This is a genomic window from Serratia sp. MYb239, assembly GCF_002966855.1.
Classification (GTDB): Bacteria; Pseudomonadota; Gammaproteobacteria; order Enterobacterales; family Enterobacteriaceae; genus Serratia_B; species Serratia_B rhizosphaerae.
Genome location: NZ_CP023268.1, coordinates 4010613 through 4067273 on the forward strand (window position 1 = coordinate 4010613; position 56661 = coordinate 4067273).

At 61.0% G+C, this 56661-nt stretch carries 54 protein-coding genes and 1 other RNA gene (2 of these 55 running past the window's edge); 17 read left to right on the top strand and 38 right to left on the bottom strand.

Annotated elements, in window-relative coordinates; genetic code table 11:
* Both pepP and CLM71_RS19200 read right to left on the bottom strand, forming a co-directional pair.
* Positions 1 to 313 carry the 5' end (the start) of a Xaa-Pro aminopeptidase gene (pepP, locus tag CLM71_RS19195; RefSeq protein ID WP_105232409.1) on the bottom strand. Its footprint begins 1001 nt before the window's first position, so 313 of the gene's 1314 nt are visible here — the first part of the coding sequence; it begins with the start codon at positions 311 to 313; the stop codon falls past the left edge of the window.
* Positions 314 to 363: 50 nt separating this feature from the next.
* Positions 364 to 942 carry a YecA family protein gene (locus CLM71_RS19200; RefSeq protein WP_105232410.1) on the bottom strand — a complete coding sequence of 193 codons (579 nt, stop codon included), beginning with the start codon at positions 940 to 942 and terminating at the stop codon, positions 364 to 366.
* A 321-nt stretch (positions 943 to 1263) separates the two neighbouring features.
* On the opposite strand from CLM71_RS19200, the gene zapA reads away from it, so the two are divergent.
* The 3 genes from zapA (at position 1264) to CLM71_RS19215 (ending at position 2480) form a co-directional block, all read left to right on the top strand.
* A complete protein-coding gene (zapA, locus tag CLM71_RS19205) occupies positions 1264 to 1596 on the top strand; it encodes a cell division protein ZapA (protein WP_015673685.1) in 333 nt (110 codons plus the stop codon).
* A gap of 41 nt (positions 1597 to 1637) precedes the next feature.
* Positions 1638 to 1819, top strand: a non-coding RNA gene (ssrS, locus tag CLM71_RS19210) — 6S RNA.
* Positions 1820 to 1871: 52 nt separating this feature from the next.
* Positions 1872 to 2480: a 5-formyltetrahydrofolate cyclo-ligase gene (locus CLM71_RS19215; protein WP_158684863.1), complete on the top strand. Its 609-nt coding sequence runs from the start codon at positions 1872 to 1874 to the stop codon at positions 2478 to 2480.
* 49 nt (positions 2481 to 2529) lie between these two features.
* Here CLM71_RS19215 and serA read toward each other — a convergent pair whose 3' ends face one another.
* The gene (gene serA / locus CLM71_RS19220; protein WP_105232412.1) at positions 2530 to 3768 is read right to left on the bottom strand and encodes a phosphoglycerate dehydrogenase; all 1239 of its coding nucleotides are present in this window, start codon (positions 3766 to 3768) and stop codon (positions 2530 to 2532) included.
* 372 nt (positions 3769 to 4140) lie between these two features.
* On the bottom strand, positions 4141 to 4797 hold the full coding sequence (gene rpiA, locus CLM71_RS19225) for a ribose-5-phosphate isomerase RpiA (protein WP_015673688.1): 657 nt from the start codon (positions 4795 to 4797) through the stop codon (positions 4141 to 4143).
* Positions 4798 to 4981: 184 nt separating this feature from the next.
* Between rpiA and CLM71_RS19230 the strand changes: the two genes are divergently transcribed.
* Entirely contained in the window at positions 4982 to 5875 is an 894-nt protein-coding gene (locus CLM71_RS19230) for a LysR family transcriptional regulator ArgP (protein ID WP_105232413.1), read from the top strand.
* A gap of 41 nt (positions 5876 to 5916) precedes the next feature.
* Here the strand turns inward: CLM71_RS19230 and CLM71_RS19235 are convergent, their stop codons facing one another.
* The 7 genes from CLM71_RS19235 to epd form a co-directional block, all read right to left on the bottom strand.
* Positions 5917 to 6648, bottom strand: a complete 732-nt coding sequence (locus tag CLM71_RS19235; protein ID WP_105232414.1) for an oxidative stress defense protein — start codon at positions 6646 to 6648, stop codon at positions 5917 to 5919.
* A gap of 200 nt (positions 6649 to 6848) precedes the next feature.
* Entirely contained in the window at positions 6849 to 7463 is a 615-nt protein-coding gene (argO, locus tag CLM71_RS19240; protein WP_105232415.1) for an arginine exporter ArgO, read from the bottom strand.
* A gap of 277 nt (positions 7464 to 7740) precedes the next feature.
* On the bottom strand, positions 7741 to 8607 hold the full coding sequence (mscS, locus tag CLM71_RS19245; RefSeq protein ID WP_105232416.1) for a small-conductance mechanosensitive channel MscS: 867 nt from the start codon (positions 8605 to 8607) through the stop codon (positions 7741 to 7743).
* A gap of 13 nt (positions 8608 to 8620) precedes the next feature.
* A complete protein-coding gene (locus CLM71_RS24045; protein ID WP_158684836.1) occupies positions 8621 to 8797 on the bottom strand; it encodes a hypothetical protein in 177 nt (58 codons plus the stop codon).
* 36 nt (positions 8798 to 8833) lie between these two features.
* A complete protein-coding gene (gene fbaA / locus CLM71_RS19250) occupies positions 8834 to 9913 on the bottom strand; it encodes a class II fructose-bisphosphate aldolase (protein WP_105232417.1) in 1080 nt (359 codons plus the stop codon).
* Positions 9914 to 10078: 165 nt separating this feature from the next.
* Entirely contained in the window at positions 10079 to 11242 is a 1164-nt protein-coding gene (pgk, locus tag CLM71_RS19255; protein ID WP_105232418.1) for a phosphoglycerate kinase, read from the bottom strand.
* A 110-nt stretch (positions 11243 to 11352) separates the two neighbouring features.
* Entirely contained in the window at positions 11353 to 12369 is a 1017-nt protein-coding gene (gene epd, locus CLM71_RS19260) for an erythrose-4-phosphate dehydrogenase (RefSeq protein ID WP_105232419.1), read from the bottom strand.
* A 400-nt stretch (positions 12370 to 12769) separates the two neighbouring features.
* On the opposite strand from epd, the gene CLM71_RS19265 reads away from it, so the two are divergent.
* A complete protein-coding gene (locus tag CLM71_RS19265) occupies positions 12770 to 13102 on the top strand; it encodes a putative quinol monooxygenase (protein ID WP_105232420.1) in 333 nt (110 codons plus the stop codon).
* Between the two features lie 80 nt (positions 13103 to 13182).
* On the opposite strand, the gene tkt is transcribed toward CLM71_RS19265, so the two are convergent.
* Positions 13183 to 15177 (bottom strand): transketolase, encoded by a 1995-nt coding sequence (gene tkt, locus CLM71_RS19270; protein WP_105232421.1) that lies wholly within the window; start codon positions 15175 to 15177, stop codon positions 13183 to 13185.
* A 238-nt stretch (positions 15178 to 15415) separates the two neighbouring features.
* Here tkt and CLM71_RS19275 point away from each other — a divergent pair, with 238 nt between their 5' ends.
* Complete coding sequence (locus tag CLM71_RS19275) at positions 15416 to 16171, top strand: M48 family metallopeptidase (RefSeq protein WP_105232422.1); 756 nt, start codon at positions 15416 to 15418, stop codon at positions 16169 to 16171.
* 77 nt (positions 16172 to 16248) lie between these two features.
* Here the strand turns inward: CLM71_RS19275 and CLM71_RS19280 are convergent, their stop codons facing one another.
* The 14 genes from CLM71_RS19280 to CLM71_RS19345 all read right to left on the bottom strand — a co-directional run bounded on the left by CLM71_RS19280 (position 16249) and on the right by CLM71_RS19345 (position 29273).
* Entirely contained in the window at positions 16249 to 17889 is a 1641-nt protein-coding gene (locus tag CLM71_RS19280) for a thiamine pyrophosphate-binding protein (protein ID WP_105232423.1), read from the bottom strand.
* 50 nt (positions 17890 to 17939) lie between these two features.
* Positions 17940 to 19409 (bottom strand): aldehyde dehydrogenase, encoded by a 1470-nt coding sequence (locus CLM71_RS19285; RefSeq protein WP_105232424.1) that lies wholly within the window; start codon positions 19407 to 19409, stop codon positions 17940 to 17942.
* Positions 19410 to 19423: 14 nt separating this feature from the next.
* Entirely contained in the window at positions 19424 to 20218 is a 795-nt protein-coding gene (locus CLM71_RS19290) for an aspartate dehydrogenase (protein ID WP_105232425.1), read from the bottom strand.
* Positions 20219 to 20228: 10 nt separating this feature from the next.
* A complete protein-coding gene (locus CLM71_RS19295) occupies positions 20229 to 21023 on the bottom strand; it encodes an SDR family oxidoreductase (protein WP_105232426.1) in 795 nt (264 codons plus the stop codon).
* Positions 21020 to 21838: an alpha/beta fold hydrolase gene (locus CLM71_RS19300; RefSeq protein WP_105232427.1), complete on the bottom strand. Its 819-nt coding sequence runs from the start codon at positions 21836 to 21838 to the stop codon at positions 21020 to 21022. Before CLM71_RS19300 ends, CLM71_RS19295 begins: the two co-directional genes overlap by 4 nt.
* Positions 21835 to 22362 carry a cupin domain-containing protein gene (locus CLM71_RS19305; RefSeq protein ID WP_105232428.1) on the bottom strand — a complete coding sequence of 176 codons (528 nt, stop codon included), beginning with the start codon at positions 22360 to 22362 and terminating at the stop codon, positions 21835 to 21837. The genes CLM71_RS19300 and CLM71_RS19305 overlap by 4 nt, the downstream gene beginning before the upstream one ends.
* Positions 22363 to 22392: 30 nt before the next feature.
* A complete protein-coding gene (locus CLM71_RS19310) occupies positions 22393 to 23649 on the bottom strand; it encodes an MFS transporter (RefSeq protein WP_105232429.1) in 1257 nt (418 codons plus the stop codon).
* A 66-nt stretch (positions 23650 to 23715) separates the two neighbouring features.
* Positions 23716 to 24930: an NAD(P)/FAD-dependent oxidoreductase gene (locus tag CLM71_RS19315; protein WP_105232430.1), complete on the bottom strand. Its 1215-nt coding sequence runs from the start codon at positions 24928 to 24930 to the stop codon at positions 23716 to 23718.
* Positions 24927 to 25856: a VOC family protein gene (locus CLM71_RS19320; protein ID WP_105232431.1), complete on the bottom strand. Its 930-nt coding sequence runs from the start codon at positions 25854 to 25856 to the stop codon at positions 24927 to 24929. Before CLM71_RS19320 ends, CLM71_RS19315 begins: the two co-directional genes overlap by 4 nt.
* Before the next feature lie 147 nt (positions 25857 to 26003).
* Complete coding sequence (locus CLM71_RS19325; RefSeq protein ID WP_105232432.1) at positions 26004 to 26798, bottom strand: IclR family transcriptional regulator; 795 nt, start codon at positions 26796 to 26798, stop codon at positions 26004 to 26006.
* A gap of 30 nt (positions 26799 to 26828) precedes the next feature.
* Complete coding sequence (locus CLM71_RS19330) at positions 26829 to 27584, bottom strand: SDR family oxidoreductase (RefSeq protein WP_105232433.1); 756 nt, start codon at positions 27582 to 27584, stop codon at positions 26829 to 26831.
* Positions 27581 to 28624 (bottom strand): aromatic ring-hydroxylating dioxygenase subunit alpha, encoded by a 1044-nt coding sequence (locus tag CLM71_RS19335; protein WP_105232434.1) that lies wholly within the window; start codon positions 28622 to 28624, stop codon positions 27581 to 27583. The genes CLM71_RS19330 and CLM71_RS19335 overlap by 4 nt, the downstream gene beginning before the upstream one ends.
* Positions 28625 to 28643: 19 nt before the next feature.
* Positions 28644 to 28952 (bottom strand): recombinase-like helix-turn-helix domain-containing protein, encoded by a 309-nt coding sequence (locus CLM71_RS19340; protein ID WP_105232435.1) that lies wholly within the window; start codon positions 28950 to 28952, stop codon positions 28644 to 28646.
* 3 nt (positions 28953 to 28955) lie between these two features.
* On the bottom strand, positions 28956 to 29273 hold the full coding sequence (locus CLM71_RS19345) for a non-heme iron oxygenase ferredoxin subunit (protein ID WP_105232436.1): 318 nt from the start codon (positions 29271 to 29273) through the stop codon (positions 28956 to 28958).
* A 381-nt stretch (positions 29274 to 29654) separates the two neighbouring features.
* Between CLM71_RS19345 and CLM71_RS19350 the strand changes: the two genes are divergently transcribed.
* Entirely contained in the window at positions 29655 to 30893 is a 1239-nt protein-coding gene (locus CLM71_RS19350) for an MFS transporter (RefSeq protein ID WP_105232437.1), read from the top strand.
* A gap of 121 nt (positions 30894 to 31014) precedes the next feature.
* Here CLM71_RS19350 and rluF read toward each other — a convergent pair whose 3' ends face one another.
* The 3 genes from rluF to speA form a co-directional block, all read right to left on the bottom strand.
* On the bottom strand, positions 31015 to 31860 hold the full coding sequence (gene rluF, locus CLM71_RS19355) for a 23S rRNA pseudouridine(2604) synthase RluF (RefSeq protein WP_105232438.1): 846 nt from the start codon (positions 31858 to 31860) through the stop codon (positions 31015 to 31017).
* Between the two features lie 59 nt (positions 31861 to 31919).
* Complete coding sequence (gene speB / locus CLM71_RS19360) at positions 31920 to 32840, bottom strand: agmatinase (protein ID WP_105232439.1); 921 nt, start codon at positions 32838 to 32840, stop codon at positions 31920 to 31922.
* A gap of 205 nt (positions 32841 to 33045) precedes the next feature.
* Complete coding sequence (gene speA / locus CLM71_RS19365; RefSeq protein WP_105232440.1) at positions 33046 to 35022, bottom strand: biosynthetic arginine decarboxylase; 1977 nt, start codon at positions 35020 to 35022, stop codon at positions 33046 to 33048.
* Positions 35023 to 36006: 984 nt separating this feature from the next.
* On the opposite strand from speA, the gene metK reads away from it, so the two are divergent.
* Positions 36007 to 37161 (top strand): methionine adenosyltransferase, encoded by a 1155-nt coding sequence (metK, locus tag CLM71_RS19370; protein WP_105232441.1) that lies wholly within the window; start codon positions 36007 to 36009, stop codon positions 37159 to 37161.
* Between the two features lie 63 nt (positions 37162 to 37224).
* On the opposite strand, the gene CLM71_RS19375 is transcribed toward metK, so the two are convergent.
* A complete protein-coding gene (locus CLM71_RS19375; protein WP_105232442.1) occupies positions 37225 to 37677 on the bottom strand; it encodes a DMT family transporter in 453 nt (150 codons plus the stop codon).
* 10 nt (positions 37678 to 37687) lie between these two features.
* Positions 37688 to 38122, bottom strand: a complete 435-nt coding sequence (locus CLM71_RS19380; protein WP_105232443.1) for a DMT family transporter — start codon at positions 38120 to 38122, stop codon at positions 37688 to 37690.
* A gap of 99 nt (positions 38123 to 38221) precedes the next feature.
* Between CLM71_RS19380 and CLM71_RS19385 the strand changes: the two genes are divergently transcribed.
* The 3 genes from CLM71_RS19385 to CLM71_RS24330 all read left to right on the top strand — a co-directional run bounded on the left by CLM71_RS19385 (position 38222) and on the right by CLM71_RS24330 (position 39960).
* The gene (locus tag CLM71_RS19385) at positions 38222 to 39154 is read left to right on the top strand and encodes a LysR family transcriptional regulator (protein ID WP_105232444.1); all 933 of its coding nucleotides are present in this window, start codon (positions 38222 to 38224) and stop codon (positions 39152 to 39154) included.
* Between the two features lie 199 nt (positions 39155 to 39353).
* On the top strand, positions 39354 to 39656 hold the full coding sequence (locus CLM71_RS19390) for a contact-dependent growth inhibition system immunity protein (protein ID WP_105232445.1): 303 nt from the start codon (positions 39354 to 39356) through the stop codon (positions 39654 to 39656).
* 133 nt (positions 39657 to 39789) lie between these two features.
* Positions 39790 to 39960 carry a hypothetical protein gene (locus CLM71_RS24330; RefSeq protein WP_232251610.1) on the top strand — a complete coding sequence of 57 codons (171 nt, stop codon included), beginning with the start codon at positions 39790 to 39792 and terminating at the stop codon, positions 39958 to 39960.
* A gap of 152 nt (positions 39961 to 40112) precedes the next feature.
* Here CLM71_RS24330 and CLM71_RS19400 read toward each other — a convergent pair whose 3' ends face one another.
* The 7 genes from CLM71_RS19400 to hrpB all read right to left on the bottom strand — a co-directional run bounded on the left by CLM71_RS19400 (position 40113) and on the right by hrpB (position 51865).
* On the bottom strand, positions 40113 to 40439 hold the full coding sequence (locus CLM71_RS19400) for a hypothetical protein (protein WP_105232446.1): 327 nt from the start codon (positions 40437 to 40439) through the stop codon (positions 40113 to 40115).
* Between the two features lie 197 nt (positions 40440 to 40636).
* A complete protein-coding gene (fhuB, locus tag CLM71_RS19405; protein ID WP_105232447.1) occupies positions 40637 to 42625 on the bottom strand; it encodes a Fe(3+)-hydroxamate ABC transporter permease FhuB in 1989 nt (662 codons plus the stop codon).
* Entirely contained in the window at positions 42622 to 43518 is an 897-nt protein-coding gene (fhuD, locus tag CLM71_RS19410; protein ID WP_105232448.1) for a Fe(3+)-hydroxamate ABC transporter substrate-binding protein FhuD, read from the bottom strand. The genes fhuB and fhuD overlap by 4 nt, the downstream gene beginning before the upstream one ends.
* Entirely contained in the window at positions 43518 to 44315 is a 798-nt protein-coding gene (fhuC, locus tag CLM71_RS19415; RefSeq protein WP_105232449.1) for a Fe3+-hydroxamate ABC transporter ATP-binding protein FhuC, read from the bottom strand. The genes fhuD and fhuC overlap by 1 nt, the downstream gene beginning before the upstream one ends.
* Positions 44316 to 44363: 48 nt before the next feature.
* Positions 44364 to 46562, bottom strand: a complete 2199-nt coding sequence (gene fhuA / locus CLM71_RS19420; RefSeq protein WP_105232450.1) for a ferrichrome porin FhuA — start codon at positions 46560 to 46562, stop codon at positions 44364 to 44366.
* Between the two features lie 249 nt (positions 46563 to 46811).
* Positions 46812 to 49325, bottom strand: coding sequence for a bifunctional glycosyl transferase/transpeptidase (mrcB, locus tag CLM71_RS19425; RefSeq protein WP_105232451.1), 2514 nt, complete (start codon positions 49323 to 49325; stop codon positions 46812 to 46814).
* A gap of 101 nt (positions 49326 to 49426) precedes the next feature.
* Positions 49427 to 51865 carry an ATP-dependent helicase HrpB gene (gene hrpB / locus CLM71_RS19430; RefSeq protein WP_199776389.1) on the bottom strand — a complete coding sequence of 813 codons (2439 nt, stop codon included), beginning with the start codon at positions 51863 to 51865 and terminating at the stop codon, positions 49427 to 49429.
* Positions 51866 to 51944: 79 nt separating this feature from the next.
* Here hrpB and thpR point away from each other — a divergent pair, with 79 nt between their 5' ends.
* From thpR to folK, 6 genes are all read left to right on the top strand, one after another.
* Entirely contained in the window at positions 51945 to 52472 is a 528-nt protein-coding gene (gene thpR / locus CLM71_RS19435; RefSeq protein ID WP_105232452.1) for an RNA 2',3'-cyclic phosphodiesterase, read from the top strand.
* A 12-nt stretch (positions 52473 to 52484) separates the two neighbouring features.
* Positions 52485 to 53192 (top strand): DNA/RNA nuclease SfsA, encoded by a 708-nt coding sequence (gene sfsA / locus CLM71_RS19440; RefSeq protein WP_105232453.1) that lies wholly within the window; start codon positions 52485 to 52487, stop codon positions 53190 to 53192.
* A 182-nt stretch (positions 53193 to 53374) separates the two neighbouring features.
* Positions 53375 to 53830 carry an RNA polymerase-binding protein DksA gene (dksA, locus tag CLM71_RS19445; protein ID WP_015673734.1) on the top strand — a complete coding sequence of 152 codons (456 nt, stop codon included), beginning with the start codon at positions 53375 to 53377 and terminating at the stop codon, positions 53828 to 53830.
* Positions 53831 to 53883: 53 nt separating this feature from the next.
* Positions 53884 to 54795 (top strand): tRNA glutamyl-Q(34) synthetase GluQRS, encoded by a 912-nt coding sequence (gene gluQRS, locus CLM71_RS19450; RefSeq protein WP_105232454.1) that lies wholly within the window; start codon positions 53884 to 53886, stop codon positions 54793 to 54795.
* A 353-nt stretch (positions 54796 to 55148) separates the two neighbouring features.
* Positions 55149 to 56465, top strand: coding sequence for a polynucleotide adenylyltransferase PcnB (gene pcnB / locus CLM71_RS19455; RefSeq protein WP_232251609.1), 1317 nt, complete (start codon positions 55149 to 55151; stop codon positions 56463 to 56465).
* A protein-coding gene (folK, locus tag CLM71_RS19460) for a 2-amino-4-hydroxy-6-hydroxymethyldihydropteridine diphosphokinase (RefSeq protein ID WP_105232455.1) crosses the window boundary here: on the top strand, positions 56465 to 56661 show its beginning. Its footprint extends 292 nt past the window's final position; 197 of the gene's 489 nt are visible here — the first part of the coding sequence; it begins with the start codon at positions 56465 to 56467; the stop codon falls past the right edge of the window. Before pcnB ends, folK begins: the two co-directional genes overlap by 1 nt.

Below are 56661 nucleotides of genomic sequence, written 5' to 3' on the forward strand. Positions count from 1 at the left end.
CACGATCGACACTCAGCCTTGCGGGCGCCGCTTCCTGCCCCAGACGACGGCCAAACCAGATTTCAGCCGTCAGATCGCGCACCCGGTTGAACAATACGCTATGACTGTGCGTTTCATCGCTCTTGATCAGAATCAACACCGCTTCCGGCTCGTTAAAACCGGTCAGATACCAAAAATCACTGTTCTGGCGGTAAGGATATTCTGAATCTGCACTGCGCGTTGCTTCCGGCGCGGCAAAGATCACCGCCGCGCTGCCCGGCGCCATTTTCGCCAACAGCGCCTGGCGGCGGTTCTGAAATTCCTGCTGAGTCATGTCCTTCTCCTGAAATCAAGTCGGCCGAAGCGCACGGTCGATACAAATCTTTAGTGCAATGTAGGTTTGACGTTTTCCACCGCGGTCGGTTTACGGCGGTTGAATTCGTTATAGCAGAGGATTGCCGCCATACGGACGTATTCCGCTACTTCTTCCAGCGACTGCTCCAGCTCTTCCTGGTCTTCGTCTTCGTCGTAGCCCAGCTGCGCGATGCTGCGCAGATCGTCAATGGCTTCGCCAACCTCGTCTTTCACCTGCGCCAGCTTCGGCTGCATCATGCCGAGGCCCAGCAGGAAGTGATTGACCCAGCCGGACAGAGCATCAGCGCGTTCGAACACCGTGACCGCCTCGCCTTCGGGCAGCATCAGCTGGAACATAAATTCATCATCGCTCAGCGTCTCATGAATCAGGTCATACACTTGCTGCAGCGGCTGGCTCAGCGCCTGAGGGAACGCCACGCCTTCATTGGTCAGGTCGTGCACCAGCGTGCGCCAGCTGGCGTCATTGTTACCGCCGCACAGCAAACCGCTGATTAAACCGTGCATTTCAGCGGCGGTGAGCGCCACCGCCTGCTGGTTCAGGGCGGCGGACAAGGTGAAGTAATTTGGGTATGTATTCTGTATAGACATGCGTATTCGTCATCGTTGGCAGGATAAGTTCGTGTTATGCTACCACCAAGGCTCGTGGTTACACCAGATAAGCACGCCCCTTCAGTGGTTGGTGACAATCCGTCTGTGGTCAGGGTTGGCCGGGATAACGACAGCGTTCGCAGCGGCCTGGCTATTTTTTTGACTGCCGGCGCGACGCACAGTAGATTATCATCAGGTTACTGAATAACCACGGGATAAAACGCCGTGTTTTAAGGGGTTGTATCTTGGTACCGAGGTATATATAGTGGCGCCCCGCTTCGATAGACCGGAGCCGGCGCGAAATTTAGGCAGGAAGGTGGCATGTCTGCACAACCAGTAGATATTCAAATTTTTGGCCGTTCGTTAAGGGTTAATTGCCCGCCAGAACAACAAGATGCGTTGAACATGGCGGCGGACGATCTTAACCAGCGGTTGCAAGATCTCAAAGTTCGCACTAGAGTCACAAATACTGAACAGCTGGTTTTCATTGCCGCGTTGAATGTTTGTCACGAACTCGCACAAGAACGCTTGAAAACTCGTGATTATGCGGCCAATATGGAACAGCGCATCCGTATGCTGCAACAGACCATTGAACAGGCGCTGCTTGAGCAAGGTCGCATCTCTGACCGTCAGGATGATGCACAATTCGAATAACATAAGTTGCTGAACGCTAACGGTTCGGCAATGAGTACAAAATTTCTCTGAGATGTTTGCCAGCGGGCCAGTCCCCTGAGCCGATATTTAGTACAAACAGAATGTATTGCTCCGCGATCGGTGAGCATGCTCGCTTGTCGAGAAGCCTTAAGATTGCGACGGTACGTTCACCTTGAACCTCGGGTTCAAGGGTTACAGCCTGCGACGGCATCTCGGAGATTCCCCCTTTCATCAGGTTTACGCGGCCTTTAACGCGCTATGCGATCATGCCCATGATGCATTACCAACCTCAGTTCGCCAAACAGCGGCAAGACATCCGTCAGCAAATCCGTCAGCGACGCCGTGCGCTTTCCGCGCAGCAACAGCATACTTTCGCCCGGCAAACCGCCGAACGCATCGCTTCTCATCCGCGTATTATTGCGGCCGACAGCGTGGCGGCGTTTCTTTCCTTTGACGGCGAACTGGATACCCGCCCGTTAATCGAGCGTCTGTGGCATATGGGCAAACGGGTTTATCTGCCGGTACTGCACCCGTTCAGCGCGGGCAACCTGCTGTTTTTACACTACCACCCCGACAGCGTGCTGCGCCCCAACCGTTTTAACATCCTCGAACCCGAACTGGACGTGCGCAACGTGTTGCCGACCTCACAGCTGGCGGTCATTCTGGCGCCGCTGGTCGCGTTCGACAGCCAGGGGCAGCGTCTGGGCATGGGCGGTGGTTTCTATGACCGCACGCTGCAACAGTGGCAGCACGGCGGCCCTTATCCGATAGGGCTGGCGCACGACTGCCAGCAGGTGGACGGCATCCCGACCGAACACTGGGATATCCCGCTGCCGGAAATCGTCACCCCTTCCAAAGTCTGGGCCTGGCAAATCGCCCAATAGCAAAAGGCCGGGACAAGCCCGGCCTCTTTAATCCGCGTTAAAACGCCAATCAGAACAGCAGACGCGCGCGAATGGTGCCTGGGATGGCCTTCATTCGCTGCAGCGCCGCGTCGGCGCGTTCGGTTTCCGCTTCAATATCAATGACCACATAACCAATTTCCGGGCCGGTCTGCAGATACTGAGCGGCAATGTTGACGCCCTCTTCGGCAAAGATCTGGTTAATCTGGGTCAGCACGCCGGGGCGGTTTTCATGGATATGCAGCAGGCGGCTGGCGTTCGGGCTGTGCGCCGGCAGCGACACTTCCGGGAAGTTAACCGCCGACAGCGTGGAGCCGTTATCGGAATACTTCGCCAGTTTCCCGGCCACTTCATCGCCGATGTTTTCCTGCGCTTCCTGGGTAGAACCGCCGATATGCGGCGTCAGGATCACATTGTCAAACTCGCACAGCGGCGAATTGAACGGATCGCTGTTGGTGGCCGGCTCTTCCGGGAACACGTCAATCGCCGCGCCCGCCAGGTGTTTGCTGGACAGAGCCTCGCACAGCGCGGGGATATCCACCACGGTGCCACGGGAGGCGTTGATCAGGATCGAGCCAGGCTTCATCAGCGCCATCTCGTCCTTGCCCATCATGTTTTTGGTCGATGGCGTTTCCGGCACGTGCAGGGTCACCACGTCGCTCATATTCAGCAGATCGGACAGATGACGCACCTGCTGCGCGTTGCCCAGCGGCAGTTTGTTCTCAATGTCGTAGAAGAACACTTTCATCCCCAGCCCTTCGGCCAGGATGCCCAGTTGGGTGCCGATATGGCCGTAGCCGATGATGCCCAGCTTCTTGCCGCGCGCTTCGTACGAGCCGACGGCCAGCTTGTTCCACACGCCGCGGTGCGCCTTAGCGTTGGCCGACGGGATGCCGCGCAGCATCAGCAGCAGCTCGCCCAGCACCATTTCGGCAACGGATCGGGTATTGGAGAAAGGTGCGTTGAACACCGGGATGCCGCGTTTGGTCGCCGCTTTCAAATCCACCTGGTTGGTGCCGATACAGAAGCAGCCTACCGCCACCAGCTTTTCGGCCGCGGCGAAGATCTCTTCGCTCAGATGCGTGCGCGATCGGATGCCGATGAAATGGGCATCGCGGATCGATGCCTTGAGTGACTCGGTGTCTAACGCACCTTTGTGATATTCAATGTTGGTATAACCGGCAGCGCGCAGATTATCCACCGTGCTTTGATGAACCCCTTCCACTAACAGGAATTTAATCCTGTCTTTCTCCAATGATACTTTTGCCATTTACCCGACCCTATGTTCAGACTTCAGAAGCGGCTGTCCCCTCTTCCGCTCGCGGTCGCCCCGCAGGGTTTCCACCTTGCCGGCAGCCGGATGACGGGAAGAGATAAAACAGCTCGACCACCAACATAACAAAAATAACGCGGGCGGCAATACAAACGATTGCCCGCCCCTCAGCACAAGGGAGAGTTCAGAGGGGTGATTCTGGTTGAAAATGCCATGCAGAAAGAATTTGGCAGAAGCTTAACCGAGGTTATGACGAGAATGTGACATATGTCACCAAATTTGGCGGATTAAAGAAAAGATGTTTTCTGCTGAAAATTATGCCGGCAACGGGCTGCGCCGGGCGGCGCAGCCTGCATACACAGCCGGTGGTTATTCGACCACCTTGACGCCGTCCGCCGTGCCGACCAACGCCACATCGGCGCCACGGTTGGCGAACAGCCCGACGGTCACCACGCCGGCGATGCCGTTAATTTTGTTCTCCAGCGCCACCGCGTCGGTGATGCTCAGATTGTGCACATCGAGAATCACGTTGCCGTTATCGGTGACCACATTCTGACGATACTCCGGCAGACCGCCCAGCTTCACCAGTTCGCGCGCCACGTAGGAGCGCGCCATCGGGATCACTTCGACCGGCAGCGGGAACTTGCCCAGCACGTCCACCTGTTTGGAGGCATCCACGATGCAGATAAATTTGCGGGCGATGGCGGCGATGATTTTTTCACGCGTCAGCGCTGCGCCGCCGCCCTTGATCATCTGCATATGCCCGTTGATTTCGTCCGCGCCGTCGACGTAAATATCCAGCGAGTCCACTTCGTTGCTGTCGAATACGTGGATGCCGAGGCTTTTCAGCTTGGCGGTGGAGGCGTCGGAGCTGGACACCGCGCCTTCAATTTGATCCTTGATTGACCCCAGCGCATCAATAAAGTGGGCGGCGGTCGACCCGGTGCCCACGCCGACGATGGTGCCCGGCTTCACGTATTCCAGCGCCGCCCAGCCTACCGCTTTTTTCAGTTCATCCTGCGTCATGCTATTTTCCATTGCCTATATACGAAAACGTATGCGTATTATAGGGTAAATCGCCTCGCTGAATGCAGGTATGGATCGCAAATTGTGGCCCGTGCGCGCCAAGCGTCACGCCTGTGCTGTGATGCAAGCGGCGCTATTTAAGGTATAGTGCCAGAAACCATTAACGTTAAGGGATATCTCTCCGATGAAACGCCCAGACTACAGAACGCTACAAGCGCTGGACGCGGTGATCCGTGAACGCGGCTTTGAACGCGCGGCACAAAAACTCTGCATCACCCAATCGGCGGTATCTCAACGCATCAAACAGCTGGAAAATCTGTTTGGCCAGCCGCTGCTGGTCCGTACCGTACCGCCGCGCCCCACCGAACAGGGGCAAAAGCTGCTGGCGCTGCTGCACCAGGTGGAGCTGCTGGAGGAAGAGTGGCTGGGCAACGATACCGGTGTCGATACGCCGCTGCTGCTGTCGCTGGCGGTCAACGCCGACAGTCTGGCAACCTGGCTGCTGCCGGCGTTAAAACCGGTGCTGGCCGACTCGCCGATTCGTCTGAACCTGCAGGTGGAAGATGAAACCCGCACTCAGGAGCGCCTGCGCCGCGGCGAGGTGGTCGGCGCGGTCAGTATTCAGCCGCAGCCGCTGCCCAGTTGCCTGGTCGATCAGCTCGGTGCGCTGGACTACCTGTTCGTCGCCTCGCCGGGCTTTGCCGAACGTTATTTCCCGAACGGCGTCACCCGCTCGGCGCTACTGAAAGCGCCGGCGGTCGCCTTCGACCATCTGGACGACATGCATCAGGCCTTCCTGCAGCAAAACTTCGATCTTTCGCCGGGCAGCGTACCCTGCCATATCGTCAACTCGTCGGAGGCTTTCGTGCAGCTGGCGCGCCAGGGCACCACCTGCTGTATGATCCCGCACCTGCAGATCGAGAAAGAGCTGGCGTCCGGCGAACTTGTCGATTTAACCCCGGGATTGCTCCAGCGCCGGATGCTGTTCTGGCACCGCTTCGCGCCGGAAAGCCGCATGATGCGTAAAGTGACCGACGCCCTGCTGGAGCACGGCCGTCAGGTTCTGCGACAGGATTAAAAAAGGCGCCGTGACCGGCGCCCTGCTGTACTATCTGCGGCTTACTGCGCGCCGCCGCGCTGCAGTTCAAACACCACGTCAACCTGATCGTCAAAGTGAATGCTTTGCTGCTCGTAAGTCTGCGCGGCGCTGGTTTCCGGCGCGGCGCTGGCAGCCTTATACATACGGGCAACCGGCATCGGCTGATAGTTGGCAACGTGGTAGCGGATGCTGTACACCGGCCCCAATTTGGCTTTAAAGCCCTGGGCCAGCGACGCCGCCTGCTGCGTAGCATTCTCAATCGCCTGCTGACGGGCCTTCTGCCGGAACTCGTCCGGATTCGCCACGCCCAGCTCCACCGCGCGGATCTCATTCAGGCCGGACTTCAGCGCGCCGTCCAACAGCTCATTCAGTTTATCCAGCTTGCGCAGCGTCACCTGCACCTGACGCACGGCACGATAGCCTTTCAGCACTGACTCGCCGCTCTTCAGGTAATCGTATTCCGGTTGCGTACGCAGGTTGGCGGCGCTGATATCTTTTTTCTCAATGCCGTTTTTCTGCAGGAAGTCGAAATACTGCGCAACGCGTTCATCAACCTGTTTTTTTGCCTGCGACGCATCCTTGGAGGATACGCTGACTTCAATCGCCAACGTTGCGATATCCGGGGTGGCGTCGACGCTGGCCGTCCCGGAGGTCACCACGTGCGGCCCTTCAGGCACTTCCGCCGCCTGCAGCGCCATCGGTAACGTTCCTAATCCAACCATTGCGGCCATAGCCAATGCTTTTAGCTTCACAGTGTCTCCTTAATGACAGGCTGTTCTGATTCCTGCTTATTCATGCCGATATTCCACCGCGGCCGACAGTCAATTTACCATCATTTACGCAGTCATCACCCGGAATGAATAATCAGTTCCTTGCCATCAACCCTAGCATATCGTCCGGTTTTTTTAATTCAGATTAGTGCCAAATTATGATCCTGCCCCCAGCGGCGGCTTTATTGCATGCCGTGCCAGGCCAGCTGCGCGGCGATGGCCCACATCACCAGCCCCACCAGAATATTGATGATTCTCTGCGCCAGCGGCGTCTTCAGATACGGCGACAGCCAGGCGGCCAGCAGCGCCAGTGCGAAAAACCAGACGGCAGAGGCGCTGACCGCACCGAAAGCGAACCAGGAGCGCACCTCCGGCGCGAACTGGCTGCCCAGACTGCCCAGCACCACAAAGGTATCCAGATAGACGTGCGGATTCAGCCAGGTGACCGCCAGCATGCTCACCACAATACGCCAGCGGCTCTGCGCCAGTTCGGCCACGCTGGCCAGGGCAATATGGCGGCTAAAGGCGGTGCGAAATGCTCCCCAGCCGTACCATAGCAAAAAGGCGACGCCGCCCCAGGTCACCAGCATCAGCAGCAGCGACGAGCGGTGCAGCAGCGCGCTGCCGCCGAAAATGCCGGCGCAGATCAGGGCAATATCGCTGAGCGCGCACAGCGATGCCACCAGCAGATGATACTGCCGGCGGATCCCCTGATTCATCACAAACACATTTTGCGGCCCCAGCGGCAAAATCATCGCGGCGCTAAGCGCAAAACCCTGTAGAAAAACGGCAAGCATGGCAAGTCCTCATCAGATACGTCGATTAACCGAGCGCATCATACGAGGAAGCTATTATTAGGTGAAATTGATAATTCTAATTCGCCATTAAGGATATTAATGACTCGGGCAGGAGGGGGAAAAAAGGGGCCTTGCGGCCCCTCAGAGTACTGACAAAGTCAGTGATTAGGGAGAGCGTGACGATGGGGCCGTAGCGGCATCAGCCGCCGCAGCGCCCGGCCCGTGGATCTCGAGCCATCCGACAACGTTGCCATCAACCTCAAGCCCCCTTGCGGCATTATTCCGCTTTAGCGGAAGTGCCGTCGGTACGATACAGATGAACGTCCATCTGCGGGAACGGAATGCCGATATTGTTGGCATCCAGCGCACGCTTGAAGTTTTCCATCAGATCGAAGTAAACATCCCAATACTGCGCATTGGTGGTCCATGAACGGGTGACGAAGTTCAGGGAAGACGGCGCCATTTCGTTCAGACGTACGGTCACACCCTTATCGTGCATGATGCGCTTGTCAGCGGCGATCACGTCGTTCAGCACCTTTTTCACCGTGTCGATATCGGCGTTATAGGCGACGCCTACCACGATATCCACGCGGCGGTTCGGCTCGCGGGAGTAGTTGGTGATGTTGCCGGCGATAATTTTGCCGTTCGGCACCACGATGGTTTTATTGTCCGGGGTACGCAGCGTGGTGGAGAAAATCTGCACCTGATCGACGGTACCGGCAATGCCGCCGAGGTCGACGTATTCACCGGCACGCAGCGGACGGAACGCTACCAGCAGCACGCCGGCGGCAAAGTTGGACAGCGAGCCCTGCAACGCCAGGCCAACCGCCAGACCGGCGGCACCCAGTACGGCAATCACCGAGGTGGTCTGTACGCCGACGCGTCCCAGCACCGCAATAAAGGTGAAGGCCAGAATGGCGTAACGCGCCATCGCCGACAGGAAATCAGAAACCGTGGCGTCAATACCACGCATTTTCATCACCCGGTTCAGCGCATTGCTGACCACGCGGGCAATGATCATACCTACGATCAGAATCGCGATAGCCGCGACGATATTCACCGCATACTGAATCAGCAGATCCTGATTTTTTACCAGCCAGCTGCTGGCATTATTAATACCGTTTACTACGTTGAGATCTTCCATTCTAACGTCCTAATTAAAAAAGCTCCCAGCGGGAGAAATCGCAAAAATACATCGCATTGACCGATGCGGAAACCACCGGGTAAGGGTAACCAACAATGGTGCGCGTTGCCAACTCTGCCAGCAAAAGTTGGGCAAAAATATCGGATACGCCCCAAAAATAAAGGCTCCCGCAGAGGGAGCCTTTCAGCATCAGACACGGGCGCGCTCATGGCGCGCCGGCCGGGGATTACAGAACGTCGATCGCGTTCAGATCCTTGAAGGCCTGTTCCAGACGCGTCACCATGCTTGACTGTGCAGCGCGCAGCCAGACACGTGGGTCGTAGTATTTCTTGTTCGGCTGATCGGCGCCTTTCGGGTTACCCAGTTGGCTTTGCAGATAGCCTTCATTTTCTTTGTAGTACTGCAGGATGCCGTCCCAGGTCGCCCATTGGGTATCGGTATCGATGTTCATTTTGATCACGCCGTAGCTGACGGATTCTTTGATCTCTGCGTCGCTGGAGCCGGAGCCGCCGTGGAACACGAAGTTCAGGCTGTTGTGCGGCAGGTTGAACTTCTCGGAAACGAATTTCTGAGAATCACGCAGGATGGTCGGAGTCAGCTTGACGTTGCCCGGCTTGTACACGCCGTGCACGTTGCCGAACGAGGCAGCAATGGTGAAGCGCGGGCTGATGGCGTTCAGTTTTTCGTACGCGTAAGCCACGTCTTCCGGCTGGGTATACAGCGCGGAGGCGTCCATATGGCTGTTGTCCACGCCGTCTTCTTCACCGCCGGTGCAGCCCAGTTCGATTTCCAGCGTCATGCCGATTTTAGCCATGCGCGCCAGGTACTTGGAGCAGATCTCGATGTTTTCTTCCAGCGACTCTTCAGACAGGTCGATCATATGGGAAGAGAACAGCGGCTTGCCGGTAGCGGCAAAGTGTTTTTCACCGGCGTCCAGCAGGCCATCGATCCATGGCAGCAGTTTTTTCGCGCAGTGGTCGGTATGCAGAATAACCGGCACGCCGTAATGTTCAGCCATCTGATGCACATGGTAAGCACCAGAGATAGCGCCCAGAATCGCTGCGCCCTGAGGAACGTCAGTCTTCAGACCCTTGCCGGCGATAAACGCGGCGCCGCCGTTGGAGAATTGCACGATTACCGGCGCACGTACTTTAGCCGCGGCTTCCAGTACTGCGTTGATGGAATCGGAGCCGACGCAGTTTACCGCCGGCAGCGCAAAGTTGTTCTCTTTAGCGACTGCAAAGACTTTCTGAACGTCATCGCCAGTGATGACACCCGGTTTTACGAAATCAAAAATTTTAGACATGTTACTTTGTCCCGTTTCGTCTGCCGTTGTACCCTCTTTCCCCCGTTCGTACGCCAGGCGTACGGCCAAGGGTCATCGGGTAGATGGATGTAAATCGTTTCTACCCCGCGCCGCAACCGGCGCGGAATAAAACAAACGGGCGGCTTGCGCCCCCCGTTGTCAGAATTACTGCTTAGCTCGCTCTTCCAGCATCACTACCGCCGGCAGTTGTTTCCCTTCAACAAATTCCAGGAACGCGCCGCCGCCGGTGGAGATGTAGGAAATTTTGTCGGCGATATCGAACAGGTCAATCGCCGCCAGGGTGTCGCCGCCGCCAGCGATGGAGAAAGCATCGCTGTCTGCAATGGCGCGCGCCACGATTTCGGTCCCCTTACGGAAGTTAGGGAACTCGAATACGCCAACCGGGCCATTCCACAGAATGGTTTTGGCGTTCTTCAGGATAACGGCCAGACGCTCGGCTGAAACGTCGCCCATATCCAGAATTTGCTCGTTGTCTTGAATTTCGTTGGCCTGCTTGACCGTCGCCGTTGCGGTTTCAGAGAATTCGGTCGCCACGCGCACATCGGTCGGCACCGGAATATCGCAGGTTTCCAGCAGTTTCTTGGCGTTGTCGATCAGATCAGGCTCATACAGCGACTGGCCGACGTTGTTGCCCTGCGCCGCCACGAAGGTGTTGGCGATGCCGCCGCCGACGATCAGCTGATCGGCGATTTTAGACAGGGAATCCAGGACGGTCAGTTTGGTGGAAACTTTAGAACCGCCGACGATGGCGACCATCGGACGGGCCGGGTTGCCCAGCGCTTTACCCAGCGCTTCCAGCTCTGCGGACAGCAGCGGACCGGCACAGGCGACCGGTGCGAATTTGCCAACGCCGTGGGTAGAGGCCTGCGCGCGGTGTGCGGTGCCGAAGGCGTCCATCACATACACGTCGCACAGCGCCGCATATTTTTTGGACAGGGTTTCGTCGTCCTTTTTCTCGCCTTTGTTAAAGCGCACGTTTTCCAGCACCACCAGCTCGCCTTCGGCAACGTCAACGCCTTCCAGGTAGTCTTTCGCCAGACGCACCGGGTTGCTCAGGTGCTCTTTCAGGTAGTTGACGACAGGCAGCAGAGAGAATTCTTCGTTGTACTCGCCTTCGGTAGGACGGCCCAGGTGGGAGGTTACCATCACGCGCGCGCCTTGTTTCAGCGCAGCTTCGATAGTCGGCAGGGAAGCGCGGATACGCGCATCGGAAGTCACTTTACCGTCTTTCACTGGTACGTTCAGATCAGAACGGATAAGAACGCGTTTTCCTGCCAGATCCAGATCGGACATCTTAATTACAGACATGGTGAACCCTCTTGGTTGATTCTCTATAAAGTTGCCTATCCCCGCCTCTTTCAGGCTATCGCCCGGAATCCTGCGGGTTTAAACGACCGCGCCCAAACGGCGCCGCCGTACTAGAAACCGCTTGCGGCCATTGCCCGGGTGGTATCCAACATCCGGTTGGCAAAGCCCCATTCGTTATCGCACCAGACCAGGGTCTTGATCAGGTGCTGCCCGCTGACCCGCGTCTGCGTGCCGTCGACGATGGCGCTGTGCGGATCATGGTTAAAATCAATCGAGACTAATGGTAGTTCCGTATAGTCAACTATACCACGAAATGATCCCCGTGCGGCCTTTTGCAGCAACTGGTTGACCTCTGTCACTTTCACCCGTGAACTCACGCTGACGCTAAGATCGATCGCCGTGACATTAATGGTCGGCACACGCACCGAGATCGCTTCAAAACGATCGCAAAACTGCGGAAAAATACGGGTGATGCCGGCGGCCAGTTTGGTATCGACCGGAATGATCGACTGGCTTGCCGCACGCGTCCGGCGCAGGTCCGTATGATAGGCGTCTATCACCGGCTGATCGTTCATCGACGAGTGAATGGTGGTGACCGTACCCGACTCGATGCTGTAGGCATCGTCCAGCAGCTTGATCACCGGAATAATACAGTTGGTAGTACAGGAGGCGTTGGAAACGATGCGATGTTCCGCCCGCAGCGTCTGGTGGTTGACGCCGAACACGACGGTGGCGTCCAGATCGTTACCGCCGGGATGGGCAAACAGCACTTTCTTCGCACCGGCCGCCAGATGGGCTTCGCCATCCTCACGGCTGCCGTACACACCGCTGCAGTCCAGCACCACGTCCACGCCCAGCTCGCCCCATGGCAGTTGCTCCAACGCCGGCTGATGCAGCAGACGAATCGCGTCGTCGCCCACCGTCAGTACGTCGCACTCCTGACGCACGTCCCAGGCAAAACGCCCGTGACTGGAGTCATATTTCAGCAGGTGGGCCATCCCTTCGGCATACGCCAGCTCGTTGATTGCCACCACGGTAATTTCGGCGCGTCTTCCTGATTCATACAGTGCGCGTAAAACGCTGCGGCCAATGCGGCCAAAGCCGTTTATCGCTATGCGGATGGTCATGCTTGTTCCTGCTAAATGGCCCTCCCTGCCGGACTTATTCACCGGATTGCGGGTGGCGCTGACGAGTTATCCTGCTAATCTATATAGAATACTTTAGCGTACCGTCTGCTGTGAATCGCTGCGTAATATTATTCACCAACCATATATGTAAAAATAACCGCTCACTCTGCCACTTTCAGCGGCCAATTGTGCCAACTGAAACGCTTCAGCCGAGCATAAACCAAAGTTTTTTGAAAAGGAACAGATCCGACACGTTGTCTGTCAACTCGCGGACACTTTGCGGTAATAAAATGATCTGGCGCACACTTTTGCTTACTACCCACAGCATGTCGCCGATCGTTTTTTCATCTGCCTTTTCCCATACGCCTTACATTTACAGGGCATATACAAGGAGCCAATAATGAGTGAAGTTAAGATTGTCGCCACCCTGACCCCGCGGCCGGAATTCGTTGACGCCGTCAGAACCGCAGCCAGAAAGATGGTGCCGCAGACCCACAACGAGGCCGGCTGCCTGCAGTATGACCTGCATGAAACACGCGAAATTCCCGATGTGCGCGATCTGCAGAACCAGGGGAAAGTTTCCTTCGTGTTTATTGAGCGCTGGACGTCAGAACAGACGCTGAAAGAACACGTGGCGATGAGCTATCACGACGATTTCCTGGAAGCGCTGGATGGGAAATTGGAAAGCCTGAACGTGCAAAAATTGACCCAACTGGAACCGTCCAAGGCGTAATCAGTCCATAGCCGAATATACGGTTATCTCTACGAAAAAGGCGCCGCAAGGGCGCCTTTATGATGGCTGCTTTCAGCCGCTTACTTCAGCAGTGCCTGAGCCTGCGCCACCACGTTTTCCACGGTGAAGCCGAACTCCTTGAACAGCTGGTCCGCCGGTGCCGACTCACCGAAGGTGGTCATGCCCACCACCGCACCGTTCAGCCCGGTGTACTTCAGCCAGTAGTCTGCAATGCCCGCTTCAATCGCCACCCGCGCCGTGACCGCCGCCGGCAGCACCGACTCGCGGTAGGCCGCATCCTGCTTGTCGAACGCGTCGGTCGACGGCATCGACACCACGCGCGCCCTGCGGCCCGCCGCCGTCAGCTGACCCGCCGCCTCGACCGCCAGCTCCACTTCCGAGCCGGTGGCAATCAGGATAACGTCCGGCGTGCCGTCGCAGTCCTGCAGCACGTAGGCGCCGCGATACACGTTCGCCAGCTGCTCCGCCGTACGCGGCTGCTGCGCCAGGTTCTGACGCGAGAAAATCAGCGCCGTCGGGCCGTCGTTGCGCTCGATGGCGTACTGCCAGGCAATCGCCGACTCCACCTGGTCGCACGGACGCCAGGTGCTCATGTTCGGCGTGACCCGCAGGCTGGCCAGCTGCTCCACCGGCTGGTGGGTCGGGCCGTCTTCGCCCAGACCGATGGAGTCATGGGTGTAGACGAACACGTTGCGCTGCTTCATCAGCGCCGCCATGCGCACCGCGTTACGCGCGTATTCCACAAACATCAGGAAGGTCGCCGAGTACGGCAGGAAGCCGCCGTGCAGCGCGATGCCGTTGGTGATGGCGCTCATGCCGAACTCGCGCACGCCGTAGTGGATGTAGTTGCCCGCCGGGTCTTCGTTCAGCGCCTTGGAGCCGGACCACATGGTCAGGTTGCTCGGCGCCAGGTCGGCGGAGCCGCCGAGGAATTCCGGCAGCAGTTTGCCGTAGGCTTCCAGCGCGTTCTGCGACGCCTTGCGGCTGGCGATGTTGGCCGGGTTGGCCTGCAGCTGCTCGACGTAGGCCTTGGCCTGCGCCTGCCAGTCGGCCGGCAGCTCGCCGCTCATGCGGCGGGTGAACTCGGCGGCCAGCTCCGGGAAGGCGGCGGCGTAGGCGGCGAACTTGTCGTTCCAGGCCGCTTCACGCGCCTGACCGGCTTCCTTGGCGTCCCACTGGGCATAGATGTCCTGCGGGATTTCAAACGGCGGGTAGTGCCAGCCCAGCTGCTCGCGGGTGGCGGCCACTTCGGCATCGCCCAGCGGCGCGCCGTGGGAATCGTGGGTGCCGGCCTTGTTCGGCGAGCCGAAGCCGATAACGGTCTTGCACATCAGCAGGGACGGCTTGTCGGTAACCTTGCGGGCTTCCTCAATCGCCGCCTTGATGGCGTCGGCGTCGTGGCCGTCCACGCCGCGTACCACGTGCCAGCCGTAGGCTTCGAAACGCTTGGCGGTGTCGTCGGTGAACCAGCCGTCGACGTGGCCGTCGATGGAGATGCCGTTGTCATCGTAGAAGGCGGTCAGCTTGCCGAGCTTGAGGGTGCCGGCCAGGGAGCAGACTTCGTGTGAGATGCCTTCCATCATGCAGCCGTCGCCCATAAAGGCGTAGGTGTTGTGGTCGACGATATCATGGCCCGGGCGGTTGAACTGCGCGGCCAGGGTGCGTTCGGCGATGGCGAAACCGACGGCGTTGGCGATACCCTGCCCGAGCGGGCCGGTGGTGGTCTCGACGCCCGGGGTGTAGCCGTATTCAGGGTGTCCCGGTGTTTTGGAATGCAGCTGACGGAAGTTTTCCAGCTCGCGCATCGGCAGGTCGTAGCCGGTGAGATGCAGGAGGCTGTAAATCAACATGGAGCCATGGCCGTTGGAGAGGACGAAGCGGTCACGGTCGGCCCAGTGCGGGTTGGTCGGGTTGTGGCTGAGGTAGTCGCGCCACAGGACTTCGGCGATATCGGCCATGCCCATTGGGGCGCCCGGGTGACCGGATTTTGCTTTTTGTACGGCGTCCATGCTGAGTGCGCGGATGGCGTTGGCAAGCTCTTTACGAGAGGACATGTTTTACTCCAAGTCGGATGAAAAAAGCAGTCAAGTTTGCCATTTTCTCAGACTCGGCATAAGAACGGCAATCCCTAATAGTAAATGAGAGCGAGTTCACAACTTATTAGCACGATTGGCCCTATTTTCGGAATAACACTATTTTGCCGCCGAGTGTCGTACACTAGGCTGTTGCGAGCGAAATTGTTTCTGCTCATTTGTATAAAATCCCTTGTTACTATCATAGGAAGATAGCTTCATGAAAATCCGTACCTCTTTGATTGCATTAGGCATTGCCACCCTGGTCAGCGGCTGTCAAAGCCTTGATCCCAACGCCCTGATGCAGTCCGGCGCGCAGGCGTTCCAGGCGGCGACCCTGAGCAACGACGATGTCAAAGCGTTAAGTGATAAATCCTGCGTCGAGATGGACAGCAAGGCAAAAATCGCGCCGGCCAACAGCAGCTACGTCAAACGCCTGAACAAAATTGCGGCAGCGCTGGGCGATAATATTGACGGCACGCCGGCCAACTACAAGGTGTACGTCACCAAAGACGTTAACGCCTGGGCGATGGCCAACGGATGTATCCGCGTCTACAGCGGCCTGATGGACATGATGAACGACAACGAAGTGGAAGGCGTGCTGGGCCATGAAATGGGCCACGTGGCGCTGGGCCATACCCGCAAGGCGATGCAGGTGGCGTACGGCACGGTCGCGCTGCGCACCGCGGCGGCCTCGACCGGCGGCATCATCGGCTCGCTGTCGCAGTCGCAGCTGGCGGATATCGGTGAGAAGCTGGTCAGCGCCCAGTTCTCCCAAAAGCAGGAGAGCGAAGCGGACGACTACTCGTTCGATCTGCTGAAGAAACGCGGCATCAATCCGAACGGGCTGGCGACCAGTTTCGAAAAACTGGCCAAGATGGAAGCCGGGCGTCAGAGCAGCATGTTTGACGATCACCCGTCCTCCGAAGCGCGCGCGCAGCACATCCGCGATCGCATCGCCGCTGAAGGCAAGTAACCCGGCCATTGGCGGGGCTGCAGTCCCCCGCTAATCGCTCTCAACCACAGGGACGGCAAGCCGTCCCTGTGGTTTATTCAGTACAGCGTCTTTTGCGGCGGCCCGGCAAAGGTCAGCGGCCCGACCTGTTTCATATCCACTTCCACCACCGACGGTCCCGGGTAGTTGATCGCCTCCGCCAGCACGCCGCCGAACTGCTCGGCGCTGTCAATCTTCCAGGCCTTCAGCCCCATCGCCTCCGCCACCTGGGCAAACGCCGGGGTGTGCAGTTCGTTGTAGTATTGACGGCCGGCGAAGTACTTGTCCTGAATGCCGCGCATCACGCCGTAGCCGCCGTCGTTCATGATCAGCAGCGTGATATTGGCCTGTTCCTGCGCCATGGTCGCCAGCTCCCCCAGCCCCAGCGCCAGACCGCCGTCCCCCACCAGCCCGACAACTTTACGCTGCGGGTTGGCAAGCGCGGTGCCAATCGCCATCGGCAGCCCCATGCCGATGGCGCCGGCCAGCGAGTGAATATTGCACAGCGGCGCCACGGCGCGGAACAGACGGCTGCCCCACACGCTGCCGGACACGGTGATATCGCGCACCAGCAGGCCGTCATCCGGCAGGGCGGCGGCAATCGCGTCGCTGAGCTTGGCATATTCGCCGGACTGCTCGCGCAGCGTCTGCTCCGCCTGCTGCACCGCAGTGGCTATCTCGGCGTCCCATCCGGCGTCCACTTTCTCGCCCGGTGCAAAACGCGCCGCCAGCGCCGTCAGCAGCGCGCCGCAGTCGCCGTTTACCTGCTCATCCGCCAGATAGTTGCGGTTGGCCGCCGCCGGGTCGATGTCGATCTGCACCAGCGGGCGCGGCAGCGGCAGCGTCCAGGTGCGGGTTTCGTTGCTGCGCAGGCGCGAACCGGCCACCAGCGTCAGATCGCAGCGATTGAGGATCTGCTCCACGCTCGGCGAATTATGGAAAGCGCGCAGGCTGCGCGGGTGGCTGTCCGGCAGAATACCGCGCCCGTGTGTGCTGGACATCACCGCCACGCCGGCGTCCGCCAGCCGCTGTACCGCCGCTGCGCAGCCCAGCGCGCCGCCGCCCAGCCACAGCAGCGGTCGCTTGGCGGCCTTCAGGCGCTGATACAAACGCTCCACCGCCGCCGCATCCGCCGCCGGCAAGGCAGGTGGCGCAATGGCCGGCGTCAGCACCGCGCGGGAAACCAGGCTGCTCTGAATATCAATCGGGATCTCCACCGCCACCGGGCCACACGGTACGGTTTGCGCCTCCTGGATGGCCCGCTGGATCACCGCCACCGCCTGCTCGGCGCTGTTGACCCGGTAGGCGCGCTTCGAACAGGCGCGCAGGAAGCCCATCTGATCCTTGGTTTCGTGAATAAAGCCGGCGTCGGCGTCCAGATACGCCTTTTCCACCTGGCCGGTGATGTGCAGCAGCGGCGTGTTGGCGTTCAGCGCTTCAATCATCGCACCCACCGCGTTGCCGGCGCCGGCGCCGGTGCTGGTCAGCGCCACGCCCAACCCGGAGAAACGACCGTGGGCGTCGGCCATCGTCACCGCGCCCGCCTCGCCGCGCGCCGGCACAAAGCGGATCGCGCCGCGCTGTCCGACGGCATCGGCGATCGGCAAATTATGAATCGAGATGATGCCGTACATCGCCGACACCGCGTATTGCTCCAGAGTCCGGGCTATCGCCTCACCAACCGTTATTTTATCGCTCATCATCTGCCTTCTTATCATAGTCATGCGTAGGGATACATCGTGCGCCGCGCTCAGTCGCTCCAGCGGTTCACCTGATGGCTCAGCGCCAGATACAGGCTTTTCTGTTGCATATAGGCCTTGATGCCGTGCAACCCTTTTTCCCGTCCCAGGCCGCTCTGTTTCACGCCGCCGAACGGCGTGGAAATCGAGAATGTTTTGTAGGTATTGACCCAGACGGTGCCGGTCTCCAGCTGCTCGGCCAGCGCCATGGCGCGCGGGAAATCGCGGCTCCAGATGCCGGCGGCCAGGCCGTAGACCGAATCGTTGGCCATGGCGATCAGCTGCTGTTCATCGTCAAACGGCATCGCCACCAGCACCGGCCCGAAGATCTCCTCCTGGCAGACCCGTGCGTCATTATTCAAACCGTCAATGATGGTCGGCAGGTAATAGCTGCCGTCCGCCAGCTGCGGATCCGCCGGCGCTTCGCCGCCGATCAGTACCCGACCGCCCTCCTGCCGCGCCAGCGCAACGTACTCCGCCACGCTCTGGCGGTGTTTGTCATTAATCAGCGGCCCTAAATGCACGCCCGGCTGCAGCGGGTTGCCAAGACGCAGCCCGCCCGCCAGTTCGCACAGCCGCGCCAGCAGCGGCTGATACAGTGAACGGTGCACAAATAGCCGCGAACCGGCGATGCACGCCTGGCCGGCCGAGCTGAAAATGCCGTAGCAAATACCGCGCGCCGCCTGTTCCAGATCGGCGTCTTCCAGCACGATGGTCGGCGACTTGCCCCCCAACTCCAGCGAAGTTGGGATCAGTTTTTCGGCGGCGATATGCGCCAGGTGACGGCCGGTGCCGGTGCCGCCGGTAAAGGAAATCTTTTTCACCAGCGGGTGACGCGCCAGCGCCTCGCCAATCACCGAACCTTTGCCCGGCAGCACGCTGAGCAAGCCGGCGGGCAGCCCCGCCTGCTCAAACAGTTCCGCCAGTTTCAGCGCCATCAGCGGCGTGGCTTCCGCCGGCTTCAGAATCACCGCGTTGCCGGCCGCCAGCGCCGGCGCCACTTTCTGCATTTCGCTGGCGATCGGTGAGTTCCACGGCGTAATGGCGGCGATCACCCCCAGCGGCTGGTACTGGCTCAGCGTCATCACCTCGCGGTTGCGCTGGGTGGGCAACTCCCCTTCCAGCACTTCGCAGGCGGCGGCGAAATAGCGCGCGGTGGCCGCCGCGCTGGCCACCAGGCCGCGGGTTTCCGCCAGCGGTTTGCCGTTGTCGCGCGTTTGCAGCTGTGCCAGCGTCTCCAGCTGTTCGCTAATCAGATCGCTGACGCGGTATAAAATCGCCGCGCGCTGATGCGGCACCAGACCGCGCCACTGTGGGTCACGCCAGGCGCGCTCCGCCGCTTCAACCGCTTCGTTGACGTCATTCACGTCGGCGGCGCGCAGCTCCGCATTAAGCGAACCGTCGGCCGGGAAGGTGGAGCGCATCGGCTCACCCCGCCCTTCGCACCAGCGCCCGGCCAGAAAAATCTTTTGTATCGCCATACTGTTATTCCCCTTTATGCCGTCAGTTCGCCGTCAAGCAGTCGACGGCAGGCCTGTACCGCGCTCAGCGCCGCCAGCGTCGATGTCTTCGGGTTACTGGCCAGCGGATTGCCGCTTAACTCAATCTGAAATTCGCCAAACGCGCCCTGCGCCTGCAGCCGGTGCGTATTGCGCCGCGTATGCGGATCCACCTGCAGGCGCACCCGCGTCTGGTCCATACCCAGCCCGTGCAGCGCAATGGTAGCCGCCACGTTGGCGTTGGCCGGGAACTGCCGTGCCGCTTCACGCGCGCTGCCCTCGAAAAACACCTGCGCTTCGCTGACCGCATCGAGGTCGATCAGGCTTTCCGCCGGGCTGCCGCGCCAGCTGGCCGGGCTTTTGCTGGCCTGATAGGTGACGCTGGTCAGTCCGCCTTCGCGCGCCGACGCCAGCCCGTCCATGCCCGCCACCGCGCCGGACAGCACCCAAACCCGCCCGTGATGCTCGCGGCTGGCCTGCTGGATACGCTGCTGCAGCCCGGCGTCCGCCAGCGCGCCGGTGGAAATCACCGCCAGCGTCCAGCCGCGCCGCACTACCGCTTCGCCAAACTCGGCGACCGCCTGCTGACTGGCGCACTCCAGCACCAGATCGGGACAGCCGTCGCACTGGCGCGGATCGCTCAGCGCCTGCACCCGGCCGTCAAAGGCGGCGGCAATCGCCGCATGATGCGGCTCGCGCGCCACGATCCAGCCGGGTTCCACGCCTTCCGGCAGGCGGGACAACACTTCCTTCGCCATCGCGCCGTAGCCAATCATCATGATTTTCTTCATTACTCTGCTCCTACAGATGGCGGTTGAAGCCGCCGGAGACGTCCAGCGCCGCGCCGGTGGTAAACGACGCCATCGGCGACGCCAAAAACAGCAGCGCACGCGCCGGTTCCTGCGGTTTGCCCAGCCGTTTCATCGGAATGCCGCGCCGTTCGGCAATCGCCGCCGTCCAGGATTCCCAGCTCTGCTCGCGGTCGCTGCGCTCTTCAAAGCGGCGGCGCCACTGGCCCGATTCCACCATCCCCAGCAGAATGGAGTTCACACGGATGCCCTTTGTCACCAGCTCTTTCGACAGCGTCAGCGTCATATTGAGCAGCGCGGCGCGCGCCGCCGAGGTGGCGATCATGTGTTCTTCCGGCTGCAGCGCCAGCAACGAATTGACGCAGGTGATCGAGGCGATATCCGAGCGCTCCAACGCCGGCAAAAATGCCTGCAGCGGGTTAATCACGCCGAACAGTTTCAGCTCGGCCTCGTGCAGCCAGGCCGCGCGCGGCGTCTGGTCAAAGTGGGAAACGAAGCCCTGCCCGGCGTTATTGATCAGCATATCCACGCCGCCGAAGCGCGCCTCGACCTGCCCGGCAAACTGCGCCACCTGCTCCGGCACCAGCACGTCACAGCGCTGCGCCAAAATCTGCGCCTGCGGAAACTCGGCCTGCAGTTGCGCCAGCGCACCGTCAAGTTTGTCCTGACTGCGGCCGCAGAACGCCACTCTGGCCCCCTCCGCCAGCAGCAGGCGCAGAGTCTCAAAACCGATGCCCGATGAGCCGCCGGTAACCACCGCGACCCGGTTTTCAATCTGGAAATTCATGGTTGAATCGCTCCCGTAAAGTCCCGCACGTAGCGGTTAAAGCACGCCGGCGCGTCCAGATAGCTGGCGTGCCCGGCGGCGGCGATCAGACGCAGCGGCGCACCCTGCCGCGCCGCCAGCGCCTCTGCCGCCGCCGGCGGCGTAATGGCGTCCTGCTCGCCGCACCACACCTGCAGCGGGCCGCTATAGCGCGCCAGATAGGTGTTGATATCGTCGTTGGCCAGCATCCAGGCGGCGCTGAGGAAACCGTCCGGCTGCAGTTGCTGCATACCGCGGCGCACCCAGGCGATATCCTGCGGATCGGCATCGGCACGCAGCAGCGCCGCGGCGCGCTGTTCGCCGTAGCCCTGCGGCCCCAACGTATCCATCATCTGCCGGCGCTGCGCGAGCACCTGCCGGCGTTTCTCCGCGTCGGCCGACGCATAGCCCTGCGCGGGGTCGGCCAGCGCCAGGCCGCAGAGGCCGTCAGGATGGGCGGCGCCATAGGCGCAGCCCATCAGCGCGCCCAGCGAATGCCCCACCAGCAGCGGCTGGCACAGTGCCAGGTGGCTGACCAGCGCCGCTAATGCGTTGGCATAATCGGCGGCCTGCGGCTCGGCGTTCGCCAGCGCGGCGCTGTCGCCGTAACCCGGCGCGTCCCAGGCGATCAGCCGGTGGCCGTCCAGCAGGGCCGCATCGGCAAACTGCTTCAGCCATGAGGCGGAACCGGAGCTGATGCCGTGCAGCAACAGCACCGGCCGTCCCTGACCTGCCTCGCGCCAGCTCAGCCGGTAGTCGCCGCACTGCGCCTGTTGACGTTCCGGCAGCGCGTTCATCCGTTGCGCTTCACTTTCGACAGAGGATGGTCCGCCGGATAGGTCGGGATCTCCGGCTTGGCGGTGCCGAGCATCACGCACATCAGCGCCTCTTCCTCGCCGTGGTTGAACAGTCCGCGGTAAATCCCCGCCGGCACCGAGATCAGATCGCGCTCTTTCAGCACGGTTTCGTAATACTCCTCGCCGTCTTGAATCATCAGCGTGATGGTGCCCTTCAGCATAAAGAACACCTCTTCCACATCGTCATGCAGGTGCAGCGGCCCTTCGCACTTCGACGGCAGCACCATGGTGGAGAAGGTGAAATTGCCGGCCGGCACGGTATTGGTATCGCTCGCCACGCCGGTGGCGCCGGTGCCGATGTAGCGCATCTGCGCGCGGCGGTATTTCGGGTCGAAATCCGCCTGGAACTTCAGCGCGTTCCAGTCATATTTGCGGCCTTCAAAGCGGGCGATGCGTGATTCCACCCAGTCCGCCATGGCGATATCCTGCGGCTTGATGCCGGCTTTGTTGTCAACCTGAGACATGGTTCTCACTCCTCAATTGATTTGGCAAACTCAATACTTCTTCAGCAGCGGCAGCAAAATGATGCAGCCGACAAAGGCGGTCACCACCAAAAACAGCAGACCGCTATCCATATTGCCGCTGGCGGCGATCAGCGCCCCCATCAGCACCGGCGCCAGCGCGCCGGCAAAATTCCCCATCCCGTTGAAAATCCCGCCGGCGGTAGCGCTGACCTTGCTGCTGGTGGCTTTCGCCAGCAGGGCGAAGATGTTGGGCGCCCCGGCGCCCCACATAAAGGTGCTGAGCGCCATGGCGGCAATCACGCTGTAGGTGCCCGACAGCTGCAGCACCGCCGCCAGCCCCACGCCGGCGCCCGCCAGCGACAGGAAACAGGCCAGCGCGCGGCGGTCGAGTTTGTCCGACAGCCAGGCGCCCAGCACCTCTCCCAGCAGCATGGCGATAAACGGCAGCGAGGAGAGGTAGCCTGCATGCTCCAGATGGATGTCTTTACCCTTAATCAGATAGCTCGGCAGCCAGCCGTTCATGCCCCACAGGTAGGTCAGAAACGCGATATTAAACAGGCAGATCATCCAGAAATGCGGGCTGCGCAGCAGCTCGTGCCGGTGCTGCTTACGCTCGGCCGGCGTGCTCTGTTGGTTCTGCGCCACCCGCTGCACCTTCAGATGGCGCAGGCCGAACAGCACCAGCAGCATCACCGGCAGCGTCAGCAACGCCATAAAGAAGAAAGTCGCCTGCCAGTGAAAGGTGTTGAGGATAAACAGCGTCACCGGAAAGCCCAGCGCCGCGCCGAGCGGCGTGCCCAGCAGCCACAGCATGGTGGCCCGCGCCTGCAGGCGCTGCGGGAACGCCTGGCGGATAATGGCGTAGGCCATCGGCAATAGCGGCCCTTCCGCAATGCCGAGCAGAATGCGCAGCGTCATCATGGTGTGATAGGAGCGGGTAAAGCCCATCATCACCATCAGCAGCGCCCAGACCACCATCATACCGATCAGCACCCGCACCGGGTTCAGCCGGTCGCCAATGCCGCTCAGCAGCATCGATGAGAAGCCGTAAGAAAACAGAAAGGCGCTCATCAGCAGCCCGAGACGCGTCGGATCGAAACTGATGCCCAGCGCCTGCTGGAAGTCGGCGTCGGAGAACAGCGCCGCAATGCTTATCTTGTCGAAAAACGCCAGCAGTACGCAGGCAAACAGCGCAATAGGCACCGACCAGCGCACCTGTTGCGGCTGATTTTCGACAACGGCCTCCCCCACCCGGCCGTCGCGGGCGTCAATCTGTTGCAGAGTCATGAAACGCTCCCGTCGCTTGGGCGTTACCCTCTGGCGCTTACAGGCCCGGCCTGCAAGCCGCCGGGATTACTTCAACGCCATCAGAGAAAATTCCGCATCCGCCAGCTGCGCCGGATCCAGTACCCGTCCGCTGGCCAGCCAGCGCTTGCCCAGTTTGATGGCGCGCGCGTCGTTAAACGCCACCATCTGCACCAGCTGCCGGTCGGCATTCAGGGTAAAAAACACCTGCGACTGCGGCGTGCGCCGCGTCACCTGATGTACGCCGCCCATCGGCACGCCAAGGATCTGGATATTGACGTCATATTGATCCGACCATAGCCAGGCGACGTCGTCGTAGGCCGGGGCATCGGCGTCAAGCATCGCACCGGCGGTGCTGATGGCCTGATTCTGCGCGTAGGCCCAGGATTGCAGGCACAGCCCCAGCGTCGGATGACGCGCCACATCGCCGGCGGCGAAAATCGCCGGATGGCTGGTGCGTCCCTGGCCGTCAACCACGATGCCGCCGCCGTCCACCTGCAGCCCGGCGCCGTGCGCCAGCGCCAGGTTCAGTTCCACGCCGATGCCGACCACCACCAGATCGAACGGCTGCGCCTCACTGACCGCGCTGGCGATCCACGCCTCGCCGCCGCGCTGTTCGAGCTGAATATCGCCACAGTCGCAGTGCAGCGTCACGCCCTGCTGCTGATGCAGCGCCAGCAGCGCCTGCGAAACGTCAGCGCCGACGCTGCGCATGCACAGCGCGGGCTGACGCTCAAACACCGTCACCTCGACGCCGAGTTTGCGCGCCGAGGCGGCAATTTCCAGCCCGATCCAGCCGCCGCCGACGATCGCCAGACGGCGAGTGCGCAGCAGCCCCTGCCGCAGGCGCGCGGCGTCGTCCCAGGAGCGCAGGGTCATCACCTGCGGGCAATCGGCCCAGCGGGCGTCCGGCAGGCGCGGCCGACCGCCGGTCGCCAGCAGCAGCTGTGTAAAATGCAGCTGCCGTCCGTCGCTGAGCTGCAGCGTCTGGTCGTCGGCATTAATGCCTTCGGCGCGCAGCGGGCGATACCAGTCGATATTCAGCGCCGCCACCGTCTCGGCGCTGAACAGACGGCTGAGCGGCGCTTCGTCGTCCAGCAGCGCCGCCTTGGACAGCGGCGGACGCTCATAAAAGTCGTAGGGTTCATCGCTCACCACCGACAGCGTGCCGCTATAGCCGCGGTCACGCAGCGTCTTCGCCGCCCAGCCGCCGGCCTGACCGCCGCCGACGATAACGATGCCTGCGGAAATCGGCTGACTCATAGCGCCTCCGCCGGTTTATGCTGGCGGCGGGTATCGTGATCGATGCCGCCCTCCACCGCCCATTCGGTGAACGACACCAGCGAATGCTCCAGCTCGCGCGGCTGCCAGTTCTCCGTCAGGAAATCGTCGTTGGTGTAGTATTCAAACGCGCCGCCGGTCGGGCTGTTGACGTACCAGAAGTAGGCCGAAGAGATCGGGTGACGTCCGGGGCCGATAAAGGTGCTCCACTGCTCTTTATTCATCGCCAGACCGCCGCCGATCACTTCATGAATATCGCGTACGGTAAACGCCACGTGGTTCAGCCCGCGCGCACGGTTCGGCAGTTTCAGCAGAAACAGGTTGTGGTGGCCGCCGCGCGCCTGAGTGCGCAGGAAGACCGCACGGTCGATATAGCGATCGGACACCTGAAAACCCAGCGCCTCGCGGTAAAAGCGCTCGGTGGCCGCCAGATCGTCGACAAAGAACACCACGTGGCCGATATTGATCGGCTGCGCCTGCTCATAGACCGGGCTGGGCTGGTCGATACGACGCACGTCGCCCCACTGATTAATCGGCGTCACCGGCAGCGACACCTCGCGCTGACGACTGACGACAAAACGCAGCGTCATGCCGTTGGGATCGCGGCACTCCAGCATCTCGCCCTGGCGTTGAAAACCCGGTGCCTGCGCCAGCCGTGCTTCCAACGCCGCCAGCTCCGCCGGGCCGGCGACGCCCCAGGTCATGCGGCGCAGCGTTGAACCGCTTTCGAAAGCCGGCGGCAGGTCGTCGTCGTCCAGCGGACGCAGCTGCACGCCAGCGCCGCTCAGGGTGGTAAATGCCGACGGCTGGCCCGCCGTCGCCTGCAGGCCGAAGTCCCGCATGAATTTTTCGCACTTTGGCAGATCTTCTACGCCAAATTCCAGCTGTTCGATGCCAATTACGCTCATTGTTTGTGCCTCACGTTCTCTGAAACGCCTGTTTCAGGCATGATCGTTCCCCGGCGCCTGCTTTTCAGGCGCCTCACGCGGTAGCTAAACCTTGTCGTTGGGAAAACCCGTGGGCGGGCATCGCTCCCCGCCCCACATGAAATAGTGTTAGCCGACGTCGGCCCGCGGCGGGGCGCCAAGGAAGTCGGAAATCTTCCCGGCGGCGTCGCGCACCTCCATCCGCAGCCGCTCGCGATCCTCGGCCGGGATCTGATCGAACGGCACCATAATGCTGACCACCGCCTCCACCTGCAGATCGCGGTTAAAGATCGGGTAGACGATCGAGGAGATGCCGTGGCGGAAAAACGACTCGCCGATCACATAGCCGCGCGCCTTATCCTGCTGCACCATCTGCCACAGCGTTTCACGGTCGGCCGGCGTGCCCGGCCCGCTGCCCGGCAGGCTCTGCTGCGGATAGAGACGTTCAAACTCCTCGCGCGTGGTGCGGGTCAGCAGCATGCGTCCCAGCGAGGTCTGGTGCACCGGCAGACGCGTGCCGACGCTGACCTGATTGATCTGCGATCCGGCGGCGCTGACGCGGGCAATGTAGATCACGTCGCGTCCGTCGCGGATCGCCAGATGACTGCTGCACTGGCTGCGATCGCGCAGCTGCTCGATCACCGGCTGCCCGACCTGCGCCACGTCCAGCGAGGCGATATACTCAAACCCCAGCCGCAGCACCTTGATGCCCAGCGAGAAGGTGTTGGTGCGCGGGTTGCGCTCCAGAAAGCCCAGATGTTCCAGCGTCTGCACCACCCGGTAGGCGGTCGCCTTCGGCATGGCGACCAGACGGTGCAGCTCCGCAAAGGTCATCTCCTTGTGCTGCTCGCCGAACGCCAACAGCAGCTGCAAACCGCGATCCAGCCCGGGGATCAGATATTTACACGTTTGTTCATCCGCCATGCTCTGTTCCTTCTTCTCGCCGTCCGGCGGTCAGTTGAATACGAAACCGCCGTTCACCGGCAGCAGTTGACCGGTGACGAAATTCGCCAGCGGCGACAGCAGATACAGCACGCTGCCGGTCACATCATCAGGGTGCTGCGCCCCCGTCAGCGCCCGCCCCTGCTCGTACAGCTGGTGGCGCTCCGCCGGCACATATTCGGTGGCCTCCACCCGCGTCAGGCCCGGCGCGATGGCGTTGACGCAAATGTTCTGCTCGCCCAGTTCGCGCGCCATCGAACGCGTCATCGCAATCAGTGCCCCTTTGCTGGCCACATAGGCCATCAGGCGTGGCGCGCCCCACAGCGCGGTGTCGGACGCGACGTTGACGATCTTGGCGTGCGGTCGCTGCGCCAGCAGCGGCACCGCCGCCTGGCTCACCAGCCAGGTGCCGCGCACGTTGACCTGCATCACGCGATCCCACAGCTCGATATCGTATTCCATCATGGTTTTGCCGCCGACGCCGGTCGCCAGCGCGGCGTTATTCACCAGGCCGTCGATCGCACCGCCCGCGCCAATGGCGCTGAACGCCGAGCGAATCGAGGCCGGCGACGCCAGATCGATAACCTGCGTCTCAACCTGCGCGCCCTGCTCGCGCAGCGCCGCCGCGGTGCTCTGCAGTTCGTCCGCCAGGATGTCGCACAGCACCACGCTGCCGCCGGCTTCGGCGATCGCCACGGCGAAACTGCGGCCGAGGCCGCGCGCCGCGCCGGTGACCACAATGCGCTTGTCCGTCAGCAGGCCGCTCACTGCGCCGCCTCCAGCTCACTCAGCATCGCCAGCTGCTTTTGCGCCTCTTTTTGCATTATGCGGCGCAGGCGCGACAGCCCCACGTCATGCTGGTACAGGTATTCGCGGCTGCGGGCGTTCGGCGCCATGTTCTCCAGCACGATGCGATCCTGTTCGAGCACGTCCCAGTGCAGCGCCTCCAGCCGGTTGCGGTACATAAAGCGCCACAGATCGCGCTGCCAGTCCTTCACCTTGCGGATACGCCAGAAGAATACCCGGCAGTGATCCTTGTCTTCCGGCACCACCATGCCGATGATCCAGAAGTGGCCGCCCGGCCCGAAACGCTGTTTGTACGGGATCGACAGCCGCATCCAGTACGCGCCGCTGTTACCGAACTCCACCCAGTCGAAGTTGACGCCGATCTGGCCGTTTTTCTTGAAGATAAAGCCGCTGTCGGTCGGCTCCAGCGCCATATCCGCCTTGCGATCGCCTTCGGCCATCGAGTGCGATGACGAGTGCAGATAGGTGCCGTGCATCGGATCCATCACGTTTTCCAGCGCGTACTGGTAATTGCAGTCCCAGCTGGCGGTGCACAGGAAGTTGCTGTAAGACGCGTCGTCGGCCAGCTCCTGCGGGAAAGTGAGTTCAGACGGCGCTTCGTCGGCGGTGACGCCGAAATAGAGGAACACCGCGCCGTAGGCCTCCTGCGCCGGGTAGGAACGCAGGCATTTCTGCCCCACCAGCGGGCAACGATCCACCGCCGGCACGTCTTTCACCTCGCCGTCGCCGCCGACCTCCACGCCGTGATACCAGCAGGCGATGCGATCGCCGAGGTTCCAGCCCATCGACAGCCGTGCGCCGCGATGCGGGCAGCGGTCTTCCAGCGCGTGGATCGCGCCCTGCGCGTCGCGCCACAGCACGATCTGCTGCTCCAGACGGGTGATGCCGACCGGGTTATTGCCCACTTCCCAGCTGGCCAGTACCGGATACCACATACCGCGTAAGCCCTGATCAAGGTAGTTCTGTAACGTCTGCGCGGAGGATGTTGTGTTTGCTGTCATTGTCTTCTCCCAGTGCTGCTCAGAAACCGTTAACGTGAAGGAATTCGCGGAACGCCGCTTCATTCCACGGCTGACCGTTGCGATCGAACAGACGGCGCTGATTCAGCGCGCTGACGATCTGATCCAGCTCGCTCGCCCCGCCCTCGAAGATCTCTTCCAGCGCGGCGACCAACGCCGTTTCAAAACCGTCCGGTACGCGGGCGCGCGTCTGCCAGATCACATTCTGGTAGCTGCCCGGCTGATGGATCTGGCCGTTGCCGCCCTCGCGCGCCGGGATCACCTGCTGGGTGTCCGGCAGCCACGGGTTGAAATCGGTAATGTGTTGCATGAATTACTCCTCCTCGATGACGGTGATCTGGATCTGATTGTCGATCACGCGGGTGGGAAAGGTTTGCAGGTCGCGGCCGCCCGGTTCACGCAGGCACTGGCCGGTGCGTACGTCAAACAGCGCTTCGTGCAGCGGGCACTCCACTTTGCCGTCGTCAACAAACCCCTGGCTGAGCAAGGCGTAGGCGTGCGGGCAAACATCTTCCAGCGCGTAGTATTGCCCGTCGATCAGATACACCCCGACCTCTTTGCCGTCTACCGTCGCCGAGTAAGGGAAATCTTCTTTTACCTGAGACACTTCGCACACGTTCTTCCAGCTCATTGCTAAAACCCTCTATCTCTTTGTTTCATATATGAAACTCAGTTTCTTATTTAATACGCCCACTATAAAACTGGCGAATGTTTCGTCAAGCGAGCTGGACGACAATTGTTAATAAAAGGTTGCTTAAAGATTACAAATGCGGAGGAGATCACGAAAAAATGCACCGATATGAAAATACGATGGTATTTATGCATTACATCGTGAATTTATATGCCAAAAAGCGTTGATTTTTGCATAAAAAGCGGCGTAAAAGTTTTCTCGCGCCGATAACTGCGCGCTTTCATGAAACAATAATTTTACATTCAGAGGGGTAATCCCCGCCTTCAGGCCCGGCAAACGCCGCCCGCCGCGCAGGTTTATCACCGTGTTAAGGAGTGCTTTGTGAATGCTCGTCAGCGCTGGTACGGCGTGTTCGCCCTGCTGTTCCTGATCGTCATCGCCTATGTCGATCGGGTAAATATCGCCGTGATGGTGGTCAATCCGGATTTTCTGCATCACTTCGGCCTGGGGGATAACCGGGTGCATCAGGGCACGCTGATGACCGCCTTTCTGCTCGGTTACGGCCTGGCGGCGCTGCTGCTGACGCCGTTTCTGGAAACGCTGATGGGCTACCGCCGTGCGCTGACGCTCAGCGTGCTGCTGTGGGCGCTGCTGACCGCCGCCTCGCCGCTGGCGGGCAGCGTCCTGTGGCTGCTGCTGGTGCGCGCCCTGCTGGGCATCAGCGAAGGGCCGCTGTTTTCGCTGAAAACCATGTATATCAGCGACCACTTCGCGGCCGATGAGTTAGGCAAACCCAACGCCGTCAGCGCGCTCGGCGTGTCGCTCGGGCTGGCGCTCGGCTTTCCGCTGGTCGGCTTTCTGATGGCCCATTTCGGCTGGGCGATGTCGTTTTACCTACTGGCGGCGTTTAATCTGCTGGCCGGACTGGGGCTGATCCGCGCGTTTATCCGCCCGGCGCAAAGCGCGCCGCCGCCGCGTGCCGCCACGCCGGTGCTGGCACGCGTCTGGCGCACCTTTAGCGACGCCTGGCATACGCCGATGCTCGGCTGGATTATGCTGGTGGAGATCGCCACCCTCAGCTATCTGTGGGGCTCCAGCGCCTGGCTGCCGGCCTACCTGATCGACGAAAAAGGCTTTTCGATTAAACAGATGGGGGCGATGGCGTCGCTGCCGTTTATCGTCAGCATCGGCGCGAAATATCTCGGCGGCGCGCTGCTCGACCGGATGCAGCGGCACCAGGCGCCGCTGATTTTTGCCATCGGCGGCGGCGCCACCGCGCTGTGCGTGGCCGGACTGATGAACAGCGCTCAGACCGGCTGGATCGCCTTTTTCCTGCTGGCGGCCAACGCCTGCTGGGGCCTGCAGGGCGCGGCGATCCCGACGCTGCTGCAGCACTACGCCAAGCCGCAGGCGGTCGGCAGCGCCTACGGCATTATCAACGGCATCGGCAATCTGTTTTCCGCCTTTATTCCGCTGATCATGGGGCTGGTGATGGCCGCTCAGGGCACGGTGTCATCCGGCTTTGCGGTGCTGATCGCCTCGCAGCTGGTCACGCTGCTGGCGGGCGGCGTGCTGTTTGGCAAAATGCGCCCGGCCCGGCCGCTGGCACAGCGCCCGTAAGCTGCGAAACTGCAGATTTTAAGGGCTGACGTCTTCAAGTCAGCGATGCAGGAAAAGCAGGGGGATGGGATCGTAACGGCATACGCCGCCGGACAAATTTGCCGGCGGCGCAGCTCTGTCGCTAACGCCCTTTCTTTTTACGGCCTGGCTGGGTGAACCGCTTGCGCCCGGCGGGAAGCGCGGCGGGTTTACTGGCTTTTTTGGCCTTGTTGACCACCGGTTTTCGGGTCGCCGGTTTTGCTTCCGACGAGGAATCCTCAATCAGTTTAAACAACGCGATCAGTTCGTCATCCGTTAATTCCCGCCAGTCTCCCAGCGGTAAGCCGGCCAGCCCGACATTCATAATGCGGGTCCGCTCCAGCTTGGTGACCTCATAGCCAAAATGTTCACACATGCGGCGGATCTGGCGGTTAAGCCCCTGCACCAGCACGATGCGAAACACCGAGGCGGAGACTTTCTTCACCTTGCATTTTTTGGTCACCGTGCCCAGCATCGGTACGCCCGCCGCTAAACCGCGGATAAATTCATCGGTGACCGGTTTATTGACCGTCACCAGATACTCTTTTTCGTGATCGTTACCGGCCCGCAGGATCTTGTTCACCAGATCGCCGTGGTTAGTCAGGAAGATCAGCCCCTGCGAGTCTTTATCTAACCGCCCGATCGGGAAAATACGCGTACTGTGATTCACGAAATCGACAATGTTGTCTTTTTCGCCGCTTTCCGTGGTGCTGACAATGCCTACCGGTTTGTTCAGCGCAATGAAGACCAGGTTGTCTTCACTACGCGGCTCGATGAGCTGGCCGTTAACCTTGACCACATCTCCCGGAAATACCCGATCGCCCAGCGCCACGCGCTTGCCATTAATAAAAACATTGCCTTGTTCGATATAACGATCGGCATCGCGACGCGAGCAGATCCCGCTTTCGCTAATATATTTGTTCAGCCGTACAGATGGTTTGGCCAGCATGCCTGTCTCCATAAAATCCCCCGGTCTCTGGCAAGACCGGGGTTTTGCACTACTCTCGCTTACGCCTGCTTTTTCGCCGCCTGCAGATACAGCATTTCCAGCGCCAGCGTCGCCGCGGCCAGCGCGGTGATTTCCGACTGGTCATAGGCCGGCGCCACTTCCACCACGTCCATACCGACGATATTCAGCGACTGCATGCCGCGCAGCAGCTTCAGCGCGCGATCGGAAGTCAGGCCGCCGATTACCGGCGTGCCGGTGCCGGGCGCAAAGGCCGGATCCAGGCAGTCGATGTCGAAGGTCAGATACACCGGCATATCGCCGACGATCTGTTTGATCTGGGTCAGCAGATCGTCCACGCCGCGATCGTTAACCTGCGCCGCATCCAGCACGGTGAAGCCGTTATCGTGGTCGAATTCGGTGCGGATGCCGATCTGCACCGAGTGATGCGGATCGATCAGGCCTTCGTTCGGCGCATGGTAGAACATGGTGCCGTGGTCGAATTTGCTGCCGTTGGCGTAGGTATCGGTATGTGCGTCAAAGTGCACCAGCGCCATTTTGCCAAAGTGCTTGGCGTGCGCGCGCAGCAGCGGCAGCGTGACAAAGTGATCGCCGCCGAAGGAAAGCATGCGCTTGCCGGCCTGCAACAGTTTCTCCGCATGGGCCTGCAGCTTGTCGCTCATGTCCTGCGCATCGCCGAAGTTGAACACGATATCGCCGCAGTCAACCACGTTCAGCCGGTCACGCAGGTCAAAACTCCACGGCCAGCGGTTGCCTTCCCACGCCAGGTTGGTGGACACCTGGCGGATCGCCGCCGGCCCGTGACGCCCGCCGGCGCGGCCGGAAGTCGCCATATCAAAGGGAATGCCGGTAATCACCCACTCCGCATCGCTGTCATACGGCATGAAATTCAGCGGAAAACGCAGGAAACCAAAGGCATTGGACACTAAAGAATTATCGGACTGATGACCTAAGGTGCTCATAGTAAATCCTCATCGTTCAACATTTCGCCCGCGGCGCAACGTCACAGGCCCAACAAAAAAAAATCCCCTCCGCGTCGTTAGCCCGACGAGGAAGGGATTGATGTAAACGTTCTTTTCAGCTTTCAGCGCTGCTGATGGCCTGAATTATCGCCCGATTTTCCTCAGGCTTCAAGTCGGCGCGGATGACGCCATCCGCGCCGTGGCGTTACTCGTCTTCCAGGTAAGTATAACCGTACAGGCCAGCTTCGAACTCTTCCAGGAACTGCGCCTGCAGCGCGTTATCCAGATCGGTTTCTTTCACCTGATCGCGGAACTTGGCCAGCAGCGCCGTCGGGTCCAGCTGCACATACTGCAGCATATCGGCCACGGTGTCGCCGTCGTCGGACTGCTCGGCTTCGATGGTGCCGTCCGGGAAGATATACACGTCAACCGAGGCGGTGTCGCCGAACAGGTTATGCATATTGCCCAGAATTTCCTGATAGGCGCCGACCATAAAGAAGCCCAGCACCGGCGGGTTCTCCGGATCGTACGGCGGCATCGGCATGGTGGTCGCCACGCCGTCGCCGTCGACGTAATGGTCGATGGTGCCGTCCGAATCGCAGGTAATGTCCAGCAGCACCGCGCGCCCTTCCGGCGGCTGATCCAACCCTTCCAGCGGCAGCACCGGGAACAGCTGATCGATCCCCCAGGCGTCCGGCATCGACTGGAACAGCGAGAAGTTGACGTAGAACTTGTCCGCCATCCGCTCCTGCAGCTCATCGATAATCGGCCGGTGAGCGCGGTTGCTCGGATCCAGCTGCTGCTGGATTTTGTTGCAGATGTTCAGATACAGCTGCTCCGCCCAGGCGCGCTTGGTCAGATCCAGCATACCGTGCGCATATTGGGTGTGTACGTCATACAGGTCCATCTGGCTGTCGTGCAGCCATTCGCGCAGCGAGCGGCGGTTTTCCGGCTCGTTCATCTCCTGCCAGGTTTCCCACATGCTTTCCAGCGCGCGCGGCGCATCCGCCACCGGCGGCTCCGGCTCGCTGAACTCGTTGCGTTCCACGCCGATCACGTTGGACACCAGCACCGTATGGTGCGCGGTCACCGCGCGGCCGGATTCGGTGATCACCGTCGGGTGCGGCAGGCCGTGTTCATTACAGGCGTCGCCGATGCCCCAGATCACGTTATTGGCGTATTCGTTCAGGCCGTAGTTGACCGAACAGTCGGACTGCGAGCGGGTGCCTTCGTAATCGACCCCCAGGCCGCCGCCCACGTCGAAGCACTGGATATTGACGCCCAGTTTGTGCAGTTCAACGTAGAAACGCGCCGACTCGCGCACGCCGGTGGCGATATCGCGAATGTTGGCCAACTGCGACCCCAGGTGGAAGTGCAGCAGCTGCAGGCTGTCCAGACGCCCCGCCTCGCGCAGGGTTTCCACCAGCTTCAGCACCTGCACCGCCGCCAGGCCGAACTTGGACTTCTCGCCGCCGCTGGACTGCCATTTGCCGGACCCCTGAGACGCCAGACGCGCACGCACGCCCAGGCGCGGCACCACGTTCAGGCGCTCCGCTTCTTCCAGCACCAGATTGATTTCCGACATTTTCTCGATCACCAGGTACACCTTGTGACCCAGCTTTTCACCGATCAACGCCAGACGAATATATTCACGGTCTTTATAACCGTTACAGACAATCACCGAACGGGTCATGCCGGCATGCGCCAGCACCGCCATCAGCTCCGCCTTGGAGCCGGCTTCCAGCCCCAGCGGTTCGCCGGAGTTGACCAGCGACTCGATAACGCGCCGATGCTGGTTGACCTTGATCGGGTACACCAGGAAATAGCCGCCCTGATAGCCGAACGACTCGCGCGCACGCTTAAAGGCGGCGTTAATCGAACGCAGGCGATGCTGCAGGATCTGCGGGAAGCAGAACAGCGCCGGCAGGCGTTGCCCCTCTTTCTGACGCTCTTTCACCAGTTCAGCAAGGTCGACGCGCGCTTCGGGAACGTCCGGGTCCGGACACACGCTGATATGGCCGCGCTCATTGACGTCATAATAATTATTGCCCCAATAGGCGACGTTATACGTACGCAGCATCTTGCTGGCGTTACGGTCATTCATGGCAACCTCCTGCATGGAGCGCAAAGAAACTGGTTCACCCGCTGCTGACGCGCGGTTATTCATTAGATCATCAGACATTAATTCGCCTCATTTCCCGTTCTGACGACGTAGTCAGCCACTATCGCAGCTACATCCCGCGAGAACAACCCAGCCTGACGCATTGGCGGCGGCACATCAGCCGGCCGTTCGCGTCTGGCAATCGGTTGGTTACCCCTATAATTGTAAGACACCCTGTTCAAACCTCGTGAATCAGGCCAAGAAACATCCCACAGGAAGGCTGCAGGCTACCCTTGTTCAGTGCTTCAGACGAGCGAAATACCAGCCGGCCCGGCGCAGCCTGACGGCAACGTCGGTCAGGCGGGATTAGCCGGCCCGAGAATCCTGAGTAGCGCCCAGGTGTTTATCACACCGGGTAGGTGAAATAGAGAAAAGACGGGAGATAACAGAAGAATTGGTGCCGGACTGGCACTGCTGTCGGGAACCAACAGCCGGTAGACAACGGATCATTAATCCAACCACCTCCACGCGCGTCGTTCAGCAGAACGACCAGGCCTCTAATAGTAGTGTAAGAACGTGACCGTTCTATGAAGCGGCAGCGTCCGTCGGGACGCCTGCAGCGGATTCACAGACCTTTACAACTTATGTCGCCGTATTGGCCAGCAAATGAGCCGTGCGCGCAGTTTATACCGATAACCCGGGCAAAATGCAAAATGAAAATTTGCCGCAAACTGTTTCAAGCGATGAAAATGGCGTCGGTGCGCCAGAGGAAAAGCGATAAACGGCAAAAAAATACTGGCAATCCGGCTAAAGCATAACCTAAAATAGACGTCCAGATGTTAATCCATCTATATACCTGATGAACGTCAACGGGCTGCCAAAGACGCCGCCTGAGTGGAAGACGAAGGGATATACTGGTTAACCGAAAAAACTGCTTAACGGCTTTGCCTGAGGGGCGTTGCAGGATGCATCTCGCGCCATCAGCGGAAGACCCTTCGCTTCGATGCCCGGATCTCCAGCGCTGTGCAGTAATTTCCACCCGTCTTATGCAAGGTAAAGAATACAATGGCTAAACACCTCTTCACGTCTGAATCCGTTTCTGAAGGACATCCTGATAAAATCGCCGACCAGATCTCCGATGCCGTACTCGACGCCATTCTGGAGCAGGACCCGAAAGCCCGCGTCGCTTGCGAAACCTACGTGAAAACCGGCATGGTGCTGGTTGGCGGCGAAATCACCACCAGCGCCTGGGTCGATATCGAAGAGATCACCCGTAACACCGTGCGCGACATCGGCTACGTGCATTCCGATATGGGCTTCGACGCCAACTCCTGCGCGGTGCTGAGCGCCATCGGCAAGCAGTCGCCGGATATCAATCAGGGCGTAGACCGCACCGATCCGCTGGAACAGGGCGCAGGCGATCAGGGCCTGATGTTTGGCTATGCCACCAATGAAACCGACGTGCTGATGCCGGCGCCGGTCACCTATGCGCACCGTCTGGTGCAGCGTCAGTCTGAAGTGCGTAAAAACGGCACGCTACCGTGGTTGCGTCCGGATGCGAAAAGCCAGGTCACTTTCCAGTATGACGACGGTAAAATCGTCGGCATCGATGCGGTGGTGCTGTCTACCCAGCACTCTGAAGAGATTGCGCAAAAAGATCTGCAAGAAGCGGTGATGGAAGAGATCATCAAGCCGGTTCTGCCTGCCGAGTGGCTGAGCGCCGCCACCAAGTACCACATCAACCCGACCGGCCGTTTCGTTATCGGCGGCCCGATGGGCGACTGCGGCCTGACCGGGCGTAAAATCATTGTTGATACCTACGGCGGCATGGCGCGTCACGGCGGCGGCGCCTTCTCCGGCAAGGATCCGTCCAAGGTTGACCGTTCCGCCGCTTACGCCGCGCGCTACGTGGCGAAAAACATCGTTGCCGCCGGCCTGGCCGACCGCTGCGAAATCCAGGTCTCCTACGCCATCGGCGTGGCGGAGCCAACCTCCATCATGGTGGAAACCTTCGGCACCGAGAAAGTACCGACCGAGCAGTTGACCCTGCTGGTGCGCGAATTCTTCGACCTGCGTCCGTACGGCCTGATTCAGATGATGGATCTGCTCAAGCCTATCTACCGCGAAACCGCCGCCTACGGCCACTTCGGCCGCGAACACTTCCCATGGGAAGCGACCGACAAGGCTGCCCTGCTGCGCGACGCCGCCGGTCTGAAATAAACCAGCGCCAAACAGAAAGGCCGGGCATCATGCCCGGCCTTTTTTTTACCCTGCCAAACCGTCCTACTTCGCCGATGTCCGGCTGCTGGAGTAGATAAAGCCCAGCGCAATCGCCAGACAGACAATCGCGCCCAGCCGGCTGGCGGAGAAGCCGATGGCGGCGTTGCCCAGCCAGCCAAAGTTGTCGATCAGCATGCTCATCGTCAACTGGCCGAAAATCACCGCCACCGTCGCCACCGCCGTGCCGATACGCTGCACCGCCAGCACCATAATGACAATGTAAGGCACGCCGAACAGCGCCCCCACCAGCTGCCATTTCGGCACATCCAGCAGGCTGACCGCCTGTTTGGGTTCAAAGAAGAAAATCAGCAGCGCGGTCACCAGCGCGCCGACGGAAAAGGTCAGAAAGGCGCTGCGGAACACGCCCACTTTGCTGCCCAGTTGGCCGTTGATCGCCGCCTGAATGCTCAGCATTGCACCGCCAACCACCGCCAGTAAAATCATCAATATCGTCATGGTGTCCCCCTTAACCCTGCGCGACCAGCGCCAGCGCGGCGATGATGAAAACCAGCGCGAGAATGCGTCTGGCGTCTATTTTCCGGTGCGGCGTACCCAACAGGCCGAAATGGTCGATAATCAGGCTTTTGAAGACCTGCCCGGCCAGAATGCCGATCATGGTCAGCGCCACGCCGATGGCGGGCGTCGCCACGGTCAGAATCACCACGTAGATCGGCCCCAGCACGCCGCCCAGCAGCTGCCAGCCCGGCTGGGCAAAAAAGGATGGGCTGTTGCGCGGGCTGAAAAACAGCATCAGCAGGAAAGTCAGCGCGGCGCCAACGCCGAAGATGCTGAACGTCGCCCACAGATCGCCGACCTCGCCGCCCAGCGGCCCCAGCAATCCCGCCTCTACCGACAGGCCCATCCCTCCTGCGATAACCAGTAAAATCAGTAAAAGTTGCATAGCAAATGCTCTCCGATGAATCAGGCGGAGAAGCTTACAGCGGCAGAAAACGAAGAAAAACGGTATAATCCGTTAAACACCTTTGCAGGATTTGCATCAATGCTGGATACCGACGCGATTAATGTCAGCGCGTTAAAGATTTTTATTGATGTCTTTGACGCACAGAACTTCTCCGTTGTCGCGCGACAGCGCGGCATTTCAGCCTCCAAGGTCTCGCGCATTATTCACCAATTGGAAGATGCGCTGGGGCAGCAGCTGTTTTACCGCAATACGCGCGCAGTGATACCGACCGAGTCCGGGCGGCTGTTTATCGACTATGCGCGCAGCATGGCCGAACAGCTGGACGAGGCGCGCAAGGAACTGCAGGAGCGGGCGCTGGAGCCGTCCGGGCTGGTGCGCATCAATACGCCGGTGTTCTTCGGCCAGCGCCACGTGGCGCCCGCCCTGCCCGCGCTGGCCGCCCGCTACCCCCGCCTGTTGATCGATCTGGTGCAGACCGATGACTTTATCGATCCGCATCGCGATGCCGCAGACGTTATCTTTCGTATCGGCACGCTGACGGACTCCTCCTTCCACGCCCGGGTGTTTGGTGAGCTGCGCTACTACCTCGCCGCCTCGCCGGCCTATCTGCGCCGTTACGGCGCGCCGCAAAGCCCGGCGGAGCTCAGCCGCCACCGCTGTCTGGTGTACCGCGGCTCGTCCGGGCCGAACCGCTGGCTGTTTCGCGCCCCCGGCGACGCCTGGGTGCACTATCCGCTCTCCCCGCTGTTAACGTCCAACAATGCGGAAACGCTGCTGGTCGCCGCGCTGGGCGGCATGGGACTGGTGCTGTTTCCCGACTGGCTGATGGGCGAGCGTCTGCAAAACGGCGAGCTGGTCAGGCTGCTGCCGGAGTTTGAGACGGCGATAAAGACCGAGCCGCAACAGATCGCCGCCGTCTATCCGCACGCCCGCCGCCCGCCGCTGAACGTCAGGGCGGTGATCGATCACTACGTGGAGGCGTTTGGCGAGCCGCTTTACTGGCAGTTTTGACCTCTTCCCTTTACGTATCCTGGCGCTGATTTGGGGAATAGCCCAGTGTTAAACTAACCTCACGATTTATAACGCCTAGGCAAGGGAACTCCATAAAGTTAACTTCTAACTCCGTACGCGTGGTTCTGCTAAAGAAAGTGTACAACGGTAAACCCTATTACATTTTGACAGCCTATCCAATTATCAGATAAGGGAATGTATGGCATCTCAAACACCTAACCTTGGTACTCTGGTCCGTGTTTTTTTCGGACAAGATTGCGATTTATTCGGGGAGTCCGTAGAGGAGATTCTTGAGTCTTACAGGGACACCGAAAATGTTATGACTGTGCAAAAAACAGTGAATGAAGCCCAAATGTTTCTGGGTTTATACCCGGATGATACGCAACTTGAGTTTGCCTTTATAAACCTAGCTGAAGGGGAATTTTCTCCAACAGCATGGGGATACTCCACCCGGAGGTTCCTCGAAAAAGTCATTCAAACCTTGAGTAAAGGTCATGGGTAACTTTTCCGCACTCAGAACATCTGATACAAATTTATTTCGGACAGGATAGCTGCGAAATCACAGGGGCGACAACCCTTCCCAGCGTTATAGAGGTTTCTATCTTCAAGACAACCCATCATCGAAGATCGATACCTTGATCGCGGATATCGTCGAATTTGAAGAGACATATCCAGAGTCGATTGATGAGGAATTCAGTGCTCGATGGGGGAACGATGTGTTGCCAGAGCTATGGGGAACAACGGCAAAGGATTTTTTTGGAACAAATTCGGCTATTAGCCCCGCAAGTCACCAGTTGGTCCACTAAGCAGACCTCCCTTGAGTGACCAGGGCGGCAGTGTGTGAGCAAAAAGCAGGCAGAATGATGGGGCACGACCTTTTTCCGTGTACCCAAGGGTGTACACAATAAAAAAACAATAGAATCAAAAAACCAATACACAAAAACCTAGATACCGATACTCAACGAATAGATTGCTCGTAAGTCTGTTTTCTGAAACGCCAGGACTTATACGCCAGACCCGCAGGGACGGTGAACCAGCCGATTAACAAGACAAATAAGCCGGCAACTACGCCTGATAAAGCACTGCCAACGGAACCCAAGACCAAGGCTATCAGACAGACAGCAAAAACACCCAATGTTACCCACACATTGATCAAAAATCGGTTTGCCAAGTCTGAAACAATGACATCCATGGTTGAGCCATAGTTGGCACTATTATTCCTGAGCTTCTGTATGTCTTTCGCCGTAAAACCTGACCTCAATAATGCTTCTTCAGTTATCGCCACATCACCACCTCCTATTGCCTCTCAGTATACCGCTATCCTGACAAAAAAAAACCGACCAGAAGGCTAATGCTGACCGTACGGGAGTATGAGAAAGATCGGACTAAACAGGTAAAATATCCCTTTGAAAACAATGCTGATAGCCTTAAGTGCCCGGCATTACGGTAGGCCGGGCACTTGAGGAGAATCCGGCGGAGCCGCTACGCGGTCTGCCTGCGCAGCAGATAGACGAAATACGGCGCGCCGATAAAGGTCGCCAGCAGGCCGGCCGGGATTTGGTAAGGGAACAGCACCATCCGTCCGCACCAGTCGGCAAACACCATCAGCAAACCACCCAGCAGTGCGGCAATCAGCATCTGCGGCAGCGCGCGGCGGAAGCCCAGCATACGCGCCATATGCGGCGCCATCAGGCCGACAAAACTGAGCGGGCCGACGGTCAGCGTCGCCATCGCGGTCAGCGTCGCCGCCAGCAGCAGAATGCTCAGGCGCACCGGCGTCAGCGCGATGCCGACCGAACGCGCCGTCGCGCCGCCCAGCGGCAGGATGGTCAGCCAGCGGCGGCACAGCGGCGCCAGCAGCACCAGCAGCGCGGCAATCAGCGCGGTGCGGATCGCCTGCGCCCCGGTTACCGCATAGGTCGAGCCGGAAATCCAGGTCAACAGGCCGCCCATACGCGGGTCGCCGCTGGCCAGCAGCAGATAGATGGTGGTGGTGAACGCGGTGCTGAGCGCAATCCCCGCCAGCAACATCCGCTCAGTCGAGAAGCCGCCGCGTCCGGCGACCACGGTAATCACCAGCAGCGTCAGCGCCGCCCCTAGGCTGCCCGCCGGCAGCAGCCAGACAAAGGCATCGCCCGGCACGATAAACATCATCACCACCACGCCGAATGCCGCGCCGGAGCTGATGCCGAGCACTTCCGGGCTGGCCATCGGGTTGCCGGTCAGCTTTTGAATCAGCGTCCCCGCCACCGCCAGCATCACGCCCGCCGCCAGCGCCGACAGCACCCGCGGCCAGCGCCACGGCCACAGCGATTCAAACTCCGTGCCGACGCTCCAGTGCCAGCCGGCGGCGTTTTTCCCCAGCATCAGCGCCACCGCCAGCCCGGCCAGCAACAGCGCGCCGCCCAGCACCAGCCAGCGCGGCAGATGCTGACGCTCGGCCGGCACCCGGTCGCCCAGGTTCATCGGCGGCGGCGTAGCGGCGCTGCGCAGGCGCGGCAGCAGCCACAACAGCAGCGGCGCGCCAATCAGGGCGGTGGCGGCGCCGGTCGGAATTTCACGCCAGACCAGCGCCAGCCACACCATCAGCTGGTCGGTCAGCCACAGCAGCAGCGCCCCCAGCAGCGGCGCCAGCATCATCCGATGCGCCAGCCGGCGCGCCCCCAGCATTTTGGCCATCAGCGGCGCGAACAGGCCGATAAAGCCGATCACCCCCACCGCATTGACCAACATGGCGCTGAACACGATCGCCAGCGCCAGCGCGCTGAAGCGGGCAAGCGCCAGCCCCAGTCCCAGGTTGCGCGCGACGCCGTCATCCAGTCCCAGCAGGGTCAGCGGGCGGATCAGCAGCGCGGCCAATAAGGCCGCCAGCAGCAGACGCGGCAGGATAAACTGCACTGCGCTCCAGTCCTGCTGGTTCAGCGAACCGGTGCTCCACAGGAACAGCCCCTGCAGCTGTTCATAGTTAAACAGCGCCAGCAGGCTGCTGACCGCGCCGCAGTACAGCCCCAGCACCAGACCGGCCAGAATCAGTGTCACCGGCGACATCCGCTTGCCCCAGGCCACGCCGAACACCAGCGCGCCCACCACGATCGCACCGGCCATCGCGGCCAGCTGTTCGGTCAGCTCGCCGCCCGGCAGCATCCACAGCGTGGCGATAGTCAGCCCCAGCTGCGCACCGGCTGAAACGCCGAGCGTCGCCGGCTCGGCCAGCGGGTTGCGCAGCACCTGCTGGAACAGCACGCCCACCAGCCCCAGGCCGGCGCCGGCCAGCAATGCAATGCACAGGCGCGGCAGCAGGCTGTAATGGAACACCATCTGCTGCACGTTATCGATGTCCGGCGCCCGCAGCGCCTGCCCCCACTGCGCCAGCGGCAGCTGCTGCAACAGGTTAAAGACGCTCAGACCGCCGGCGGCGGCCGCCAGCAACGCCAGAAGCGCGATCGGTAAAATACGCAGTCTGTGATTCATGCGCGCGCCTCCTGTGCCTGTTCCAGCAGTCGGCAAAAGCGCATAGCAGACAGCGTGGCGCCGTACAGCCAGACCGCCGGCACCCGACGCAGCTGCTGCTGACGCACAAACGGCAGCGACTGCCACAGCGGCGTCGCGCTCACCTGCGCCAGCATCCGCTGATTGCCGTGATCGAAATAGATTGCCCGCGCATTTTTCACCGCCGCCAGACGTTCAATACCGACGATCGCCGAGCCCCAAAAGTTGGTCTCCCCTGCCCAGGCGTTGGCGATGCCGAGCTGGTCCATCACCTGCTGGAACAGGCTCTGATGGCCGATCACCAGCGCGTGGCGGTTATCGATCAGCGAGAACAGCAGCAGCGGCTGGAGGGTGTAATCCTGCAGCCGCCGGCGCGCGTCGCTGATGAAGGCGTCAAAGTGCTGCAGATGCCGCTCGGCGCGGCTTTCCAGCCCCAGCCGCTGCGCCAGCTGACGCAGCGAGTTTTTGGCGACGGTCAGCGGTTTGCCGCTGCCGTCGTTAAAGGCGAACTCCATGGTCGGCGCAATCGGCGCCAACAGCTGCGGCGACGGGCCATAGCCCTGCGACAGCAGCACCAGCGACGGCTGCAGCTGTTGCAGCAGCTCCAGATTGGGTTCGGTGCGCTGGCCGGCGTCAACCACCGTCGCCGGCAGAGCCGGCTCACGCACCCACAGGTTGTAGTTATGAATATCGGCCACCGCCTGCGGCGTTACGCCCAGCGCCAGCAGCAGTTCGGCCGGCAGCCATTCCAGCGCCACAATGCGCCCCAGATCAGGCGGCGCGGCAGCGCGGCCCGGCAGCGAGGTCAGCAGCGGCGACAGCGCCAGCGCCGCCAGCAGGCGGCGGCGGAAGGGATCAAAAGACATATCATGCATCAGTAGACAAAGCTCACCGGTGAACCGCCGCTCGGATGCGGCAGCGTGCCCATCGGAATGCCGTAGATCTGCTCCAGCACCGGCCCCTGCATCAGTTCCAGCGGCGCGCCCTGAGCGATCATTTCTCCGCCGCGCAGCGCCACCAGATGGTCACAGTAGCGGGCGGCCATATTGATATCGTGCAGCACCGCGATCACCGTCAGGCCGCGCTCGCGGCTCAGACGCTGAATCAACGCCAGCACTTCCACCTGATGGGCGATATCCAGCGCCGAGGTCGGCTCGTCCAGCAGCAGGCAGCGGCTGTCCTGCGCCACCAGCATCGCCAGCCAGGCGCGCTGACGTTCGCCGCCGGACAGGCTGTCCACCAGCCTGCCGGCCAGCGGTTTTAAGCCCACCAGCGCGATCGCCTCTTCAACGTGCTGACGATCGGCGGCGGAAAAGCGTCCCAGCGCGCCGTGCCACGGGTAACGGCCGATGGCCACCAGTTCGCGCACCGTCATGCCTTCGGCGGCCGGCAGTTGCTGCGGCAGATAGGCCACTTCGCGGGCGAACGCCTTGCTGTCCCACTGCGCCAGCGGCGTATCGTTCAGCAAGACCTGCCCGCCGGTCGCCGCCTGGTGACGGCCGAGAATTTTCAATAGCGTGGATTTACCAGAGCCGTTATGGCCGATCAGCCCGCAGACCTTGCCGTGCGGAAAGGTCAATGACAGCGGTTGCAGCAGTATGCGGCCGGGGACGGCGAAGCTCACGTTATCCAGCGTGAACGTCGCCTCTTGGAGAAGATGTTTATCCTGCATAGGCCCTATTTTTACCCGGAGCAGCGCGGCCGCTCCGGGGTTGTCCGGTTAGAAACGGAAAGTTGCGGTCGCAACCACCTGACGTTCCGCGCCCCAGTAGCAACCGTAGGTATTGAAGCAGCTGGAGACGTACTCTTTATCAAACAGGTTGTTGATATTAATGCCAACGGATGAACCCGGCAGGTTGAATCGTGCCAGATCGTATTTCACCGCCGCATCGACCACCGTGTAGTCTTTCACTTTAAAGGTGTTCGCTTCGTCGCCGTAGCTGGAGCCGACATAGCGCACGCCGGAGCCGAGCGTCAGGCCGCTCAGCGCGGTTTCATGGAAGGTGTAATCCGCCCACAGCGACGCCATATGTTTCGGAATCGCCGCCGGCGTATGGCCCTGATTGGTGGTGTCTTTGGTGTACTCGGCGTCGGTATAGGTGTACGAGCCCAGCACGTTGACGTTGGCCGACAGCGCCGCCTTGGCTTCGACTTCTACGCCGCGGGAACGGATTTCACCACCCTGGATGCTGAACACCGGGTTGTCCGGGTAGGCCACCTTGTTGTTGGTCTTGGTCAGCTGGTACAGCGCCACGCTGGCGGTGATCGGCCGGTTCTCCGGCGCATATTTCACCCCGGCTTCATACTGTTTGCCCTTCGACGGCGAGAACGGTTTGCCGAAGGCGTCGGTGCCGGCGGTCGGTTCAAACGACTCGCTGTAGCTGAAGTACGGCGCAATGCCGTTGTCGAACACATAGTTCAGCCCGGCGCGGCCGGTAAACTCACTGTCGTTCTGCTCGCTGCGCGTATTCTGCGCCGCGCGGTTGGTGGTGGAGGTCTGGCTCCAGTCGTAGCGGCCGCCCAACGTCAGCACCCAGTTGTTCCATTCCGCCTGATCCTGCAGGTAGAGGCCGGTCTGTTCCTGACGGTTCACCTGGTTGGCGCTGCCGTTGATGGTGTAGCTGTCGTTGCCGTAGTTCGGCGCCACCACGTTGAGGTTGGACGCCGTGCCGTATTCATACACGATATCGTTGCGCATACGCATATAGTCGACGCCCATCAGCAGGGTGTGATCCACATCGCCGGTGGCGAATTTGGCCTGCGCCTGGCTATCAACCGCAAAGCTGGACAGATGCTCTTTGGAGTTCATCACGCCGCGCGTCAGCTCGCTCGGGTTGGTCGGGCTGATGCCGAGGCCGTAGATGGAGCGGTAGTCGACGTCCATCTTGGAGTAGCGCAGGTTCTGCCGCACGCTCCAGGTGTCGTTAAAGGCATGCTCGAAGCTGTAGCCGATCATCTGCTGCTTGCGCGAGATGTTGTTGTAGCCCGGCTCGCCGTCGTTAAAGCTGGTCGGCAGCTTGCCGTTGACGCCGTTTTCCACCGTGCCCTCTTTCGGCAGCCAGCCGTAGTAGCCGACGTCAGGATCGTCCTGGAAACTGCTCAGCAGGGTAAAGGTGGTGCGATCGTCCGGCCGCCAGCTGAAGGAAGGCGCGATGGCATAACGCTTGGATTGTTCCCCCACCTGCTGCTGGTCTTCGCTGCGCGCCAGCCCGGTCAGGCGGTAGGAGTAAACGCCGTCGTCGTCCAGCGTGCCGCCGAAGTCAAAGCCGGTCTGGAACAGGTTATCGGTGCCCATCTTGAACTGCACTTCACGCAGCTCTTCGCCGGTCGGCCGTTTGCTGACCAGCGACACCAGACCGCCCGGGTTACTTTTACCGTACAGGACGGAAACCGGCCCGCGCAGCACTTCGGCGCGCTCCAGGAAATAGGGATCAACCTGATAGATCGAGTAGTTGTCGTCCTGCAGTTTCAGGCCGTCCAGATAGAGATTGGTGCCGACCGAGCTGAAGCCGCGGATATTGACCGAGTCATAGGCGGTGGACGCGCCGCGGTTGCCGACCATCACGCCCGGCGTGTAACCCAGCGCGCTTTTCACCGTCTCCGACTGGCGCATCTCCATCTCTTCGCGCGTTACCACCGAGACCGACTGCGGCGTTTTCACCAGCGGGGTATCGGTTTTGGTGCCGGTGGCGCTGTGCTTGGCGGCATAGGTGCCGACCGGGCCCCAGGCGCTTTCCTGCTGCCGGTTACTGCTGCCGACCACGGTCAGGGTATCTTCTTTTGCTCCGGCCGCTTTATTCTCGGCGGCCTGCACCGACAGGCTGAGGGCGCTCAGGGCGGCGGCGATGGCTATCGCGCTGCCGCGCACGGGGAAACGGTTGAACGCCGTTGGTGATGGTGATGGACGCTTGGTAGCCATGTTAGTTTCTCTGATGTATTTAAATGAAGAATGTAAACGATAATAATTATTATAAGCGTCGCATTTTATGCAGAAGGGAAGTTTAACTGCAAGCGCATTTCGGCGCGCTAATCCACGGCCGTCACCTGATTCAGCCCCGTTAACCCTATGGAAATAACTTAAGCGGAAAAATAAAAAAACCCGCAACGTCCGTTACGGGTTTTTAGCATCGGCGCGCCGCCGGTCGCGGCCGCCGTTATCGCTGCGGCCTTACTGGCCGAACATATCCTTGATCCAGCCGGCGACACCGTCGGAGCCTTTCTGCTCTTCTTGCGTCTGCTGTTCCTGTTGCTGTTGCTGCTGCAACGCGGCCTGGCTGGCCTGACACAGGCCGTCCGGGTTATCGGTCCACACCGGGATGGTGCGCCAACCGCCCCCGCCGCACAGGAAGTTACCGTCGGAATCAATGCTCATCTGGTTGATCCCTTCCGGCGCCTGCAGCTGCAACGGCAGCGGCGTCTGGTTTTCCAGATAGCGGCGATACAGCGTCAGCGCGCCGTTGGAGCCGGTCAGCTTGGCCGGGCCGTTGTTATCGCGCCCAACCCAGGCGATCGCCACTTCCTTGCCGTCAACGCCGGCAAACCAGCTGTCGCGCAGATCGTTGGTGGTACCGGTTTTCGCCGCCAGATGATAGTTCGGGAACTTCACCGACAGTGAACGCGAGGTACCGCGCGCCACACCCTGCTGCATGGCGTACAGCGTCAGATAGGCCGCCTGCGCCGGTACCACTCGCTCCGCCTGCGGGAAGCTGCGGTACAGTACGCTGCCGTCTTCGGCAATCACCGAACGCACCGCAGACAGCGGCGCACGGTTGCCGCCGCCGGCAATGGTCTGGTACTCCTGCGCCACTTCCATCGGCGTCAGGCCGATAGCCCCCAGCAGCATGGACGGCACCGGATTGATTTCCGACTTCGGAATGCCCAGGCGCTGCAGCGTGGCGCTGATCTGATCCAGCCCGACAGCCATCCCCAGATTTACCGTCGGCACGTTCAGCGAGTGCGCCAGCGCATCCACCAGCATCACCTTGCCGCGGAAACGGCGATCGTAGTTATTCGGCTGCCAGACGCTGCCGTTCGGCTGCTTGAGCGACAGCGGCGCATCCGCCAGCCAGGTGTTCAGGCGGTACTTGTCCGGCTCGGACAGCGCGGTCAGATAGGTCGGCGGCTTGGCCAGCGACCCCACCAGACGGCGGGCCTGCAGCGCACGGTTAAAGCCGGCGTACTGCGGTTCGGCACCGCCGACCATCGCGCGGACTTCCCCGCTGAAGCGGTCGACGATCACCATTGCCGCCTCCAGATCTTTCACGTGACGCGCAGCGCGCAGCGCCGGCACGCCGGCTTCCACCGCTTTCTCCGCCGCGTCCTGCGACACCGGATCCAGAGTGGTGAAGATCTTCACGCCGGACAGGTCATTCACCTTGTCCCCCAGCTTGCTCTGCAACTCCTGACGCACCAACTGCATAAAGGCCGGCTGCGGTGTGATCACCCCGCCCTTCGGCTGAACGCCCAGCGGACGCGCGCTGAGCATGTTATACAGCTCCGCGTCAATCACGCCCTGGTTCTGCAACAGCTTCAGCACCAGGTTGCGGCGCTCCAGCGCCAGTTTCGGGTTGCGCCACGGGTTGTACAGCGACGCCCCTTTCACCATCCCCACCAGCAGCGCCTGCTGGTCGAGGCTCAGCTCATCCACCGGACGGCCGAAGTAATACAGGCTGGCCAGCGGGAAGCCGCGGATCTGGTCGCTGCCGCTCTGGCCGAGGTACACCTCGTTCAGATACAGCTCCAGAATGCGGTCTTTGCTGTAACGGTAGTCCACCAGCAGCGCCATATAGGCTTCATTGGCCTTACGCCACAGCGAACGCTCGTTGGTCAGGAATAGGTTCTTCACCAGCTGCTGGGTCAGGGTACTGCCGCCCTGCACCGCGCGGCCGGCGGTCAGGTTAGCCAGCACCGCACGGCCGATCGAGTAAGGGCTGATGCCGTCATGCTCGTAGAAGTGGCGGTCTTCGGTGGCAATCAGCGTGTCCACCAGCAGATCGGGGAAGCCGCTGCGCGGTACGAACAGACGCTGCTCGCCGTTCGGCGACTGCAGCATGGTGATCAAGCGCGGATCCAGGCGGAAGAAGCCGAAGCTGCGCTGGTTATCCAGGTTTTCGATCTTCGCCAGACGGTTATTCTGGAAGTCGAGACGGGCGCGAATCTGCCCCTCTTTACCGTCAGGGAAATCAAACGGACGGCGCAGCATCTCAATGCTGTTGGCCTTCACGGTAAACTCGCCCGGGCGCGTCATCCGGCTGACCTGGCGGTACTGCATCCCCTCCAGCAGCTTGACCATTTCGCCTTTGCTGTACGGCATGCCGGGTTCCAGGTTGACCATACGGCCATACACCGCCGCCGGCAGCTGCCAGACCTTGCCGTCGATGCGGCTGCGGATCTGCGAATCCAGATAGACGCCGTAACCGGCCAGCAGCACGGCGATCACCAGTATGATTTTCAGCATCAAGCCGAGCCAACGGCGTTTCTTACGAGGCGGCGCGGCCTTTACCTTACGCGGCATGCGTTCTTCCTCGTCGTTATATTCATCATCGTCATACTCATCCTGAAAGTTATTTGCTTGGTAGTCATCATCGTCGTCATCCAGACGACGGCGCGGCGGCCTGCGCGGCGCGCTGCGCTTGGGTGGTTTCCCTTTGCGCCCGATGGGCTCGCGGTCATCCCCGGCCATTGCTGTTACTCTCCACGCTGCACGGCCAGGATGGCCGTGAAAGTTTGTGCTTAATCTGTTCCCGCATCAGCCGGCTGAACAGAAGAAACATCCGAATTCAGCTACTGATACTTCTTGGTGCGCCGCGTCGGCAGCGCATTGGCCGGGTCATCGGGCCAGACGTGCTTCGGGTAGCGCCCTTTCATCTCTTTTTGTACTTCCCGGTAGGCGCCCTGCCAGAACGCCGCCAGATCGGCAGTAATCTGCAGCGGCCGGTGCGCCGGAGAGAGTAACTCAAGCACCACCGCGATGCGACCCTCCGCCAGCATCGGGCTGTGCCGCTCGCCGAACATCTCCTGTAAACGCACCGGCAGCAGCGGCGGCTTGCCGGCCTCATAGCGGATCGGCAGGCGGCTGCCGGTCGGCACAGTGTAATGAGTGGGCAGCGCATTATCCAGCCGCTGTTTTTGTTGCCACTCCAGCAGGTTGCCCAGCGCCTCGGCGAGATTGACCTGCCGCAAACCGCGCAGATCGCGCACCCCGCCGAGCGCCGGCAGCAGCCACTGCTCCAGCCCCGCCAACAGCGCCTCGTCGTCCACCGCCGGCCAGTTGGCCTCCGGCAACCACTCCCGGGCGCACTGCAGACGCGCGCGCAGCTGGCCGGCGGCGCCCTCCCAGTTCAGCACCGATAAGCCCTGGCCACGCACCCAGTCGACCAGCGCCTGCTGCAGCTCCTCATCCGCCGGTTTCGCCAACGGCCGGGCGCGCAGCGTCAAACGGCCAATCTGCAGACGCTGCCAGGCGCGCAATGTGCCTTTTTCCTCATCCCACTCCACCGCGGTGCGCTGGTGGGCAATCTCCGGCCGCTGCGCCGCCAGCCGTTCGACGTCCACCGGCAGCGCCAGCAAAATGCGCGCATCCGGGCTGTTCGCCCCCTGCAGCAGCGCCGGCGCGATCAGCCACGGCGCGCGCGACAGCGCCTCGTCCTGGTTCATCGCCGCCCCCATGCCGTTTGCCAGCAGGTAGCGGCCGTCCTGCCCGCGACGCTGGGCAATGCGGTCGGCAAAGGCGTGCGCCAGCAGCTGCGGCGCCAGCGTGGCGTCCACATGGCCGCCGCGCCCCTTCAGGCGCTGCGTCAGTTGGCGGGCGCGCCGCTGCCAGTTCGGCTGCGGTCGGCTGAGCCAGTAATCCATATCCAGCTGTCCGCTGCGCGGCGGCTCTTCCAGCAGGGCGGCCAGCAGCGCGGCGGTCGCCAGGCCGTCCTCCCCCAGCGCCGCGCCGGCGCACAGCATCGCCGCCAACCGAGGTTCACAGCCGAGCGTCGCCATCCGGCGTCCGTCTGCCGTCAGCCTGCCCTGTTCATCGGTGGCGCCCAGCGTCTGCAACAGCCGCTGAGCCGCCGCCAGCGCCGCAGTCGGCGGCAGATCCAGCCAGTTCAGCTGGCCGGCGTCAACGCAGCCCCACTGCAGCAGCTCCAGCCAGAAAGCGCCGAGATCGCTGTGCATGATTTCCGGCTCGGCGTACTCGGCGGCGCGCTCGGCCTGCTCTTTGGCACACAGATGCCAGCAGACCCCCTCCTCCAGACGACCGGCGCGCCCTGCGCGCTGCACCATCGACGCCTGACTGATGCGCTGCGTCATCAGGCGCGTCAGGCCGTTACGCACATCGTAGCGCGCCGTGCGTTCCAGACCGCTGTCCACCACCAGCCGGATGCCCTCAATCGTCAGGCTGGTTTCGGCAATATTGGTCGCCAGCACCACCTTACGCCGCCCGGCGACGGCCGGCTGAATCGCCCGCTGCTGCTGCGCCAGCGGCAACGCGCCGTACAGCGGGCACAGGTCGACATCGCCGGCGACTTCACCCTGCAGACGCTCCATCACCCGCTGAATTTCCGCCACGCCCGGCAAAAACAGCAACAGCGAGCCAGGCTGCTCCGCCAGCAGGCGTTTCACCGCCGAGGCGACGCCGTCCTCCAGCCGCTGATGACTGGCCAGCGGCTGATAGTGGCGCGCCACCGGGAAACTGCGCCCCTGCGATACCACCACCGGCGCGTCCGGCAGCAGCTGCGACAGACGGGCGTTATCCAGCGTCGCCGACATAATCAGCAGCTTCAGATCGTCGCGCAGCCCCTGCTGCACGTCCAGCAGCAGCGCCAGCGCCAAATCAGCCTGCAGGCTGCGTTCATGAAACTCATCCAGAATCACCAGCGAGACGCCCTGCAGCTCCGCGTCCTGCTGCAGCATGCGGGTCAGAATGCCTTCGGTGACCACCTCCAGACGCGTCTGCGGCCCGCTTTTACTTTCTGCGCGCATGCGGTAGCCCACCGTCTGGCCCGGCTCCTCACCCAGCTGCTGCGCCAGGCGATAAGCGACGTTTTTCGCCGCCAGACGCCGCGGCTCCAGCATGATGATTCGCCCCGGCAGGCCAGCCTGCCGCAGGATCTGCAGCGGCAGCCAGGTGGATTTACCGGCGCCGGTCGGCGCATGCAGCAACACCTGCGGCGCGCTGCGCAGCGCGGCAAGCAATTCATCCAACACCTGGCTGACGGGCAATAAAGACACAAAACGCTCCACGGGGTAGTTAATCAACGGCGCTCATTGTAGCATTGCGCCCAGAGATTCATTCAGTTACCGAGGAAACATGTCCAGTTCGCGCCGTCTGTTTTTTGCCCTGCCCTTACCGGACAGCCTGCAGCAGCAGGTCATCCGCTGGCGCGCCGACGCCTTTGCGCCGCAGGACGGCCGACCGGTTGCCGCCGCTAATCTGCACCTGACGCTGGCGTTTCTCGGTGAGGTCAGCAGCCAGAAAGAGGCGGCGCTAAAAAGGCTGGCGGGACGCATCAGCCAGCCCGGATTCAGCCTGCAGCTTGACGATCTCGGTCACTGGCCGCGCCCCGGCGTGGTCTGGCTCGGTTGCAAACGCGCGCCGCGCGGGCTGCTGCAGCTGGCGGAGATGCTGCGCTCGCAGGCGGCGCGCAGCGGCTGTTATCAGAGCCCGCTGCCGTTTCACCCGCATATCACCCTGCTGCGCGCCGCCGTGCGCCCGGTGGCGCTGCCGCCGGCCACGCCAGGCTGGAGCCTGCCGGTCACGCATTTTTCCTTATACCAGTCGTCGTTTGACAACGGCCGCACCCGTTACCACCCGCTGGAACAGTGGGCGCTCAGTTAGGACAGACACCGCATGCAATTTACGCCACCGCTGCAATCCGCCACCCTGATTAAACGTTACAAGCGCTTTCTGGCCGACGTCGTCACGCCGCAGGGCGAAACCTTTACCCTGCACTGCGCCAACACCGGCGCCATGACCGGCTGCGCCACCCCCGGCGATACCGTCTGGTATTCCACTTCGGACAACCCCAAGCGCAAATACGCCCACAGCTGGGAGCTGACGCACACCCAACAGGGGGATTGGATCTGCGTCAATACCCTGCGCGCCAACGCGCTGGTGCGCGAGGCAATTGAGCGCAATTTAATCAGTGAATTATCTGGTTACAGTAAAATTGGCAGCGAAGTGAAATACGGCAGCGAAAACAGCCGTATCGATTTGTTATTACAGGCAGAAAATCGGGTTAACTGCTATATTGAAGTTAAGTCTGTCACGTTACTGCAACAACAACGTGGTTACTTTCCTGACGCCGTGACGCTCAGGGGCCAGAAGCATCTGCGCGAGCTGCAAAACGTGGTCGACAGCGGGCAGCGGGCGGTCTTGTTTTTTGCCGTGTTACACAGCGGTATTGACCAGGTCGCCCCGGCTCATCATATAGATGCGCATTATGCGGCACTGTTGGCTCAGGTTCAGCAGGCGGGAGTAGAAGTGGTGTGTTATGGGGCTAAATTATCACCTGACGGTATCAGTCTCACCGATAAGTTACCGTTTTTTATCGATTAGATAGTCAGGCCGCCAATAAATCGGCTGCCGATTATTAGATCGCCAAATACGCCTTCCTTCACACCATTGTCAAGCGGGCGACAGGAATAATTGCCAACCTACTCACCATCTGTTATTTATAGCGGCCTGTTTTTCCCCCGCATTGGGGATTCGATAGTGCGTGTGTATGTAGGAGAAGCAACATGCAAGAAGGGCAAAACCGTAAAACCTCGTCCTTGAGCATTCTCGCCATCGCTGGGGTGGAGCCGTATCAAGAGAAGCCGGGCGAAGAGTATATGAACGACGCCCAGCTGTCGCATTTCAAGCGCATTCTTGAAGCTTGGCGCAACCAGCTCAGGGACGAAGTAGACCGTACCGTGTCGCACATGCAGGAAGAGGCAGCAAACTTTCCTGATCCCGCGGACCGCGCCACTCAGGAAGAGGAATTCAGCCTCGAACTGCGTAACCGCGACCGTGAACGCAAACTGATCAAAAAGATCGAGAAAACGCTGAAGAAAGTAGAAGACGATGATTTCGGCTTCTGCGAATCCTGCGGCGTAGAGATTGGCATTCGTCGCCTTGAAGCGCGTCCGACTGCCGATTTGTGCATCGACTGTAAAACCCTGGCCGAGATCCGCGAAAAGCAGATGGCCGGCTGATTCAGTCGTTATTACCCGCGGCGCGCAATACCAGCGCGCCGCACAGAGTTATTATGCCAGAAAGTCATTATGTGGGGCGTTTTGCCCCCTCTCCTTCCGGGGATCTGCACTTCGGTTCGCTGATCGCCGCCCTGGGAAGTTTTCTGCAGGCCCGCGCCCGCCACGGGCAGTGGCTGCTTCGCATTGAAGATATCGATCCGCCGCGCGAAGTCGCCGGTGCCGCCGACCGTATTCTGACCACGCTCGACCACTATGGCCTCCACTGGGACGGCCAGGTTCTCTATCAATCCCAACGTCACGATGCCTACCGCGCCGCGCTGGACTGGCTGCAACGCCAGGGGCTCAGCTATTACTGCACCTGCACCCGCAGCCGTATTCAGCAGGCGGGCGGCCTGTACGACGGCCACTGCCGCGCGCTGCGCCTCGGCCCGCAGAACGCCGCCATCCGCCTGCGGCAGAGCGCGCCGGTCTACGGCTTCCACGACGGCCTGCAGGGCGAGCTGCACGCCGACCCGGCGCTGGCGCAGGAGGATTTTATCATCCGCCGGCGCGACGGCCTGTTCGCCTATAACCTGGCGGTGGTGGTCGACGACCATTTTCAGGGCGTGACGGAAATCGTGCGCGGCGCCGACCTGATTGAACCGACGGTGCGCCAGATAGCGCTGTACCGTCAACTGCAGGCGCCGGTGCCGGATTATATCCACCTGCCGCTGGCGCTGGGGAATCAGGGACTGAAGCTGTCGAAGCAAAATCACGCGCCGCCGTTGCCAGACGGCGATCCGCGACCGGTGCTGATCGCCGCGCTGCATTTTTTGCAGCAACCGCTGCCGGAAAGCTGGCAAGATCTTGATCTGCCGTTATTATTGAGCTGGGCAATAGAAAACTGGACGCTGGCAAAGGTGCCGCGTCAGACCGCTCTCGCCCTGCCGCAAAACATAACGGCATTCTCAAAGGCGCCATGGTGAGCTATGATTAGCCGCTATTTTTTTATAAGCCCGAGTGATGTCAAACCACAGCAACCCCATACGGCTGTGGTTTGCCATCGGCAAGGGAGCGCCATTTTTATCCGTCACTATCGAGGTGTACCATTTTTACCCGAGTAGCCAATTTCTGCCGTAAGGTACTCATCGGCGACGACAAATCAGCCCGCGATGATGCGCCGGCCAACAATCACGAGCCGGTTCGCACAGAGCGCGCCGACGCCCAGAAGCCTGCCGCGCCGCGCCAGCGTTCCGCCGATAAAGGCCGGGAGCATGCCGGCCGTCGCCCTGCGCCGCGTAAGCGCGCGCCGTCATCCGCCGCCGAGGGAACGCGCCCTATGACCGTGATCCCACGTGAGCAGCATGCGATTTCGCGTAAAGATATCAGTGAAAACGCCCTGAAGGTGCTGTACCGCCTGAATAAGTCCGGCTTTGAAGCCTACCTGGTCGGCGGCGGCGTACGCGATTTGCTGCTGGGTAAGAAACCAAAAGACTTTGATATCACCACCAACGCCACGCCGGAGCAGGTACGCAAGCTGTTCCGCAACTGCCGTCTGGTCGGCCGCCGCTTCCGTCTGGCGCACGTGATGTTCGGGCCGGAAATCATTGAGGTCGCCACGTTCCGCGGCCATCATGAGCAGAATCCGGAGCACGACAAGAATTCCTCCCAGCAGGCCCAAAGCGGCATGCTGCTACGCGACAATATCTTCGGTTCCATTGAGGAAGACGCCCAGCGTCGCGACTTCACCATCAACAGCCTGTACTACGGCGTAGCGGACTTCGCCCTGCGCGACTATGTCGGCGGCCTGCGCGATCTGCAACAGGGCGTGATTCGCCTGATTGGCGATCCGGAAACCCGCTACCGCGAAGACCCGGTGCGCATGCTGCGCGCGGTGCGCTTCGCCGCCAAGCTAGATATGACCATCAGCGAAGAAACCGCCGAGCCGATTCCGCGCCTGGCGTCGCTGCTGCACGATATTCCGCCGGCGCGCCTGTTTGAAGAGTCGCTGAAGCTGCTGCAGTCCGGCTACGGCTTCCAGACCTACCTGAAACTGTGCGAATACCAGCTGTTCCAGCCGCTGTTCCCGCTGATCGCCCGTCAGTTCACGCCGAACCACAATACGCCGATGGAGCGTATTCTGGTGCAGGTGCTGAAAAACACCGACCACCGTCTGCAGAACAATATGCGCGTCAACCCGGCGTTTCTGTTCGCCGCCATGCTGTGGTATCCGCTGCTGGAGCACGCGCAGAAACTGGCGCAGGAGAGCGGCCTGGCCTATTACGACGCCTTCGCGCTGGCGATGAACGACGTGCTGGACGAGCAGTGCCGCTCGCTGGCGATCCCGAAACGCATCACCACGCTGGTGCGCGATATCTGGCAGCTGCAGCTGCGTCTGTCGCGTCGTCAGGGCAAGCGTGCGCACAAGCTGATGGAACATCCGAAATTCCGCGCCGCCTACGATCTGCTGGCGCTGCGCGCCCAGGTGGAGAACAACCCGGAGATGCAGCGCCTGACCGAATGGTGGGCCGAGTTCCAGGATGCGACGCCGGCGCGACAAAAAACCATGCTCAGCTCGCTGGGCGACGATCCCGCGCCGCGCCGTTCACGTCAGCGCCGGCCGCGCCGCCGCGCGCCGCGTAAAGAAGGGGCATAATGATCCGCGTTTATATCGCGCTGGGCAGCAACCTGGCGCAGCCGCTGCAACAGGTTCACGCCGCGCTGGAGGCGCTGGAGCATCTCCCGCGCAGCCGGCTGATCGCCTGTTCATCGTTCTACCGCACCAAACCGCTGGGGCCGCAGAACCAGCCGGACTTTCTCAACGCCGTGGCGGCGCTGGATACGCTGCTGCC

Bases quoted from the DNA above. Each gene is read 5' to 3' on its own strand.
- CLM71_RS19200 (WP_105232410.1), bottom strand. From the start codon at position 942: ATGTCTATACAGAATACATACCCAAATTACTTCACCTTGTCCGCCGCC.
- zapA (WP_015673685.1), top strand. From the start codon at position 1,264: ATGTCTGCACAACCAGTAGATATTCAAATTTTTGGCCGTTCGTTAAGG.
- CLM71_RS19215 (WP_158684863.1), top strand. From the start codon at position 1,872: ATGCATTACCAACCTCAGTTCGCCAAACAGCGGCAAGACATCCGTCAG.
- serA (WP_105232412.1), bottom strand. From the start codon at position 3,768: ATGGCAAAAGTATCATTGGAGAAAGACAGGATTAAATTCCTGTTAGTG.
- rpiA (WP_015673688.1), bottom strand. From the start codon at position 4,797: ATGACGCAGGATGAACTGAAAAAAGCGGTAGGCTGGGCGGCGCTGGAA.
- CLM71_RS19230 (WP_105232413.1), top strand. From the start codon at position 4,982: ATGAAACGCCCAGACTACAGAACGCTACAAGCGCTGGACGCGGTGATC.
- argO (WP_105232415.1), bottom strand. From the start codon at position 7,463: ATGCTTGCCGTTTTTCTACAGGGTTTTGCGCTTAGCGCCGCGATGATT.
- mscS (WP_105232416.1), bottom strand. From the start codon at position 8,607: ATGGAAGATCTCAACGTAGTAAACGGTATTAATAATGCCAGCAGCTGG.
- CLM71_RS24045 (WP_158684836.1), bottom strand. From the start codon at position 8,797: ATGCTGAAAGGCTCCCTCTGCGGGAGCCTTTATTTTTGGGGCGTATCC.
- fbaA (WP_105232417.1), bottom strand. From the start codon at position 9,913: ATGTCTAAAATTTTTGATTTCGTAAAACCGGGTGTCATCACTGGCGAT.
- pgk (WP_105232418.1), bottom strand. From the start codon at position 11,242: ATGTCTGTAATTAAGATGTCCGATCTGGATCTGGCAGGAAAACGCGTT.
- epd (WP_105232419.1), bottom strand. From the start codon at position 12,369: ATGACCATCCGCATAGCGATAAACGGCTTTGGCCGCATTGGCCGCAGC.
- CLM71_RS19265 (WP_105232420.1), top strand. From the start codon at position 12,770: ATGAGTGAAGTTAAGATTGTCGCCACCCTGACCCCGCGGCCGGAATTC.
- tkt (WP_105232421.1), bottom strand. From the start codon at position 15,177: ATGTCCTCTCGTAAAGAGCTTGCCAACGCCATCCGCGCACTCAGCATG.
- CLM71_RS19275 (WP_105232422.1), top strand. From the start codon at position 15,416: ATGAAAATCCGTACCTCTTTGATTGCATTAGGCATTGCCACCCTGGTC.
- CLM71_RS19280 (WP_105232423.1), bottom strand. From the start codon at position 17,889: ATGAGCGATAAAATAACGGTTGGTGAGGCGATAGCCCGGACTCTGGAG.
- CLM71_RS19285 (WP_105232424.1), bottom strand. From the start codon at position 19,409: ATGGCGATACAAAAGATTTTTCTGGCCGGGCGCTGGTGCGAAGGGCGG.
- CLM71_RS19290 (WP_105232425.1), bottom strand. From the start codon at position 20,218: ATGAAGAAAATCATGATGATTGGCTACGGCGCGATGGCGAAGGAAGTG.
- CLM71_RS19295 (WP_105232426.1), bottom strand. From the start codon at position 21,023: ATGAATTTCCAGATTGAAAACCGGGTCGCGGTGGTTACCGGCGGCTCA.
- CLM71_RS19300 (WP_105232427.1), bottom strand. From the start codon at position 21,838: ATGAACGCGCTGCCGGAACGTCAACAGGCGCAGTGCGGCGACTACCGG.
- CLM71_RS19305 (WP_105232428.1), bottom strand. From the start codon at position 22,362: ATGTCTCAGGTTGACAACAAAGCCGGCATCAAGCCGCAGGATATCGCC.
- CLM71_RS19310 (WP_105232429.1), bottom strand. From the start codon at position 23,649: ATGACTCTGCAACAGATTGACGCCCGCGACGGCCGGGTGGGGGAGGCC.
- CLM71_RS19315 (WP_105232430.1), bottom strand. From the start codon at position 24,930: ATGAGTCAGCCGATTTCCGCAGGCATCGTTATCGTCGGCGGCGGTCAG.
- CLM71_RS19320 (WP_105232431.1), bottom strand. From the start codon at position 25,856: ATGAGCGTAATTGGCATCGAACAGCTGGAATTTGGCGTAGAAGATCTG.
- CLM71_RS19325 (WP_105232432.1), bottom strand. From the start codon at position 26,798: ATGGCGGATGAACAAACGTGTAAATATCTGATCCCCGGGCTGGATCGC.
- CLM71_RS19335 (WP_105232434.1), bottom strand. From the start codon at position 28,624: ATGACAGCAAACACAACATCCTCCGCGCAGACGTTACAGAACTACCTT.
- CLM71_RS19340 (WP_105232435.1), bottom strand. From the start codon at position 28,952: ATGCAACACATTACCGATTTCAACCCGTGGCTGCCGGACACCCAGCAG.
- CLM71_RS19345 (WP_105232436.1), bottom strand. From the start codon at position 29,273: ATGAGCTGGAAGAACGTGTGCGAAGTGTCTCAGGTAAAAGAAGATTTC.
- rluF (WP_105232438.1), bottom strand. From the start codon at position 31,860: ATGCTGGCCAAACCATCTGTACGGCTGAACAAATATATTAGCGAAAGC.
- speB (WP_105232439.1), bottom strand. From the start codon at position 32,840: ATGAGCACCTTAGGTCATCAGTCCGATAATTCTTTAGTGTCCAATGCC.
- speA (WP_105232440.1), bottom strand. From the start codon at position 35,022: ATGTCTGATGATCTAATGAATAACCGCGCGTCAGCAGCGGGTGAACCA.
- metK (WP_105232441.1), top strand. From the start codon at position 36,007: ATGGCTAAACACCTCTTCACGTCTGAATCCGTTTCTGAAGGACATCCT.
- CLM71_RS19375 (WP_105232442.1), bottom strand. From the start codon at position 37,677: ATGACGATATTGATGATTTTACTGGCGGTGGTTGGCGGTGCAATGCTG.
- CLM71_RS19380 (WP_105232443.1), bottom strand. From the start codon at position 38,122: ATGCAACTTTTACTGATTTTACTGGTTATCGCAGGAGGGATGGGCCTG.
- CLM71_RS19385 (WP_105232444.1), top strand. From the start codon at position 38,222: ATGCTGGATACCGACGCGATTAATGTCAGCGCGTTAAAGATTTTTATT.
- CLM71_RS19390 (WP_105232445.1), top strand. From the start codon at position 39,354: ATGGCATCTCAAACACCTAACCTTGGTACTCTGGTCCGTGTTTTTTTC.
- fhuB (WP_105232447.1), bottom strand. From the start codon at position 42,625: ATGAATCACAGACTGCGTATTTTACCGATCGCGCTTCTGGCGTTGCTG.
- fhuD (WP_105232448.1), bottom strand. From the start codon at position 43,518: ATGCATGATATGTCTTTTGATCCCTTCCGCCGCCGCCTGCTGGCGGCG.
- fhuC (WP_105232449.1), bottom strand. From the start codon at position 44,315: ATGCAGGATAAACATCTTCTCCAAGAGGCGACGTTCACGCTGGATAAC.
- fhuA (WP_105232450.1), bottom strand. From the start codon at position 46,562: ATGGCTACCAAGCGTCCATCACCATCACCAACGGCGTTCAACCGTTTC.
- mrcB (WP_105232451.1), bottom strand. From the start codon at position 49,325: ATGGCCGGGGATGACCGCGAGCCCATCGGGCGCAAAGGGAAACCACCC.
- thpR (WP_105232452.1), top strand. From the start codon at position 51,945: ATGTCCAGTTCGCGCCGTCTGTTTTTTGCCCTGCCCTTACCGGACAGC.
- sfsA (WP_105232453.1), top strand. From the start codon at position 52,485: ATGCAATTTACGCCACCGCTGCAATCCGCCACCCTGATTAAACGTTAC.
- dksA (WP_015673734.1), top strand. From the start codon at position 53,375: ATGCAAGAAGGGCAAAACCGTAAAACCTCGTCCTTGAGCATTCTCGCC.
- gluQRS (WP_105232454.1), top strand. From the start codon at position 53,884: ATGCCAGAAAGTCATTATGTGGGGCGTTTTGCCCCCTCTCCTTCCGGG.
- pcnB (WP_232251609.1), top strand. From the start codon at position 55,149: ATGACCGTGATCCCACGTGAGCAGCATGCGATTTCGCGTAAAGATATC.